Origin of the sequence: Kribbella sp. NPDC050470, from assembly GCF_044458365.1 — a bacterium.
In the GTDB taxonomy this organism is placed as follows: Bacteria; Actinomycetota; Actinomycetes; order Propionibacteriales; family Kribbellaceae; genus Kribbella.
This window is the reverse complement of sequence record NZ_JBITHV010000013.1, coordinates 55,039-112,709: the sequence shown is the minus strand read 5'-3', so window position 1 is coordinate 112,709 and position 57,671 is coordinate 55,039. Positions and strand designations below refer to the sequence as shown.

At 69.2% G+C, this 57,671-nt stretch carries 50 protein-coding genes (2 of these 50 only partly in view); 12 read left to right on the top strand and 38 right to left on the bottom strand.

All coding sequences use genetic code 11. From position 1 onward, the window contains the following. On the bottom strand, nt 1–1,181 hold the 5' portion of the coding sequence (locus ACIBGM_RS36180) for a polysaccharide lyase 8 family protein (protein WP_396388115.1). It extends 1,195 nt beyond the left edge of the window; 1,181 of the gene's 2,376 nt are visible here — the first part of the coding sequence; its start codon is at nt 1,179–1,181; the stop codon falls past the left edge of the window. Between the two features lie 112 nt (nt 1,182–1,293). Further along, on the bottom strand, nt 1,294–2,499 hold the full coding sequence (hemW, locus tag ACIBGM_RS36175) for a radical SAM family heme chaperone HemW (protein ID WP_396388114.1): 1,206 nt from the start codon (nt 2,497–2,499) through the stop codon (nt 1,294–1,296). Between the two features lie 83 nt (nt 2,500–2,582). Here hemW and ACIBGM_RS36170 point away from each other — a divergent pair, with 83 nt between their 5' ends. Beyond that, nucleotides 2,583–2,966, top strand: a complete 384-nt coding sequence (locus ACIBGM_RS36170; RefSeq protein ID WP_396388113.1) for a hypothetical protein — start codon at nt 2,583–2,585, stop codon at nt 2,964–2,966. Between the two features lie 140 nt (nt 2,967–3,106). Here ACIBGM_RS36170 and ACIBGM_RS36165 read toward each other — a convergent pair whose 3' ends face one another. Both ACIBGM_RS36165 and ACIBGM_RS36160 read right to left on the bottom strand, forming a co-directional pair. Next, nucleotides 3,107–3,475 (bottom strand): winged helix-turn-helix transcriptional regulator, encoded by a 369-nt coding sequence (locus tag ACIBGM_RS36165; protein WP_396388111.1) that lies wholly within the window; start codon nt 3,473–3,475, stop codon nt 3,107–3,109. 33 nt (nt 3,476–3,508) lie between these two features. Beyond that, complete coding sequence (locus ACIBGM_RS36160; RefSeq protein WP_396388110.1) at nt 3,509–3,904, bottom strand: nuclear transport factor 2 family protein; 396 nt, start codon at nt 3,902–3,904, stop codon at nt 3,509–3,511. 135 nt (nt 3,905–4,039) lie between these two features. Here ACIBGM_RS36160 and ACIBGM_RS36155 point away from each other — a divergent pair, with 135 nt between their 5' ends. Continuing rightward, nucleotides 4,040–4,321 carry a SelT/SelW/SelH family protein gene (locus ACIBGM_RS36155; RefSeq protein ID WP_360532199.1) on the top strand — a complete coding sequence of 94 codons (282 nt, stop codon included), beginning with the start codon at nt 4,040–4,042 and terminating at the stop codon, nt 4,319–4,321. A 67-nt stretch (nt 4,322–4,388) separates the two neighbouring features. Here the strand turns inward: ACIBGM_RS36155 and ACIBGM_RS36150 are convergent, their stop codons facing one another. From ACIBGM_RS36150 to ACIBGM_RS36115, 8 genes are all read right to left on the bottom strand, one after another. Next, a complete protein-coding gene (locus ACIBGM_RS36150; protein ID WP_396388109.1) occupies nt 4,389–5,390 on the bottom strand; it encodes a Gfo/Idh/MocA family protein in 1,002 nt (333 codons plus the stop codon). A gap of 5 nt (nt 5,391–5,395) precedes the next feature. Further along, a complete protein-coding gene (locus ACIBGM_RS36145; RefSeq protein WP_396388108.1) occupies nt 5,396–6,373 on the bottom strand; it encodes a Gfo/Idh/MocA family protein in 978 nt (325 codons plus the stop codon). Between the two features lie 312 nt (nt 6,374–6,685). Beyond that, a complete protein-coding gene (locus tag ACIBGM_RS36140; protein ID WP_360532207.1) occupies nt 6,686–7,081 on the bottom strand; it encodes a VOC family protein in 396 nt (131 codons plus the stop codon). After that, nucleotides 7,078–7,773 carry a cytidylate kinase family protein gene (locus ACIBGM_RS36135; RefSeq protein WP_360532210.1) on the bottom strand — a complete coding sequence of 232 codons (696 nt, stop codon included), beginning with the start codon at nt 7,771–7,773 and terminating at the stop codon, nt 7,078–7,080. The genes ACIBGM_RS36140 and ACIBGM_RS36135 overlap by 4 nt, the downstream gene beginning before the upstream one ends. A 672-nt stretch (nt 7,774–8,445) precedes the next feature. After that, nucleotides 8,446–8,706 (bottom strand): hypothetical protein, encoded by a 261-nt coding sequence (locus ACIBGM_RS36130; protein ID WP_360532213.1) that lies wholly within the window; start codon nt 8,704–8,706, stop codon nt 8,446–8,448. Next, nucleotides 8,706–10,211, bottom strand: coding sequence for an FAD-binding oxidoreductase (locus tag ACIBGM_RS36125; RefSeq protein ID WP_396388107.1), 1,506 nt, complete (start codon nt 10,209–10,211; stop codon nt 8,706–8,708). Before ACIBGM_RS36125 ends, ACIBGM_RS36130 begins: the two co-directional genes overlap by 1 nt. Then, nucleotides 10,208–11,413 (bottom strand): (Fe-S)-binding protein, encoded by a 1,206-nt coding sequence (locus tag ACIBGM_RS36120; protein ID WP_396388106.1) that lies wholly within the window; start codon nt 11,411–11,413, stop codon nt 10,208–10,210. The genes ACIBGM_RS36125 and ACIBGM_RS36120 overlap by 4 nt, the downstream gene beginning before the upstream one ends. 8 nt (nt 11,414–11,421) lie before the next feature. Beyond that, a complete protein-coding gene (locus ACIBGM_RS36115) occupies nt 11,422–12,474 on the bottom strand; it encodes an LLM class flavin-dependent oxidoreductase (protein ID WP_360532222.1) in 1,053 nt (350 codons plus the stop codon). 297 nt (nt 12,475–12,771) lie between these two features. On the opposite strand from ACIBGM_RS36115, the gene ACIBGM_RS36110 reads away from it, so the two are divergent. Beyond that, nucleotides 12,772–13,572, top strand: a complete 801-nt coding sequence (locus ACIBGM_RS36110; protein WP_396388105.1) for an NPP1 family protein — start codon at nt 12,772–12,774, stop codon at nt 13,570–13,572. Nucleotides 13,573–13,593: 21 nt separating this feature from the next. Here the strand turns inward: ACIBGM_RS36110 and ACIBGM_RS36105 are convergent, their stop codons facing one another. The 4 genes from ACIBGM_RS36105 to ACIBGM_RS36090 all read right to left on the bottom strand — a co-directional run bounded on the left by ACIBGM_RS36105 (nt 13,594) and on the right by ACIBGM_RS36090 (nt 18,710). Further along, complete coding sequence (locus ACIBGM_RS36105; RefSeq protein WP_360532228.1) at nt 13,594–14,193, bottom strand: helix-turn-helix domain-containing protein; 600 nt, start codon at nt 14,191–14,193, stop codon at nt 13,594–13,596. Then, nucleotides 14,190–15,125: a GTP-binding protein LepA gene (locus ACIBGM_RS36100; RefSeq protein WP_360532231.1), complete on the bottom strand. Its 936-nt coding sequence runs from the start codon at nt 15,123–15,125 to the stop codon at nt 14,190–14,192. The genes ACIBGM_RS36105 and ACIBGM_RS36100 overlap by 4 nt, the downstream gene beginning before the upstream one ends. Before the next feature lie 283 nt (nt 15,126–15,408). Continuing rightward, nucleotides 15,409–18,015, bottom strand: a complete 2,607-nt coding sequence (locus ACIBGM_RS36095; RefSeq protein ID WP_396388104.1) for a DUF4153 domain-containing protein — start codon at nt 18,013–18,015, stop codon at nt 15,409–15,411. Then, the gene (locus tag ACIBGM_RS36090) at nt 18,012–18,710 is read right to left on the bottom strand and encodes a response regulator transcription factor (RefSeq protein ID WP_360532237.1); all 699 of its coding nucleotides are present in this window, start codon (nt 18,708–18,710) and stop codon (nt 18,012–18,014) included. Before ACIBGM_RS36090 ends, ACIBGM_RS36095 begins: the two co-directional genes overlap by 4 nt. 75 nt (nt 18,711–18,785) lie before the next feature. Here ACIBGM_RS36090 and ACIBGM_RS36085 point away from each other — a divergent pair, with 75 nt between their 5' ends. Then, nucleotides 18,786–20,576, top strand: coding sequence for a glycoside hydrolase family 9 protein (locus ACIBGM_RS36085; RefSeq protein ID WP_396388103.1), 1,791 nt, complete (start codon nt 18,786–18,788; stop codon nt 20,574–20,576). 1 nt (nt 20,577) lies between these two features. Here the strand turns inward: ACIBGM_RS36085 and ACIBGM_RS36080 are convergent, their stop codons facing one another. From ACIBGM_RS36080 to ACIBGM_RS36045, 8 genes are all read right to left on the bottom strand, one after another. Continuing rightward, a complete protein-coding gene (locus tag ACIBGM_RS36080) occupies nt 20,578–20,925 on the bottom strand; it encodes a hypothetical protein (RefSeq protein WP_396388102.1) in 348 nt (115 codons plus the stop codon). Nucleotides 20,926–21,048: 123 nt separating this feature from the next. After that, nucleotides 21,049–22,098, bottom strand: coding sequence for a phosphotransferase family protein (locus ACIBGM_RS36075; RefSeq protein WP_396388101.1), 1,050 nt, complete (start codon nt 22,096–22,098; stop codon nt 21,049–21,051). Nucleotides 22,099–22,424: 326 nt separating this feature from the next. Beyond that, nucleotides 22,425–24,260 carry a long-chain fatty acid--CoA ligase gene (locus ACIBGM_RS36070; RefSeq protein ID WP_360532249.1) on the bottom strand — a complete coding sequence of 612 codons (1,836 nt, stop codon included), beginning with the start codon at nt 24,258–24,260 and terminating at the stop codon, nt 22,425–22,427. A gap of 172 nt (nt 24,261–24,432) precedes the next feature. Continuing rightward, entirely contained in the window at nt 24,433–27,192 is a 2,760-nt protein-coding gene (locus ACIBGM_RS36065) for a BTAD domain-containing putative transcriptional regulator (protein ID WP_396388100.1), read from the bottom strand. 95 nt (nt 27,193–27,287) lie between these two features. Next, nucleotides 27,288–28,313 (bottom strand): aspartate-semialdehyde dehydrogenase, encoded by a 1,026-nt coding sequence (locus tag ACIBGM_RS36060; RefSeq protein ID WP_360532255.1) that lies wholly within the window; start codon nt 28,311–28,313, stop codon nt 27,288–27,290. A gap of 103 nt (nt 28,314–28,416) precedes the next feature. Next, nucleotides 28,417–28,602, bottom strand: a complete 186-nt coding sequence (locus ACIBGM_RS36055) for a tautomerase family protein (RefSeq protein WP_360532258.1) — start codon at nt 28,600–28,602, stop codon at nt 28,417–28,419. 29 nt (nt 28,603–28,631) lie between these two features. Then, nucleotides 28,632–28,865: a hypothetical protein gene (locus ACIBGM_RS36050; protein ID WP_396388099.1), complete on the bottom strand. Its 234-nt coding sequence runs from the start codon at nt 28,863–28,865 to the stop codon at nt 28,632–28,634. A 64-nt stretch (nt 28,866–28,929) separates the two neighbouring features. Then, entirely contained in the window at nt 28,930–29,133 is a 204-nt protein-coding gene (locus ACIBGM_RS36045; RefSeq protein WP_396388098.1) for a hypothetical protein, read from the bottom strand. A gap of 147 nt (nt 29,134–29,280) precedes the next feature. On the opposite strand from ACIBGM_RS36045, the gene kduI reads away from it, so the two are divergent. The 3 genes from kduI to ACIBGM_RS36030 are packed head-to-tail and all read left to right on the top strand — an operon-like array spanning nt 29,281 to nt 31,641. Further along, the gene (gene kduI / locus ACIBGM_RS36040; protein WP_396388097.1) at nt 29,281–30,111 is read left to right on the top strand and encodes a 5-dehydro-4-deoxy-D-glucuronate isomerase; all 831 of its coding nucleotides are present in this window, start codon (nt 29,281–29,283) and stop codon (nt 30,109–30,111) included. Then, a complete protein-coding gene (locus ACIBGM_RS36035) occupies nt 30,108–30,869 on the top strand; it encodes an SDR family oxidoreductase (protein ID WP_396388096.1) in 762 nt (253 codons plus the stop codon). The genes kduI and ACIBGM_RS36035 overlap by 4 nt, the downstream gene beginning before the upstream one ends. A 10-nt stretch (nt 30,870–30,879) precedes the next feature. Continuing rightward, the gene (locus ACIBGM_RS36030; RefSeq protein WP_360532273.1) at nt 30,880–31,641 is read left to right on the top strand and encodes an IclR family transcriptional regulator; all 762 of its coding nucleotides are present in this window, start codon (nt 30,880–30,882) and stop codon (nt 31,639–31,641) included. Here the strand turns inward: ACIBGM_RS36030 and ACIBGM_RS36025 are convergent. The 5 genes from ACIBGM_RS36025 to lepA are packed head-to-tail and all read right to left on the bottom strand — an operon-like array spanning nt 31,623 to nt 37,294. Then, on the bottom strand, nt 31,623–32,564 hold the full coding sequence (locus ACIBGM_RS36025; RefSeq protein ID WP_360532276.1) for a UDP-glucuronic acid decarboxylase family protein: 942 nt from the start codon (nt 32,562–32,564) through the stop codon (nt 31,623–31,625). The genes ACIBGM_RS36030 and ACIBGM_RS36025 overlap by 19 nt on opposite strands. Before the next feature lie 44 nt (nt 32,565–32,608). Beyond that, a complete protein-coding gene (locus ACIBGM_RS36020; RefSeq protein ID WP_360532279.1) occupies nt 32,609–33,835 on the bottom strand; it encodes an MFS transporter in 1,227 nt (408 codons plus the stop codon). Beyond that, entirely contained in the window at nt 33,832–34,458 is a 627-nt protein-coding gene (locus ACIBGM_RS36015) for an MOSC domain-containing protein (RefSeq protein ID WP_396388095.1), read from the bottom strand. Before ACIBGM_RS36015 ends, ACIBGM_RS36020 begins: the two co-directional genes overlap by 4 nt. Before the next feature lie 44 nt (nt 34,459–34,502). Further along, nucleotides 34,503–35,408, bottom strand: coding sequence for an aminoglycoside phosphotransferase family protein (locus ACIBGM_RS36010; RefSeq protein WP_396388094.1), 906 nt, complete (start codon nt 35,406–35,408; stop codon nt 34,503–34,505). Next, nucleotides 35,408–37,294, bottom strand: coding sequence for a translation elongation factor 4 (lepA, locus tag ACIBGM_RS36005; protein ID WP_360532288.1), 1,887 nt, complete (start codon nt 37,292–37,294; stop codon nt 35,408–35,410). Before lepA ends, ACIBGM_RS36010 begins: the two co-directional genes overlap by 1 nt. 118 nt (nt 37,295–37,412) lie before the next feature. Here lepA and ACIBGM_RS36000 point away from each other — a divergent pair, with 118 nt between their 5' ends. After that, a complete protein-coding gene (locus ACIBGM_RS36000; RefSeq protein ID WP_360532291.1) occupies nt 37,413–38,312 on the top strand; it encodes a hypothetical protein in 900 nt (299 codons plus the stop codon). A gap of 72 nt (nt 38,313–38,384) precedes the next feature. Here ACIBGM_RS36000 and ACIBGM_RS35995 read toward each other — a convergent pair whose 3' ends face one another. Then, complete coding sequence (locus ACIBGM_RS35995; protein WP_396388093.1) at nt 38,385–41,375, bottom strand: S8 family serine peptidase; 2,991 nt, start codon at nt 41,373–41,375, stop codon at nt 38,385–38,387. 111 nt (nt 41,376–41,486) lie between these two features. On the opposite strand from ACIBGM_RS35995, the gene ACIBGM_RS35990 reads away from it, so the two are divergent. Next, complete coding sequence (locus ACIBGM_RS35990) at nt 41,487–41,702, top strand: hypothetical protein (RefSeq protein WP_396388092.1); 216 nt, start codon at nt 41,487–41,489, stop codon at nt 41,700–41,702. A 46-nt stretch (nt 41,703–41,748) separates the two neighbouring features. On the opposite strand, the gene ACIBGM_RS35985 is transcribed toward ACIBGM_RS35990, so the two are convergent. Then, entirely contained in the window at nt 41,749–44,679 is a 2,931-nt protein-coding gene (locus ACIBGM_RS35985; protein ID WP_396388091.1) for an AAA family ATPase, read from the bottom strand. 208 nt (nt 44,680–44,887) lie between these two features. On the opposite strand from ACIBGM_RS35985, the gene rpsT reads away from it, so the two are divergent. Continuing rightward, on the top strand, nt 44,888–45,148 hold the full coding sequence (rpsT, locus tag ACIBGM_RS35980; protein WP_360532297.1) for a 30S ribosomal protein S20: 261 nt from the start codon (nt 44,888–44,890) through the stop codon (nt 45,146–45,148). 137 nt (nt 45,149–45,285) lie between these two features. Here the strand turns inward: rpsT and holA are convergent, their stop codons facing one another. Then, on the bottom strand, nt 45,286–46,269 hold the full coding sequence (gene holA / locus ACIBGM_RS35975) for a DNA polymerase III subunit delta (protein WP_360532300.1): 984 nt from the start codon (nt 46,267–46,269) through the stop codon (nt 45,286–45,288). A 181-nt stretch (nt 46,270–46,450) separates the two neighbouring features. Next, nucleotides 46,451–47,938: an MFS transporter gene (locus ACIBGM_RS35970; protein ID WP_360532303.1), complete on the bottom strand. Its 1,488-nt coding sequence runs from the start codon at nt 47,936–47,938 to the stop codon at nt 46,451–46,453. Between the two features lie 174 nt (nt 47,939–48,112). On the opposite strand from ACIBGM_RS35970, the gene ACIBGM_RS35965 reads away from it, so the two are divergent. Further along, the gene (locus ACIBGM_RS35965) at nt 48,113–48,688 is read left to right on the top strand and encodes an isochorismatase family protein (RefSeq protein WP_396388090.1); all 576 of its coding nucleotides are present in this window, start codon (nt 48,113–48,115) and stop codon (nt 48,686–48,688) included. Here ACIBGM_RS35965 and ACIBGM_RS35960 read toward each other — a convergent pair. From ACIBGM_RS35960 to ACIBGM_RS35950, 3 genes are all read right to left on the bottom strand, one after another. After that, the gene (locus ACIBGM_RS35960; RefSeq protein WP_396388089.1) at nt 48,680–51,187 is read right to left on the bottom strand and encodes a ComEC/Rec2 family competence protein; all 2,508 of its coding nucleotides are present in this window, start codon (nt 51,185–51,187) and stop codon (nt 48,680–48,682) included. The genes ACIBGM_RS35965 and ACIBGM_RS35960 overlap by 9 nt on opposite strands. After that, nucleotides 51,174–51,710 (bottom strand): helix-hairpin-helix domain-containing protein, encoded by a 537-nt coding sequence (locus tag ACIBGM_RS35955; protein ID WP_396388088.1) that lies wholly within the window; start codon nt 51,708–51,710, stop codon nt 51,174–51,176. Before ACIBGM_RS35955 ends, ACIBGM_RS35960 begins: the two co-directional genes overlap by 14 nt. Nucleotides 51,711–52,192: 482 nt before the next feature. Further along, the gene (locus ACIBGM_RS35950; protein WP_360532315.1) at nt 52,193–53,035 is read right to left on the bottom strand and encodes a DegV family protein; all 843 of its coding nucleotides are present in this window, start codon (nt 53,033–53,035) and stop codon (nt 52,193–52,195) included. Nucleotides 53,036–53,149: 114 nt separating this feature from the next. Between ACIBGM_RS35950 and ACIBGM_RS35945 the strand changes: the two genes are divergently transcribed. Next, the gene (locus tag ACIBGM_RS35945; protein ID WP_396388087.1) at nt 53,150–53,689 is read left to right on the top strand and encodes a pyridoxamine 5'-phosphate oxidase family protein; all 540 of its coding nucleotides are present in this window, start codon (nt 53,150–53,152) and stop codon (nt 53,687–53,689) included. A 1,055-nt stretch (nt 53,690–54,744) separates the two neighbouring features. Here the strand turns inward: ACIBGM_RS35945 and ACIBGM_RS35940 are convergent. After that, on the bottom strand, nt 54,745–57,306 hold the full coding sequence (locus tag ACIBGM_RS35940) for a helix-turn-helix domain-containing protein (RefSeq protein WP_360538654.1): 2,562 nt from the start codon (nt 57,304–57,306) through the stop codon (nt 54,745–54,747). 171 nt (nt 57,307–57,477) lie between these two features. Continuing rightward, nucleotides 57,478–57,671 carry the 3' portion of a hypothetical protein gene (locus tag ACIBGM_RS35935; protein WP_396388086.1) on the bottom strand. It continues 13 nt past the right edge of the window, so the window shows 194 of its 207 coding nt (coding positions 14–207); its start codon lies off the right edge, out of view; it ends in the stop codon at nt 57,478–57,480.

The following is a 57,671-nucleotide window of genomic DNA, read 5'->3' as shown; positions in this document are numbered from 1 at the left end:
ACGGCCTTGGCGCGGGAGATCTCGGGGATCGACGCGCCACTCAGGTAGTCGTCGAGGCGGTCGCGGATGATCCAGCCCTTGGCGAGTGCCTTGTATCGGCTCGCATACGGCTCGACGACACCACCGGCGAGCAGCAGCACGGTCGACGTGGTGCCGTGCCCGTGGCGGTGGTCGCCGGCGCGTTCGCGCGAGATCGCCCGGCCGGACACGCAGTCCATCATCAGATTGTCGACAATGAACGGCGCGAAACTCGCCTCGACCGCGTCCAGGATCACCGCGCGGTTCGGGTCGCTGATCTGCCAGCTCGACCCGCCGAGCAACGAGAACAGGTTGGCCACTCCGCCGAGGGCGACGTTGCCGTAGGTACCGACGTAGGCGAGGTTGCCGTGCTGGACGAACGAGCCGTCGCGGTAGAAGCCGTCGCCGCTGGTGACGTAGGTGAAGACGCTGTTCTTGCCGGACTCCGCCACGTCGCTCAGCGCGTCGCGGGCGGCGGCGACCTTGTCGGCCGACTTGCCGACGATGCCGCGCAGCGCCACGATCAGCGCCTTGTCGACCCGGTTGGCGCCGGTCTCCCGCAGGTTCGGCGAGTTCGTCCGCCGGTTCGGGTTGGGCACGAACCGGTCCACGGCCTTCAGGTACGACGCCAGTTGCTCGGCGGACAGGGCGTCGTACGCGAGGATGCAGGTGTCGAGCAGGGCGCGCGGCGCGCCGATCTCCCAGAACCACCAGTTGCCGGTCTCCGGCAGCGTCTCGTTGTAGGCCCGCGCGTAGAGGAAGTCGAGAGCGCTCGTGAGCTGGTCGGCCGGGTCGGCCATGAGCGTGGTGCCGGACGTCGCGCGCGCCAGCGCGATGGTCTTCAGCCTGGTGTAGCTGATGGAGAAGTTCCCGGAGGTCGAGCTCAGCGGGAGGTCGGGCCAGAGCGCGGTCCGGTCGGCGTCGACGATCAGATTGTCGACAAACTCCTGCGCCTGCGCGCTCAGCTTGGCCAGGGCGTCGGCGTACGCGGGATCGCTGGGGTCGATCGCCCCACCGGTGTTCAGCGCGGCCCACCGATCGCGCAGTACGTCGAACTCGTCGGCGGCGGCTGCGGTCCCAGCGCCGTGCAGACCAGCAGCGGTCAGGGCGCCGGCGGCGAGACCCGCCTGGATCAACAAGCGGCGGCTGACGGAAGGCGGCATCGCGAACTCCTCTGGGCGGCGGGCAGTAAACGCTTACCGCACAGCCTCCACGATGCTCACAACGGTCGTCAACAACTTGTTGTGATCACTTCTGATCACTTCTTGCCCTGACTTACGGCAGCAGGTCGCGGACCACGGCGTCGGCGAGCAGGCGGCCGCGGTCGGTCAGGACCAGGCGGTCGCCGGTCCGGGTGACGAGGTCGGGCATCGCGTCGGCCGCGGCCCGGCCTTCGTCGTCGAGGACGTCGAGCGGAAGTCCGGCGGAGAGCCGGATCTCGAGGAGCACGCGTTCGACCCGGCGGGTTTCGTCGTCGAGGATCTCGCGGGCATGGGCGGGACTGTCGCCGGCGTCGAGGCGTCCGGCGTACGCGCTGGGATGCTTCACGTTCCACCAGCGGACGCCGCCGACATGGCTGTGCGCGCCCGGACCGATCCCCCACCACGTGTCGCCGCGCCAGTACAGCTCGTTGTGCCGGCAGCGCGCGTCCTCGGCGCGGGCCCAGTTGGAGACCTCGTACCAGTTCAGGCCGTGGGCGGACAGCATCTCGTCGGCCAGCACGTACTTGTCCGCGAGATCGTCGTCGTCCGGCATCGGCAGCTCGCCGCGACGGATCCGGCGGGCCAACTGGGTGCCGTCCTCGACGATCAACGCGTACGCGCTGACGTGGTCGGGGTCGGCCGACAGCGCCGACTCCAGCGACGCCCGCCAGTCGTCGAGCGACTCGCCCGGCGTCCCGTAGATCAGGTCCAGGTTCACGTGCTCGAACCCGGCCGCGGTCGCCTCCTTGACCGCCTGCAGCGCCCGCCCCGGCGTGTGCTGCCGGTCGAGAATCTTCAGCACGTGCGACGACGCGCTTTGCATTCCGAAGCTGACCCGCGTGAACCCGGCCTCGAGCAGCGCCTCGAGGTAGGCCGGATCCACCGACTCGGGATTGGCCTCGGTCGTCACCTCGGTGCCCGGCGCCAGCCCGAACTCGTCGCGGACCGCGGCCAGCATCCGGCCGAGATCAGTTGCCGGCAGCAACGTCGGCGTACCGCCGCCGAAGAACACCGTCTCGACCGGCCGGTCCAGGCCGTCGAGCACCCGGCGCGCCAGCCGGACCTCACCGACCGCCGTGTCGGCGTACGACGCCTGCGACGCACCGCCGCCGAGCTCGGTCGCCGTGTAGGTGTTGAAATCGCAGTACCCGCACCGCGACGCGCAGAACGGCACGTGCAGGTAGAACCCGAACGGCCGGGACGCAGCTTCGCGTACGGCGGACTCAGGCAGCGACCCGTCCCGGGGCGCAACCTCCCCCTCGGGCAGCGTCGACGGCACCCCTCAAGAGTACGAGGCGGCTCGAGACGCGATCGCCCGGGTTTCGTGGTGCCGGAGCGTGCCGGACTGACTACATTCGGCTCATGGCCACCGAGGCTCAGCCGGTCGGGCGCGGCGCCCGGAACGCGGTGGTCATCGCGCACATGCTCGGCATGCTCCTCGCGACCCTCGACCAAACCATCGTGGCGACCGCGCTGCCGACGATCGTCAGCGACCTGGCCGGCGCCAACCACCTGTCCTGGGTGGTCAAGTCGTACCTGCTGGCCGAGACGATCATGACCGCCCTGGTCGGGAAGTCCGGCGACCTGTACGGGCGCAAACCGATGTTCGCGACCCGATCTCCAGGCAGGGCGAGTCGCCGGCGCCTTCACATCTGGTGCCCGTGTCACCTTTGCGCACTCCACCTGGACACCCCCACCGTCGCGATCGGCTCGGGTGATCGCGTGCTGCCGATGCACGATCGGTAGTCGATTGCGGGCGGTAGCACGCAAGGCCGGCGGGAGCCGGTTCAAGCGGGCGGGAGCACGCGCACCCCGGTGGGTGGGAGCGGTGGCGAGCGCGCGACGGAGCGGGCGTAGTGGTGCGTGGGAAGGACTCGCGCGGAAGGTCAATCGCGGGAGTCGTAGGTTTGGCGGGCGGTTTGGACTTCTTCTGTGTGTTGTTCTGCCCAGTGGCTGAGGGCTTGGAGGGGGGTGTGGAGGGTGCGGCCGAGGGGGGTTAGTTCGTATTCGACTCTGGGTGGCATTTCGGCGTAGGCGTGGCGTTCGACCAGGCCGTCGCGTTCCAGGTCGCGTAGGGTCTCGGTGAGGACCTTGCTGCTGATGCCTTCGACCGCCGTGCGCAGGTCGCCGAACCGCTTCCGGCCGTCGCTCAGCACGATCACCACCATCGCCGTCCACTTGTTGGCGATGCGGGCGAGCGACGTACGCGACGGGCAGGTCGCGAGCAGCACGTTGAACGCCGGGTGGTCAGCCATGCTCATCATCTGACCAGACCGCACCGACAATTCTCAGCCGGCGCCCCAGAACGCGTCCTCGTTGTCCTGGTCAGTCGAGAACAGCCGGACCTCCACGATCCGGTCGCCGTCGATGCGCAGTACGTCGACGCCGTCCCCACCGAGCTCGGCCCCGGCGCGCTTCCCGGCGAAATGCACAGGGATGGCGGCGTGGTCGCCGTTCACCATCGGTACGCCGACCACCGACAGGTCGAACGTCCCCTCGCTGATCGTCATCATTGCTCCCAGCAACTGGTCGACGGCGGCGCGGCCGCGATGCGTGCCGGAGAGCTGGTTCGCGCCCGGCTGGTGCCAGGCGATGTCGTCGGCGAGCAGGCCGGCGACGGTTCCGAAATCCTTGGCGGCCACGGCATCGACGTACTTCCGGGCTACCGCGAGTGTGGAGTCCACTGTCATCTCCTTCAAGATGTAGATACGACTCCATGGTCACCATCGGTAACCAGGCACCTCAACGTAACTAATGGGCGTGAGTGACCCACATCACAGCAGGCACGGGCCGGGTGGGCGACGGCGATACTGGTCGGCGTGACGAGAGAGCCGCGGGTGGAAGTCGAGTACTGCACGCAGTGCCGGTGGTTGCTGCGGGCAGCCTGGACGGCGCAGGAGTTGCTGACCACATTCACCACCGAGCTCGGCGAGGTCGCGCTGATCCCCGGCACCGGCGGCGTCTTCGAGGTCCGCCTCGACGGCGAGACGCTCTGGTCCCGCAAGGCCGAGAACGGCTTCCCCGAGATCGCCCACCTCAAGCAACTCGTCCGCGACCGAGTCGCCCCCGACCGCTCCCTCGGCCACTCCGACCGCCGCTGAACCCCGGCCAACTGCAACCGACCGCCGTCGACCCGGCTGAAGCGCGGGTCGGCGGCGGCCGACGCGATTACGGGATCTGAAGCACCGGTGCGATGGTCTTCGTGCGCGCCCCCTCGTACGCAGCCAAGAGAATCCCGAGTACGGCGATGCCCTCCTCCTCGGTGTGGATCGGCCGGGTCTTGCCAAGGAGCGAGTCGGCAAAATGCCCGATCTCCGCGGCAAAGGTGTCGACCGGCTCGAGCGCGATCGTCTCGGTCTCACCGGACTGCAGCCGGTACGTGACCGAGTTCCCGTCGCTGTGCAGCGCTCCGAGCTCACCAACCGCGGAGAACCGCTCAGTGGAGTCAGCCGGCTGGTACGCCCAGCTCGTCACCATCTGCCCGACGACGCCGTTGTCGAAGCGGATCAGGACCTGCGCCGAGTCCTCGCCGTCCATGAACTTCAGCCGGTGCGTCGACAGCATCGCGGTCGCCTCGACCGGCATGCCGCCGGCGAGGTGCAGCATCAGGTACGTCGGGTGGTACCCGGTGTCGATCAGCTCGCCACCGCCACTCGTCTTGCTGCTCGCCCGCCACCCCATCGAGCTCGGATCGAAGTTGTTGTAGAAGCTGTCCGTCGTACGCACCTCGTAGACGGCCCCGATCGTCCCGGCCTCGAGCAGCTCCTTCGCCTTCGCCACGGCCGGCATGAACAGCTGGTTGTGCGCGCACATCAGCGTCACGCCGTTGTCCGTGACCGCCTTCCGGACGTCCGCGGCCTCGTCGGCGGTGAGGCACAGCGGCTTCTCGCACAGGATGTGCTTGCCCGCCTCGGCCGCCGCGACGATCGCGTCCCGGTGCAGGTGGTGGGGGAGGCAGATGTCGACCGCGTCGACGTTCTCGGTCTCGAGCAGCTTGCGATAGTCGACGTACGGCGTCGCGCCCAGCTCCTTGCCACGCGCAACAGCCGTCTCCTCCACCGCGTCGGCCACGGCGGTGATGCCGATCCGGTCGGCGTGCTCGAGGTACCCGCGGATGTGGGCGCCCGCGATCCCGCCGCCGCCGATCAGCCCGACCTTGATCTCTGGCATGGACATCAGCCTCCGTAGGAGATGGTTCGGCCCGTGTCGGCCGCTTCGTTGGCGGCGGCGACCAGGCGGGTCAGCTCGACCGCGCGGTGCAGGTTCTCGTCGGCGCGGGTGCCGTTGGTGATGTGGTCGACCCACTGGGCGAACGGGTCCGGGCTGTGCTCGGGCACGGGCACCTGCCGGTCCCCGACCCGGAGCTCGTTGCCGGACTCGGTGTACGTCAGGCTGCTCGCCGTACCGAAGATCTCGATCGTGAACGGGTTCCGGCTGGTGAAGCCGGCTTCGATCACGCCGATCTTCTGGTCCCGGTAACCAATCGTGACGACGGCGTTGTCCTCGAGCCCGCGGCCGTTCACCGAGCGGTACGTCGCATCGACGGTGTCGGGATCGGTGCCGAGGAACAACTGCACAAGGTAGACCGGATGGCAGCCGAGGTCGGTGAGCGCGCCCCCGATCGCGGCCTTCTGGTCGAAGAACCGCTGCGGCAGCCAGCCGTCGCCGCCATCACTCGGTACGGCGCCGTCGTGCGACAGCCGCACCCGGGCGTAGGTGAGCTGCCCGAGCTCGCCGCTCGCGAGCACCACGCTGATCGCCTGCGTGTACCCGTGCGACAGCCGCGGCAGCGAGACCACCACCTTGACCCCGTTCGCGTCGGCCGCCGCGAGGATCTCCTCCGCCTCGGCCACGGTTGGCGCGAGCAACTTCTCGGTGAAGATGTGCTTGCCGGCGTTCGCCGCCTTGACCATGATGTCGCGGTGCTCGTTGGTCGCCGTCGTGATCACCACCGCGTCGACGTCCGCCAGCACCGCGTCGAGGTCCGTGCTGAACGGCACCCCGAACCGATCGGCCCCCGCCTGCCCGAGCTCCACGTCCTCGTCCCACACCGCGACGAGCTCGGTCCCAGGATGCGCCTGAGCCTGCCGCGCGTAGTCCCCCGCATGAACATGCCAAAACCCCAGAACCGCAACCTTCAGCGGCGTCGACATCCGTGCCTCCTCGCTGAACACCAGTAGGTGGAAACGTTCCCGACATACCTTGCCAACCCCGGTCCCGCCGTACACCCCCACCGGCGATTCGTCCCACCACCTGGACCACTCCCGGCGCTCGACCTGGATTCGATGCCAGTTCGGAATTCGAAGCATGTACGCCGGAAGTCGTGGGTACTGGCTCGCCACGCGAGAAGGGGTCACGCAGAGTCGCGCGCGGGTCCGCCCGTGCGTGACGGCCGTCTCAGCGGCATCGGTGGCGTGGGGAGTGCGGCGTGGACCGCGGGCCGGGTCTCCCCACCCGCCTGCCTTTCAGGGGGTGTCGGTGTCCTTGACCAGGGCCTCGACGTTGTTGCCGTCCGGGTCACTGACGAAGGCGGCGTACGCTCGGTACTCGGGCCAGTGCCGCGGTTCGTGCCGGGAGGTCCCACCTGCCGCGACTGCCGCCCGGTGGAAGGCGTCCACGGCGGTCCGATCTGCAGCCTCGAACGCGAGATGGAGGCCTCGGGTGACCTCCGTGCTCGTCGGCGCCGTTTCCAGCGAGAGGCTCGGGGTGTCGTGTCCGGGAATCCAGTACTCGGCGACCGTGTCGGTGCGGTACCCGGCGTCAATCCCGAGCGCGGCGAGGGCAGCGGTGTAGAAGGACTCACTTGCGGCGAAGTCGCCGGCGAAGACCCCGAGATGGTGGATGAAGCGAGGGGCGGTCATGGCCGCGGACCTCGGGTGAGTGGTCGGGCTTCCCAAGACGGCCGCTGGGGGTCGTCGTTGTGCACGATGACGTCGGCGTGCTCGGTCGGGCGGACTGTGTCGAAGTAGAACTGCTGGGACGGGATGTACCGACTGCGGTACCGCTGCTCGACCTCGCCGGCGGACTTCGTCGTGGTCCGGTCGCGGGTGCGGGCCCGGTCCAGCGTTTTCTCGAACGCGGCGGACACGAAGATCCGCAGATCCCACCGTTCGACCAGCTCCGGTCGCATGAGGAACACCCCGTCGAACAGCAGCACGGCATCGGCCGGCGCTGTCACCATCGGCTCGACCCGCGCGGTGTCCGTGAGCTTGTCGTAGACCGCCGTCCGAACCTTCCGATCTCCACCCGGGCCCAACGGATCGAGCAGCACGCGATGCATCGCCTCGAAATCGAAGCTGTCGTGATAGCAGCCCTCCGCGGAGTCTTCCCCGCGCCGGTAACGCACTGAGCGCGGGGTCAGAAAGTCCTCGATCGTGGCACGGACCACTTCCCGCCCGTCCGCACGCAGTACGACGGCCAACTCGTCCGCCAACGTGGTCTTCCCCGCGGCAGGCACCCCGTCCAAGGCGACGCGCGTCGGGTGCCCGTTCGCTACACCCCCAACCGCCGCTGCCAACCACCCGAGCAACTCACCGCGCGTCCCGCTGTCCATCTCGCCCCCAGGTCCTGTCCCGTGACCTCACCTTATGGCCGCCACCTCCAGTACGACGCCGCGCCACGTGGCCTCGCCTCACGAAGCCACACCGCAACCGATTGTTCGCGTTGAGCGCCGCGCTGCCCGGCCCGACCGCGACCGCGACGTGGGCGCCACGGCGCGCAGGAATCGCTCACCACGCAACAGCCGGTGGGTTCCTGACCTGGCTGAACGACGCGACGAGGGCAACCGAACCGCGGTCCGCGCGGAGTACCGCGGAGGGCGGCTGAATCAGCTTCGCCGACATGGGCACACTCAGTCGGCCGGGTGGTGGCGAGCGCGAGCCGGGGAGCGTTTCGCACCTCAAGCCGCAGGAGATCCTTCCCCAAATGCCGCGGCACCCCCAGAGGACAGATCCCGGGTTATCCCCTCGTGTTGTGCCATCTCCGCTGGTGTGCTGCAGGAGAAGGCACATCACGTGGGGTTATCCCTCCGTCCGTCGCAGAGCAACGAGCCGCCGTGACGTAGCACGGGAGGCGACACGGTCCACGAGCCGGCTCACGACGCACAGGCAGGCGACGCCACGGGGCGGTCGAACAAAGCGGGCGGCAGCACGCGCCCGACGGGCGGGCGGGAGCGACGGCGAGCACGGCGACGGAGGAGCCGTGCGGGCCGGGCGCGTGGGGAGGACTACTTTTCGGTGCCGTCTTCGTTCAGGCCTAGGTCGGACATGCCGAGGACTTTGTCGGCGAAGTGTTGGTGCATCCAGGCCAGGTGGTCCCAGCGGCTGTCGATGATGCGGTGGGTGTCCCAGGCGGGGATGTCCTGCTGGAGGAAGATCGACATCTTGGCGGGGTCGACCTCGTAGACGTGGTCGTAGCGCATCACGACGTCGTCGGTGATGCGGCGGGCGTCGGGGGGTTTCTGGGCGGAGAGCCGGAAGCCGAACATCAGAGGTCCTCGTAGGCCTGGTCGAGCAGGTACTTGCCGGGGTTCATCACGTTCTGGGGGTCGAGCGCGCGCTTGATCTTCTTCATCACCTCGAAGGAGCCGCCGAGTTCCTGCGGCACGTACTCCACGTCGCCGGCCCGGCTGGCGCCGTGGCAGGCGCTGATCGAGCCGCCGTACTTCAGGGTCACCTCGGTGATCTCGCGCTTGCAGTTCAGCCAGGCTTCCCACATCTCGTCGTCGAGTTTCTGTTCCCAGATCCCGATGTCGATCTCGACGAGGTAGTCGCCCCACGGTTTGTACGCGCCGTTGGTGTAGGCGAAGATCCCCCAGTCGTCGAAGACGCCGTACCGCCGGATGTAGTGGTCGGCGATCGCGTGCCACTCCTCGCGTACCCGCGGCAGGACGCTGTAGTTCAGCGCCGCGTCCTCACAGTGCCACGACATCGGCACCACCTCGCCGGTACGCAGCCGGCCGTGCAGCGGGATGGCGTACCGGTCGTGCCGAGCGGCCCAGTCGCCCTGACTGACCTCGTCGCCGAGGTACGTGCCGCCCGACGACCGGCCGATCCGCATGATCTCCCGCGCGGCCGGGACGACCTCGACTTCGTTCCCGTACATCGCGACCGCGACGACACTCTTCAACCAGTCGGGCTGCTCGATGTACGCCTCGTCGTCGCGCCGCAGGTACGCGAGCTTCCACTCGTCGAACAGCACCACCCCGGCCAGCGTCGCGAAGCCGGACTTCGCCAGCGCGCCAGTGCTCTCCCAAGCGGCCTGATAGTCGCGGTACCCGAAGAACGCCGCAAACTCGACCTGCGGGCGCGGCACGAGTTCGAGGGTCGCCTCGGTCACCACCCCGAGCGTGCCCTCGTGACCGATGAACAGCGGCTTCAACGTGAACCCGGTAGATGCCTTGCGCAACTTCCGTCCGCCGCCCTCGCCAACCCGTACGACGTCGCCGGTCGGCAGCACCACTTCCATCGAGCAGACGAGATCGCGAGTGTGTCCGTAACGAGCACCGATCAACGACCACCCGCTGGTCCCGATCCGCCCGCCGACCATCGAGCACGGGTAGCTGGCCGGGTTGTCCGGGTACATCACGCCGTACGGCTGCAGCACCTCGTTCAGCTTCAGCATGTTGATGCCGGGTTGCACGGTGACCGTGCGGTCCTCGAGGTCGATCTCGAGGACCGCGTTCATCCGCTTGACGTCGAGCAGGATGCCGCCCTTCAGCGGCGTGGCCCCGTCGGTCAGCCCGGTCCCGGCCGCACGAGGCACGACCGGGATGCCGGTGCGGTTCGCGAGCCGAACGATCTCCGCGACCTCCGCGGTGGTGCGAGGCAGTACGACGACATCCGGCACGTACTCGGCCCACCGGTGCACCGGGAACGGCGCCGGCGTCCGCGTCCGGTTCCACCGGGCCGGCTTGTCCGTCAGTACTCCGTCGGGGCCGAGGATCCCGACCAGTTCGTCGTACAGCGCGTCGGAGATCGCCGTCGTCGTCATGGCTTCACCCCGGCTGACTCCGCAACCAACTCCATCAGGTCGCGGACCTCGATCTGCGGCTCAAGCGCCGAGCCGGCCGCGGCCAGTGGACGCTCCGACCAGACGCACGCGCTGACGAGAAGGTCGACGTCCAGCGCAGCGGCGCGGTCGAGACGGGAAGCGCTGATCGCAGCGGTGATCTCGGGTCGTTCGATCGCCAGCCCGCCGCCCGCGCCCGAGCAGTACGACCACTGCGTGACGTGGTCGACGTCGCGGAAGTCCAGGCCCGGGATCGCCCGCAGGATCTCGCGCGGCGACTTGTGGATCCCCTTGCGCTTGTTCAGCCGGCAGGGGTCGTGGTACGTCGCCACCCGCTCGATCGGCACGGTCAACGTCAGCTTCCCGTCCCGGATCAACGACGCCACGAGCTCGGTGATGTGCACGATCTCGAACTCGTAGTCCGCGCCCAAGTACCGCGGATAGTCCTCGGTGAACGTGATGTAGTCGTGCGGATCGAGCGTGACGATCCGGCTCGCGCCGATACTGCGCCAGTCGGCCACGTTGTGCTCGGCGAACTCGCGCGACCGCGCCACATACCCCATCTCGGCCGCCGGGCCGCCGCAGCACCACTGTTCCTTCATCAGCCCGAACTCGACCCCGCCCTGCTGCAGGATCTGGGCGACCGCGCGAGGCAGCGACGTCCGGTAGAACGCCGCCTCGCAGTCCACGAACAGCACGGTCTCGCCGCCGACCTCGAGGCCGAGCCCGTCCGCCCAGCGCGCGACGTTCTCCTGCGCGACCGGGACGTCGAGCACGGGCTCGTTCTTGCGGTCCACCGTCGCCTCGACCCAGCGCTTCCAGTTCGGCTGCTCGACTCCGGAGTCGACCGCGAGCGCCCGCATCGCCTTGACGACATCCACCGTCCGGGTCCGGGCACGGTAGAACTCGCCGGCCATCAAGGTGTTCGGGCAGCGCAGCTCGCAGGCGCCGCACTGGGTGCAGTGCACGTAGTCCTCGGCGACGTCGGCGACGGTCAGCGCGCCCTGTTCCATCGCGACGATGTTCGCGTGGAACGCGGTCGGCGAGTAGTTCTCGTTCTGCGTGACCTGCATGACCGGGCAGACGTTGCGGCAGAACTTGTGACCCGAGCTGAAACAGCCGTACGCCGGGTCACGCCACTGCTTCACGAAATCCTGCCGAAGGTCATCGGCTTCGGTGGTCATGCGGCGTCCTATCCGAGTTCGGGCATCACCTTGTCGTGGATGAGTCTGAGCTGTCCTTGGACGTCGGGAACGCCCTCGATCTCCTTGCCGCTAAAGGCTTTCACCATCATCGGGTCGGTGATGGCGGCGATGATGTGGTTGACGCCGGTCGGCAGGATGTCGTTCTTCAGCTTCGCGACGCACTCCTCCGGGGTCCCGGACACCGACAGGGTCGCGGCCAGCTCCGGCGAGGTCAGCTCGATGGCCCGGTCGATCTCACCGGCGCCGAGCGCGTCGATGATCGGCTGCAGGTCGTCGCGGTTCAGGCCGTGCCGGGCGAGTTGGTTGGCGGGCATCGACGAGATGTAGAAGCCGACCATGATCCGCGCCGCCCGCTTGGCCGCCTCGGAGTCCTCGGCGACCGCGAACACCACCCAGGCGCCCAGGTCGAAGTCGTCCAGCGTCCGGCCGGACTTGTCCAGGCCGAGTTTCACGTGCTCGGCGATGTACTCGTAGTTCTCCCGGGAGTAGCCGCACGCGTGGTGCATCCCGTCGGCGATCTCCCCCGCGAGCTCGAAGGATCGCGGGCCGCCCATCGCGCCCATCTTCAGCGGGATCTTCTCCTGTACCGGGCGGGCGAAGGTGAACAGCCCGCTGTACTTGAAGAACTCGCCGTCGAAGGTGATCGCGCCGTCGGCGAGGAAGCGGCGCATCACTTCCATCCCTTCGCGGACGCGCGACAACGGTTTCAGCGGCTTCAGGTCGATCTTGTACTGCTCGAGCAGGCCGAGGTTGCCGAAGCTGACCACCGCCTCGGCGCGGCCGCCGGACAGCTCGTCGAGCGTGGCGAGCATCTGGCAGATGTGCGTCGGCTCCCGCAGGATCACGTGGGTGACGTTGGGGCCGAGACGAATGTTCTTCGTCTTGTCGGCGGCTGCCGCGAACAGCAGCCACATGTCCTTGTGCCAGGTCTCGTCCACGCTGTAGGCGGCGTAGAAGCCCAACTCGTCCGCGGTCTTGATCATGTCGATACAGTCCACGAGCGGATAGTCGGGGAGCTGGACGTAACTGAAGCGCACCACAGCGCTGCTCCTCCCTCTGACCACCGAGCACACGGGGGCGGCAGCGACTGACGGGCGCAGACTGCATGGGCTCGGACCCCATCTCCGAATCTTTTTACTGTACGCAGCCGATCGCGAGTTTGTCTCTGCCTCGAAACCGGCAGGCCCGCAGGGACTTCCTGTTCACGCAACGTCAATCTGTAGGCACGTGACGTATGTGCGCCGGTGCGGCTGACCTGTCATCGTCGAGTCGTTGTCTCCGCCCCCGGGATCCCGCCGCACGCCGGCGGGATCCGAACGTTCCTGAAGGAGCGAAGCATGTCCGAGTCCGCCCCATCTCCTCGACGCCGGCGGTTCCGCCGTACGCTCGGCGTCGTACTCGGCACCGCTGCACTGCTGGTCACCTCGGCCACAGTCGCGTACGCCGTTCCGCCGCCCGGCCTCCCGCAGAACGCCGACGGGTACGAGCAGTCGTTCTCGCCGGCCTACGACTACGACACCGACGGCTGCTACGCCACGCCCGCGATCGGCGCCGACGGCACGCTCAACCCCGGCCTCAACCCGACCGGCGCGGTCAACGGCAACTGCCGGGACCAGTCCGACCTCGACAACTCCCAGACCTACGCGCGCTCGAAGTGCAACAACGGCTGGTGCGCGGTGGTGTACGCCAGCTACTTCGAGAAGGACCAGGCGCTGCCGGGCAGCAGTCTCGGCGGTCACCGGCACGACTTCGAGCACGTCATCTCGTGGATCAACCAGGCCGCCAGCCAGGTTGAGTTCGTCACCACGACGCAGCACGCGAGCCAGGTGACCTACCCGCGGTCCCAGGTCCGCTTCGACGGCACCCACCCGAAGGTCGTCTACCACAAGGACGGCGCCAGCACGCACTTCTTCCGGCTCGCCAACAGCAACGACGAGCCGCCGGAGAACCACTACCACAACTGGCGCTACCCGCCGCTGGTCGGCTGGAACGGCTGGCCCAGCAGCTCGCTGCGTGAGCAGTTGATGAACGCCAACTTCGGCGCGGCAACCATCAAGATCACCGACAAGGACGACCGGTTCCGGTCGCTCTTGAACGCCTCGAAGCCCGCCGGGATCCCGTTCGATCCCTGGGCCTGACCAGATCGGTGCGAGGCTCGGTCAGACCGGGCCTCGCGCCGTCGGCACCTCCGGCTTGGTGAGCGACGCCGCGACCAGTTCGATCATCGCCGCGTGCCGCTTCGCCGCGGTGTCGGGCTGACCGAGCGCCACGATGTCGAGGAACACCCGGCTGACGACGAGCTCGGCCGCCGTCCGCACCCGGGCCGGATCGGCGACGATGTCGTCGGCTCCGCTCAGTACGTCGGCCACGGTCGCGGTCGCCTCGGCGAACAACTCGGCCCCCCGGGCCGCGATCTCGGGCCGCGCCTGCGCCTCCCGGAACACGATGATCCGGGCCGCGCGGTTGTGCTCCAGCTCGTCGGCCATCATCGTCACGACGGTCCGCAGCCGCCCGCGAACCGACCGTCCCTTCGATGCGGAACGCAGTACGGCGCTGGGCGTCGGCCGCTCGTTGACGATCGCCAGCAGCAGGTCGAGCTTGGTCGCGAAGTGGTAGAACACCAGGCCCGTCGGTACGCCGGCCTCGTTGGCGATCCGCGCTGTCGACGTGGCGTCGTACCCGTGCTCGGCGAAGAGGCGCTCGGCCGTCTCGATGATGACCTGGCGCTTACTCGCGCGGGCGGCGGCCGGCGCGGTCATGGTCGGCTCCGTCCAACGGCGGGCCGGCGATCCCCCTTCAGGTCCGCGGCAGCCCCGGCGGCGCGCCGGAGGGCCTTGAATACGTAGTCCGGCACCTTCAGCCCTTGCCGGTGCGCCCACAGCAACTCGTGCTCGACCCGTCCGATCTGGGTCGCGTAGTGCCGCAGCTCGGTCTCGTCGCCGGGCCTGACGATGTCCAGCCCCTGCATCACGTGGCCGAACTCCACCCGCTGCTGGGGGGTGTCGACCCCGACCGGGCCGAACGTCTTCTTCCGCAACGTGCGGACCAGCCACTTCTGCCAGGACCCCAGCTGTGACCAGAGCTGGCGGGCGGCGATCTGGTAATAGGCGAAGTGTCCCGGCTCCTGCCGCTTGATCGGCGCGACGACGGTGGCGGCGATGGCCCGTTCGCCGAGCTCCGTCAGGCCGGAGTGAAGCTTGTTGTAGGCAAGTACTGCGGACCGCTCGGTGGCCAGCCCGGTCAGGTAGTAGAGCATCCGGCTCACGTCCTGCACGGCGCTCACCCGCCCGAGCGCACCGAGCACCTTGAGCTTGAACGACACGTCGGTCAGGTTGGGTTCGGACGCGTCCAGACCGGCCAGCACCTGGACCCGGTCGAGGATCAGCCCGTGGTGGGTCTCCTGCGGGAGCCACACGTCGGCGTAGAAGTGCCGGTCGACCTCCGGCGGGTCCGGTAGCAGGATGTTCAGCTCGAGCACGTTCCGCTCGACCTCGAGCTCGACCCGCGACATGTACGACAGCACCGAGCCGAACCGCTCGACGAGCAGGTCCGGATCCTTCATCGTGTAGTCGACGCTGTCCAGGGGGATCGGCGGATGCTCCTCCCCCAGCCGGTCGACATGGTCGGCCAGCCTCGAGTCCTCCCGTCGGCGTCGTCCCCGACGAGTGCCTTTCACATCAGCCAGCGCCATCGCGGCACCTCGCTCCCCCATCGAAAGGGATGTCCTGTTGATCCCACGACGATCGTAACAAAGTGACTGACTGATCAGTCAGTTTCAGTGCTGTGACATCGATGACAAAACCCGCCCAGCCTCGATGATGCGGCACCCGACCGGCGCGGGGATAGGGCTAATTCGAAGCGATCAGGCCAACGGATGGGTGCGGATACGAGGCGGTACACACAGTGAGGGCCGTGAACAGGCGTTCACCTGTTCACGGCCCTCGGCCGGAAGCGTGCTGTCGGCAACGGCAGGGTCAGCCGGCCGGTCTGCTGAGGCAGGCGCCGGGTTCGGCGGTGGGTTCGGAGACGATCAGCGGGTTCGCGCGGTGGCGGCCGAGGTTCCACTCGAGCCAGTCGTCGTCGCTGGGCCGGCGATCGCCGATCGCGCACCCGGCTACGTCGTCCGGAAGCGTGGCCAGCACCGGTACGGCGTCATCGGACAGCCCTTCGAGGTGAACCCAGTCCACCTTGCCGGTGTCGGCGTACCGGTCGATGTTGCGCTGGGCGATCCAGGCATCCGGGTTGAGCAGCGCGAGCCCGAGCAGGAGGCTGGCGCCACTGAGCAGCGCGGCCCGCGGTAGCCAGCTCGCCTTCATGGTCACGCCGGCCACCATCACACCGAGCACGAGCAGACCGAGCCAGCCCTCGAAGACGTCCACGAGCAGGCGAAGCTCAGTGAAGCCGTACGCCTCCTGGTAGACGTGCATCCGGTAGAGCGCGGACGCGACCACTACCAGCGTCAGCAGGCACAGCAGGCCGAGTGACACGCGCAACCACACCACGTCGGCGGCTGTGGCACGCGGTGCCTTCCGTGCGGCTGCCCACACTACGAGCAGCGTCAGTGCGGTGGCGACGGTGAGTTGGCCGAAGCCTTGGTGGACGTACTCCGCGTAGGTGAGGCCGGTGATGCGCTCGAGGTACTTGTGTCCGCCGAAGTTCGCAGTGGCCTGTGCAGCCAGGAAGACCAGGAACACCGCGTCCACGAGCAGCACGGGTACTAGCCACTCGTAGCGACGTGCAACTGGCCGCACCGGTCCGCCACCGGTCTCGACGTTGGGCGGATTCAGTCCGAGGTACGTCGCTGCCAGTACGACGCCACCGACAGCGACAGTCACGAAGGCACGCAGTACGAACGAGTCGAGCTCCAGGTCCGGGACGACTGCACCCGCCCACTCCGCAAAGACTGCGTCGGCCGAGGCGAACAGGAGTCCGAAGACCACGACCGCTAGCAGCGACCACAGGATCGTCCGCAGCGCCGCGGCACTCGTCCGCAGGCCCTTGACGGCCTGTGCTGAGCGACCCAGCCACGGCAGACCGCGCAGCCCAGCGAGCGGCCAGGAGATGCCGGCCAGGACGAAGGCCGGCACGGTGCGACCGTTCACCAGCCCGGCCATGCACACGGCTCCGCCTGCCAGCAGGCAGAGGACAACGATCCACTCGGCGTCCCGCAGTACGGCTGTTCCGGCCAGCAGCACGCAGAGCGCGGCACAGGCCTGGGTGAACCGGGACTTGCGGTTGACGCTGAAGCCCAGGATCACGCCGCCGGCAGCCAGCAGTACGACGAATGTGCCGAGGCCGAGATCGCGGAACGGCAGGATGACAGCGGCCAGGACGCCGACTCCCAGGCAGTACAGCACCGCACGTACGTTGCCTGGGACGCCTGCCTCCGGCCAGAACCTGCCGAACAGCATGTCCATCCCGGACTCCGGTGCTCGCGCCGCGGGCCCGGGTGTGGGCGGTGGCGCGGGTGCCGGCTTGGGAGTGTCGACTGGCTTCGTCATGACTGGCTCCTGTGGTTTCTTCGTGACAGCAGGGATGTGTTGCCTTGGTTCGCGCGGTGGGTCGGCAGTGTGTCGCCGTGGTTCACGGGGGAGGTCGACGCGGACGCGGGCGCCGTTGCTACCTGGCGCCGGGTCGACGAAGTGGATGCCGCCGCCGTGCAGGTCGGTCACCCAGCGGGCAATCGCGAGACCGAGCCCGGTCCCGCCGCCGCCCTCGGCTTCGGTCAGCGTGCCGAACCGTTCGAAGACGCGATCCCGATCGGCGACCGGGATACCCGGCCCGTCGTCCGCGACCTCCAAACGCCAACCCGTGGTCGTTGCGTTGGCGGTGATCCGGACGACGCCGCCGGTCGGACTGTGCCGGGACGCGTTGTCGAGCAGGTTGGCGATCAACTGGTGCAGTCGCGCGGCGTCTGCCTTGACCGTCAGTTCGGCCGGCCTGACGGACACGTCGTACCGCACCTCACGGCTCGCCACTCGGGCTTCGGCGACGGCCTGGTCGAGCAGTTCCGAGACGGAGACCTGCGTGCTATGGAGTGTGGCGTGGCCGGCGTCGACGCGGGCAAGGTCGAGCAGGTCGGACGCGAGGGCGGACAGACGTTCCGCCTGGTCGAGCGCCGTACGCAACGCCACCGGATCCGGCTCGGCGACGCCGTCCACGAGATTCTCGAGTACGGCGCACAGTGCGGCCAGCGGCGTCCGCAGTTCGTGGCTCACGTTCGCCACGAGCTCGCGGCGCTGACGGTCGACGGCGGCCAGGTCCTCGGCCATCCGGTTGAAGGCCCGGGCCAGCTGACCGACCTCGTCGCTGGAGGTCGCTGTGACGCGGGCGGAGTAGTCGCCGCGCGCCATCCGTCGCGCTGCCGCGGTCATCTCGCGCAGCGGCGACGTCATGCCGACCGCGAGCAGTTGAGTTACGCCGAGGGCGAGGGCGACCGTGACCGGGATGCTGAGCCAGGCGGGCACGTTGGCGACGGCGCCGACGGCCGCGACGATCGACGCCAGGGTCACGCTGACGGCGACGAGCAGGCCGAGCTTGACCTTGACCGACGTGACTTGGTCCATCAGCGGGCCGCTCACGCCGTACCTCCTGGCTCCAGGGCGTAGCCGACACCGTGCACGGTCCGCACGCGATCGGCGCCGATCTTGGCGCGCAAGGCCTTCACATGGCTGTCGACAGTGCGGGTCCCGGACGCACCGGGCCAGCCCCACACTTCGGCGTACAGGTTCTCTCTTGGCAGGACGATGCCGGGCTTGGCGGCGAGGCAGAGCAGCAGGTCGAACTCGGTTGGGGTCAGGTGGATCTCGGTGCCGGCGACTGTGACTCGTCGAGCGGCTGCATCGATGTGGAGGTCGCCGACCTCGGTGGCCGGGCGGGCGGCCAGCTCGGCGGCGCGGTCGACGCGTCGCAGCAGGGCTGCCACGCGGGCCACCAACTCGCGCATCCGGAACGGCTTCGTGAGGTAGTCGTCGGCGCCGACGCCGAGCCCCACCAGGATGTCCGCCTCGTCGTCGCGGGCGGTCAGCATCAGGACGGGCACCGGGCGTTCGGCCTGGATGCGCCGGCAGACCTCGTGGCCGTCGTACCCGGGCAGCATCACGTCGAGCAGCACGAGATCCGGCGCGGTCGCGGCGAACTGCTCGACCGCCCCCGGCCCGTCCCACGCCTGCACGACGTCGTACCCCGACCCGCGCAGGCGGTCGGTCACCGCCTGGTTGATCACGGGCTCGTCCTCGACCACGAGGATCCTGCGGCCTGCTCCATCGACTACCACGTTCCGAGCGTAGGAGCCCACCTGGCCACCAGAGGCCCCCGACTCGTGAAGGTTCTGTGCAGGTCCTGCTGTTGGATGGTCTCCGTGCACCCACTCGCCGAGGGAATCCTCCACTCCCACCTCGGGTACGGCGACCTCCCCGGCCAAGCCGTGATCGCCGTCGTCCCCAGTCCACCGCTGTCGACCGACCCCGCTCGGACTCCCGTCGGGTTTGTCGTTGCCGAGTTGCTCGGGCCCGGAGGGAAAGTGGCGCTGCAGCCTGGGCCGGTTGAGCGCGTGCCTGGCTGGACGAGTGGGCCGTACTGCCGCATCCCGTTGCCCGAAGGTCTCGCACCTGGCTCCTACACGGTTCGCGTAGCTGTCGACGGGCGGGAGCCTCGGTCGGAGGCCTTCGAGGTCGGGCCGGAACGACTACAGCGGCAGACGATGTCCGACGTACTGGCCTACTTCAAGGCAATGCGCTCCAGCGGCGAGATCGACCGCAAGGACCGCACTGCCCGCCTGTGGGACGACCCCACCGGCACGACCGTCGACGCCCGCGGCGGCTGGCTCGACGCGAGCGGCGACACAAGCAAGTTCCTCTCGCACGTCACGTACACCTCGACTATGAGCCCGCAGCAGATCCCCTTGTGCGCTTGGGCAATGCTCGCCGCCCGCGACCAACTCATCGCGCACCATCCGTCGCTGGTACGCCCGCTTGGGGCACGTCTGTGCGACGAGGCGCTGTGGGGCGCCGACTTCCTCACCCGCTTCCGCTCCCCCGACGGGTACTTCTACACGGGCATCTTCGACGCCCTCACCAAACGCCTCGAGGAACGTTTCATCACCGCGCCCCTCCAGAACAGCGTCCGCACCAACCGCTACCAAGCCGCCTACCGCCAAGGCGGCGGCATGGCAATAGCCGCCCTCGCACGTGCGTCCACCGTCGACGACGACGGCGACCACACCCGCTTCGAGTGCCTGGCCACCGCCCGCACCGCCTTCACCCACTTAGAGCAGCACAACCTCTCGTACCTCTTCGACAACAAAGAATCCATAATCGACGACTACACAGCCTTGCTAGCCGCGACAGAACTCTCCGCCGCGGAACTGTCTGCCGCCCCGAGCCTGTCTGCCGCCGCGCAAGTGTTTGGCGCTGACGGATCCACTGCCCGGGAAGCCGCCCGTCGGCGAGGCGGATCCCTTGTCGGGCGGTACATCCGGCCGGACGAGGGACCGGGGTGGTTCCGGGCTGACGAGCTCGGGCGGCCGTTCTTTCATGCTGCCGAACCCGGTCTGCCGATCCTCGCCCTCCTGCGGTTCGCCGAGGTCCTCCCAGATGCGCCCGAGGCCGAGGCCGCGCGAACCACGGCCGTGCGGGCGATGCTCGACGTACTGGACCGCACAGGCTCGGTCCCCAACCCGTTCGGCTACCCGCGCTCCCGCGTCCAACCGCTCGACGACTCCCCACGCGACGCCTTCTTCTTCCCGCACTCCAACGAAACCGGCTACTGGTGGCAAGGCGAGAACGCCGGCATCGCCTCCCTCTCCGCCGCCGCCAGCACCTGCGCACAACTGCCCGGACTCTCAGCGGCCGACCGCACCCGCCTGCAAACCTTCGCCACCGACCAACTCGCCTGGATCACCGGCCGCAACCCCTTCGACACCTGCATGCTCCAGGGCCGCGGCCGTAACAACGCCGACTACTCCCCCGACTTCCCCAACCTCCCCGGCGGCATCCTCAACGGCATCACCTCCGGCTGGACCGACGAGTCCGACCTGGCCTTCCTCCCACCCGAAGCCCCAGAATCCGACAGCTGGCGCTGGTCCGAACAATGGATCCCCCACACCGCCTGGTACCTCCTAGCCATCGCCACCGCCCCCTGACTCACGACTCCCACGGCTGCTCTCCCGAACGAACCACCATCCGCCCCCGATGGACTTCCCGCGCCCCGGAAAGCACCGCCGACAGAAAGTCGTGAAGCTCCACGGCCGGCACATACTCGAAGACGAACTCATCGACGATCACCCGAGCACCCTCAAACCCGTCACGCACCGACACGATGACGGTGAGGGGCTGGTCGACCGTCACCACAAAGTCCGAAACCTCCGGCGCCAACGCGACAACCCTCTCCTCCCAGAGCAGACTCGGATGCACGTTCCCCAGCCGACCGAGCTCCTCGACGAACGCCTTCCGCGACATCACCACGCCTTTCCCTCCAGCGACTTCCGCCATGTCGTGCCAACTCCCGTTGCCGAGCCGAGGCAGGGGGGACCGTGAACAGGCAATAACGTGTTCACGGCCCCTGCCGGGTGTCCGAGCTCCCGGCTGCGAGCGCGATCGGCCGCCCTGTTCACCTCAAGGGGTCGGGTAGGTAAACAACCAATCCGCCGCCAGCCGGGACTTCTCAACGTACGTCGGTCGGTCGGCCCCAAGGCCGTACTGCAGATCCTCAAGCAGTGAGCACCGCGCGTAAAACCAAGCGCGGTCCAAGAGGCCTTCGTCGACAGGAAGCCGACTCACGGCTGCGTAGCCAGCGAGCCGATTCGCGGTTGCGTCGGCGGGAAGCCGGCTCACGGCTGCATCGGCGGAGGACCGGCTCGCGGCTGCATCGGCGGAGGACCGGGGCGCGGCTGCGTCGGTGGAGGGCCGATCTGCGGTTGGGTCGGCGGGGAGTTGGCTCGCGGTGGCGTAGGCGGCTGAGAGTCGGTTCGTTGCCTCGTTGTATGCGGCTGGGCCTAGGTCGCGGAGGATTAGGCCGAGGTCGCGGGCTGGGTCGCAGATTGCGGCGTCGGTCCAGTCGATTACGCCGGAGACGTCGTACGTGCTGGCATTTACGAGGACGTGTTCGATGCCGAGGTCGTTGTGTGAGTAGACGAGGCGGGGCGGCGGCGCTGGGAGCGGGCTTTGCAGGAAGGCCTCGACTGCGCGCTGGGTGTCGGGCGTCAGTTCCGATGCCACGGCGGTGTAGCTCTCGGCAGCTTCGTCGCGCCAGGCGTCGAGCGGCTCGTCGTCGATGTCCACGAGGTCGGCGAGCTGTTCGACGTCCTGAGCATGCAGTACGGCGAGAAGTCCGCCGAGCTCAGCGGCGACACGCACCGCGCACTGCGATCGGATGTCAGGGGGGAGATCGATCAGTGGAGTCCCGTCGAGCTTCCGGTACGCCAGGCACCCATCCTCAGGCAGGACGAAGACCGGCTGAGGCACAGGCAACGTGCTCACCTTGCCGACCCACTCCAGCAGCTCAGCCTCACGCCGCACCACACCCGGCTCACGAGCAACCCGGACGACGAGCTCACGGTTCACCTCGTAGGCCGCGTTGTCCAGCCCCGACCCAAGAGTCGTGACGGTCTCAACGACATACCCAGGCAACCCCAACCCCACCAGCCGTCGAACATCGCTGTGCATTTGCCAAGGCTACGTCGTGTCTTGAGTGCGGGTGGGCAGGAGCTGACCGTTCAGACGCACGGTTTACCTGTGGGTGGAGTCGTCTCACGACCGACAGGAGGACCCTACTGGCGACAGCACTCGTGTCCGGCCGGCGAGGCCGCCGCGAACACGGCGAAGATCTCCCGCGTAGCCGGCACATGGAACAACACCCATCACGATCGTCTGACGGAGAACGAGCACACGACACCACAGGGCTTTCAATCAAGCGAGCGGCAGCGCCCATGGGCGGGTGGGAGCGCCCGCGGCCCGGCGACGGAGGAGCCGGGCGTAGCGGGCGCGTGGGGTTAGTCGTACATCTTGTCGAGGAGGGTGGCGTACTGGGTTTCCACGTACTTGCGCTTGAGCTTCAGGCTCGGGGTCATCTCGCCGGACTCCACGGTGAGGTCGCGGTCGAGGATGGTGAACTTCTTGATGGTTTCCCAGCGGTTCAGGCCGGCGTTGAGTTCGTCGACGTATCCCTGGACCATCGTGCGGGCCGCGTCCGAGGTGACGATCTCCTCGTACGACTTGCCACCCAGGTCGTTGGAGTTGGCCCAGCCCTGGATCGCGTCCGGGTCGAGGGTGACCAGCGCGCTGACGAAGTTGCGCTTGTTGCCATGGACAACGAACTGGCCGACGTACGGGCAGATCATCTTGAACCGGCCCTCGATCACCTGCGGGGCGACGTACTTGCCGCCGGAGGTCTTGAAGAGGTCCTTCTTGCGGTCGGTGATGAAGAGGTACTCGTCCTCGAAGTGGCCGATGTCGCCGGTGTGGAACCAGCCGTCGGCGTCGATCACCTCGGCGGTCTGCTCGGGCTGGTTGTGGTAGCCGCTCATCACACCGGGGCCCTTGATCAGGATCTCGCCGTCCTCGGCGATCTTGGCCTCGGTGGCGGGGAAGATCGGGCCGACGCTGCCGAGGCGGTACTGGCCGGGGCGGTTCAGCGACGAGCCGGCCGCGGTCTCGGACAGGCCGTAGCCCTCCAGGATCAGGAGGCCGGCGGAGTGGAACCACTCGGCGAGCTGCTTGTCGAGGGCTGCGGAGCCGGAGACGAAGAAGCGGATCCGGCCGCCGAACCGGGCGCGGATCTTCGACAGGACCAGCTTGTCGGCGAGCGCGTACTGCGCACCGAGAGCGCCACCGGGCTCCTTGCCGGCCTGGCGCAGCGCGGACACGCGAGCGCCGACCCCGAAGGCCCAGTGGAAGAGCTTGGCCTTGATCCCGCCCTCTTCCTCGATCATGGTGACGATCCGGGCGTGCGCCTTCTCGAAGATCCGCGGCGCCGCGGCCATGAAGGTGGGCTGGACGACGGCCGCGTTCTCGACGATCTTGTCGATCCGGCCGTCGATCGCGGTGGCGAACCCGATCTGGAACTGTACGGCGAGCAGCACCTGGCCGAACACGTGCGACAGCGGGAGCCACAGGAACTGCAGGTCGTCCGGGCTGAGCACCTGGATCCCCTCGACCGCGGCGCCCTCGTACGTCCACACGGAGTGCGGCAGCCGCACCCCCTTCGGTCGCCCGGTCGTGCCGGACGTGTAGATCAGCGTGCACAGGTGGTCGGGCTTGATCTGCGCCAGCCGGTCGTCGATCGACGACGGGTTCTCGGCGAGGTACGACGTACCGAGCTCGTCCAGCGTTGACAACGAGATCACCCAGTCGCCGTCCGCGGCCGGGGCCTCGCCGTCGATCAGCACGACCTTCTGCAGCGACGGCGTCTCGGAGCGGTGCTCCCGCAGCTTGTCGAGCTGGGTCGTGTCCTCGGCGAACACGACCTGGACGTCGGCGTCGGCCACGATGAAGGCGACGTCGCCGGCGATCGTGGTCGGGTAGATCGTGGTGGTCGCGGCGGCCGCGAGGACGGCGGCCAGGTAGCACTCGACCCATTCCATCCGGGTGCTGGAGGCGATCGCGACCCGTTGCTCGGGCTCGACGCCGAGCGCCATCAGGCCGGCGGCCCGGCGGCGCGCCAGTTCGTCGAGCTCTCGCCAGCTGGCGGACTTCCACTGGTCCCCGGACGGGTAGCGGAAGGCCTCGCGGGACGGGGTCGCGGCGACCCGGTCGAGAAACATCGTGGCCATCGTGTCTTTGCGGTTGCTGAGCAGCGCGAGCTGGCCCTCATCGGCGACTGGCTTCATTGTCTGGCCTCCATCGGGGGTCAAGTAACCGGAGGGTAATGGCTAGCGGGCACAGCTGACTATGCCCCTCGCTCGCCTGCCCCCACCTTCTCCATCACGTTTCCGCAACGCGCACCTACGGCCCGTGGCCTGCGTCTCACTGACAGTTCTACTCCCCCGTGACGGGGCCCCGTCAACCGCCGCGCCGCAGCTCCGCCAGCGTCTGCCGGACAACGTCGGCATCGGGGTGCTCCATGGCTTCGAGGATCTCGAGCGCCTCGGTCCAGCTCGCAGCAGCCTCCTCGGGCCGGCCGGCTTGCTGCTGCACCTCGGCCATCGACATCAGGCACTCGGCGGTCTCGTGCCGCCTGCCCTGCGTGCGCAGGATGTCGACCGCGGTCGCGTAGCTGGCGATGGCCTCGTCGAGGCGGCCGGATCCGGCCAGCGCGTACGCCATAGTGTCGCTCACGACGGCACGCCCGTACTCCGAGTCCTGCTCCTCGTAGAGCTTCACCGCCTGCTGCGCGTAGTCCACCGCGGTGTCGAACTCGCCGAGCTGCCCGTAGTACCAGCCGAGGTTGTTGAGCGCGTTCGCCCGCGCGTCGACGTGGCCGGTCCGCTCGTAGATCCGGAGCGCGCGCACCGTCCGCTCGATCGCCTGCCGGTGCTCCCCCATTCGGCTCAGGACGCGGGCCTGGCTCAACGAGCCGTGCGCGACGCCGGCGTCGTCACCGAGCTCCTCGGCGATCCCGAGCGCGAGTTCGTGCTGCCGGATCGCGTCGTCCCACTGCCGCAGTGCCATGTGGCCGCGGGCGAGGTCGCGGCGGGTCTGGGCCTGCTTGCGCAGATCACCGAGCCGGACCGCCGCATCGAGCGCCAGCAACTCCGACTCCATGTACCCGGGCTGCCCGCGGAAGTCGAGATAGTCCGCAATCGCCCACACATACAGCCACAGCAACCCGTCAGCACGGCCGGCAGCAGCCCGCAGTACGGCGAGATTGTTCGGCTGCTCGGAGTCGAACCACTGGAACGCATCCTCCCGCGTCGACGGCAGCACGACGTCGACGCCGGGATCCAGCCCCGGCAACTCGACCCGATCCCGCCTGGGCGCAAGCAACAGCGCCGCCGCACTCCCGGTGTGCACGAGATAGCCGAGCAAGCGCTCGAACGCCTCGTCCGCCTCCTGCTCCTCGCACAGCTCCCGGGCATAGGTGCGCAGCAGGTCGTGCAACGCGTACCGATCCGGCCCGAGCTCGACCAGTTGATGGTTGGCAACCAGTACGGCGAGCATGCCGCGAGCCTCACGTACCGGTACCCCGGCCAGTGCCGCACCGGCTCCCACCGTGATCTCCGCGCCCGGATGCTGCGCCAGCAACCGGAACATCCGCGCCAACTCGGGCCGCAGCTGCCGGTAGGACGAGGAGAAGATCGTGCGTACGTCGATCCCGTCGGTGGTCGCGAGTGCGTCGAGCGGAGCCTGGCTCAGTGCCTCGACGAACGAGTCCAGCTGCCGTCGCGGCCGCAACGCGATCTGTGCCCCGAGCAACGAAAGCGCCAGCGGAAGCCCGCCACAGTGGGCGATCAGCGCTTCGGTGCTCTCGGCATCTTCTCGCAGCCGAGGCTCGCCAACCCTTGCTGCCAGCAACTGCCTCGACTGCGCGGGGTCGAGCACGTCCAGCTGGATCGGCTCGGCCTGGTCCGTCGCGACGAGGCCGGCGAGCTCGTTCCGGCTGGTGACCAGAGTCAGGCAGTTCGGCCCGGTCGCGGCCAGCGGCCGCACTTGGTCGGCGTTGCGCGCGTTGTCCAGGACGACGAGGACCGAGCGCTCGGCGAGCAGGCTGCGGTACAGGGCGATCTGTGCGTCCGCCGCGATCGGCAGCCGGTCGGCCGGAATCCCCAGTCCGGCGAGGAACCGCGGTACCACCGACAGCGGGTCCGCGGGCCCGGTGGCGGGCGAGAAGCCGAGCAGGTCGGCGTACAGGATCCCGTCGGGGAACATGTCCGCGACCTGGCGCGCCCAGTGGATCGCGAGCGTGGTCTTTCCGACGCCGGCCGGGCCGATGATGAGTCCGGGGCGCGGACCGGGGAGCAGTCCGTTGAGCTGCTCGAGGTGCTCGGTCCGGCCGGCGAAGCCCGGTACGGCGCTGGGCAGCTGGCGCGGCACGACCATGCCTTCGGCGTCGGTCGCCTGCAGCAGTTCGGCGTGCACTTGCTGGAGCTCGGGACCGGGGCCGACGCCGAGGGTCTCGCGGAGGCGGCGGGAGACTTCGGCGTACGTCGACAACGCGAGCGCCTGTCGTCCGGAGGCGTGATGGGCACGCATCAGCTGGGCCCAGAAGCGCTCTCTGGTCGGGTAGCGCTCGACGAGCTCGGTGAGTTGCGGGATCACGGCGGCCGCGTCGCCCAGTGCCAGGCGTGCGTCGAAGGAGAGCTCCTGGGCTTGCAAGTGTTCCTCGACGAGACGCGGGATCATCTCGCGGGTCAGTGCGCCGGTGTCGAGGCCTGCCAGTGGTTCGCCGCGCCAGAGGGCGAGGCTCTCGGCGAGCAGGGCGACTCGGTCTTCCGGGGCGGTTGTCTTGGTTGCTCGCCGTACCAGGTCCCGGAAGGTCTCGAGGTCGAGTTGGGTCGGGTCGGCGTGCAGCGCGTAGCCGCCGTCGCCCGTGGTGATCATCGTCCGGGTGGTGTCGCCCAGGGCTGCGCGGAGGCGGGAGACGTAGATCTGCAGGGCGGAGCGCGGGCTGTCCGGCAGCTCGTCGTCGTCCCATAGGACCTCGACCAGGTCCTCGGTGCGGACTGTGCGGTTGAGGCGGAGCAGGAGGGCGGCAAGCAGTACGGCGGGCCGGTGCGACGGCAGCGGGACCGGAGACCCGTCAGCCCTGTGCACTTCCACGGTCCCGAGCAGGCGGAACCGCAGCTCGGACCCGCTCACCCCACGCCGCTCCAGCTCGGTCACCTCCACTGCAGACGGCTGCAGCCCGCGCCGCAACCAGCAGGAAGGCTTACCTTATCCCCGCCCCACCCCGGACGTCTCAGGTGGAACTACTCGGCTTACCGCTCGGCGAGCAGCTCCGCGATCTGGACGGCATTCAGAGCGGCGCCCTTGCGGAGGTTGTCGTTGGAGATGAACAGGGCGAGGCCGCGGTTGTCAGGGACGGACTGGTCCTGGCGGATGCGGCCGACGTACGACGGGTCCTGGCCGGCGGCGAGCAACGGCGTCGGGATGTCGGCCAGGGCGACACCGGGAGCGGCGCCGAGCAGCTCGGTCGCGCGCTCCGGCGTGATCGACGAGGCGAACTCGGCGTGGATGCTCAGCGAGTGCCCGGTGAAGACCGGCACCCGGACACAGGTCCCGGCGACCAGCAGGTCCGGGATGTGCAGGATCTTGCGGCTCTCGTTCCGGAGCTTCTGCTCCTCATCCGTCTCACCGGTGCCGTCGGCAACGATCGAGCCGGCCAGCGGGAGCACGTTGAACGCGATCGGCCCGGCGTACACCTTGGGCTCGGGCAGCGTGATGCCCTGCGCTCCGCGGGCGAGGCGGCCGCCCGGCTCCGCGAGGGCGCGCGCCTGGTCCTCCAGCTCGCTGACGCCGGCGCCGCCGGAGCCGGAGACGGCCTGGTAGGTGGCGGTGATCAGCCGGGTCAGGGTCGCCTCGCGGTGCAGCGGGGCGAGCACCGGCATCGCGGCCATGGTGGTGCAGTTCGGGTTGGCGACGATGCCCTTCGGCAGGTTCTCGAGGTCACCCGGGTTCACCTCGGACACGACCAGCGGTACGTCGGGATCCATCCGCCATGCGGACGAGTTGTCCACCACCACGGCCCCGGCGGCGGCGACCTTCGGCGCGAACTCCTTCGACGCGGTCTTCCCGTTCGAGAACAGCGCCAGGTCCAGGCCCGTGAAGTCCGCCGCGGCGGAGTCCTCGACCGTGATGTCGGTGTCGCCGAACGGCAGCTTCGTCCCCGCCGACCGCGCCGACGCGAAGTACCGCACCTCGTCCACCGGGAACTTCCGCTCGACGAGCAGCTCCCGCATCACACTGCCAACCTGACCCGTAGCACCGAACACACCAACTCGCATGCCAGCACCCTAATAGCCCCGCCCCCACCAATCACCCAAGTTCCACCATGCGGCAGCCCGGCCTCCCTGGGGCGGAAGGGAGGCCGGGCCGGTGCAGGTGCGCTCAGGCGTCGGCGACGAGGACTCCGCCGTTGGCTACGTCGGTGGTTTCTATTTCGGTGAAGACGATGCGGACGGACTCGCGCTTGGCGTTCAGGATGGAGATGGCGGACTCGGTGACGGCGGCGACGAACTCGCGGCGCTGTTCGAGGGTGCGGCCGGACAGGAGCTCGACGGTGATGTTCGGCATTCAGATCTCTCCAAGTCGGTAGTTCTGTGTCACGGGACAGTGTTCCAGGAATCAGCCGGCCAGCGCGGCCCGTCTCGCGGCGACCTCGTCGGTCTCCGCCGGGTCGCTGTTAGCGAGTCGACGAGCTCGTCGACGTCCGGGCGGCGCTCCGGCAGCAGCAGGCCGAGGCCGACGTACACCAACAGGGAAGTTGCCAGCGGCAACGCGACGACCAGGGTGGTGTCAATGGACTCGATGCCCCACTTGACGATCGCCCAGACCACCAGGCCGATCGCCCAGGACGCGAGAGCGGCCCGCGCCCCGCTGCGCTTGAACCACGGCAGCAGGCTACTCCAGCGGTGAGACGACGCCGTGCTTGGCGCGCAGCCGGTTCCAGCGGGCCGCGAACACGAACGCGCCGATGCCGACACCGACGCCGATCGACACCGCCCACCAGACGTAGACGGTGATGCCGTAGGTGTAGGCGACCGCGGCGAAGGCAACGAACATGACGGCGGAGTAGCCGGACATGTGGTGCGAGATGCCGGACAACCACCTCCCAGGGGCGATGGGATGGATGCTGAGTGGACGGTTCCATTCATCAGAACTCAGTGTCAAGTGGCGGAACCCAGAACAATCTCGGCGGATGTTCCACGCCCAAGGTTTGACACGATGTTCCGTGACGTAGAACCTAGTTCTGTGAATGCCCCCTTGCAGATCAGGCACGCCACCCATCCCGACCAGGTCCCCGGGTTCGACACGGCTGCGCTGCGCCGGCACTACCTGGTCGACGACCTGTTCGTCCCCGGCTCGGTGACCGCGGTGCTCACCCACCACGACCGGATCGTGCTCGCCGGCGCGCGCCCCACGAGCGGGCCGCTCAGCCTCCCCACCTGGCCGGAGCTGCGCAGCGAGTACTTCCTCGAACGGCGCGAGGCCGGCGTCGTCAACGTCGGCGGACCCGGCACGGTCACTGCGGACGGGACGAAGTACGAGCTGAGCACCGGAGCCTGCCTGTACGTCGGCCGCGGTGTTCGCGAGGTGGTCTTCGACGGACCCGACGCGGCGTTCTACGTCTTCTCTGCCGCGGCCCACACCGCCTTCCCCACCACGCTCGTCAACCCGGGTGAGGGCAACCGGCTCGAGCTCGGCGACCAGCAGACCGCGAACCGCCGCACGATCGACCAGTACATCCACGCGGACGGCGTACGCAGCTGTCAGATCGTGCTCGGCGTGACCACGCTGCACGCAGGCAGCACCTGGAACACCATGCCCGCGCACACACACGACCGCCGGACCGAGTGCTACCTGTACTTCGGCCTGCCCGAGACCGAGCGGATCGTCCACCTGCTCGGCGAGCCCGACGAGACCAGGCACCTGCTGGTCGCCGACCGCCAGGCCGTCATCTCCCCCAGCTGGTCGATCCACAGCGGCGCCGGCACCTCGTCGTACAGCTTCGTCTGGGCGATGGCCGGCGAGAACCAGGCGTTCGGGGACATGGACGGCGTCGACGTACGGGAGCTGCGGTGACAGCTGACCCGTTCAGCCTGCAAGGGCGTACGGCGCTCGTCACGGGAGCCCGCCGGGGTATCGGCGCGGCCATTGCCGTCGGGTACGCCGCCGCCGGGGCCGAGCTGATCCTGATGGCGCGCGACGCCGCCCTCGAGGACACGCTGGAAGCCATCAAGGCGAACGGCGGCGGCGAGGCGACCGTCGTGACCGCCGACTTCGCCGACCCGGCCGCGGTCGAGGCGGCCGCGACCGAACTGGCCCGGACCCGGCGGATCGACATCCTGGTCAACAACGCCGGCACGATCCGGCGGGTCCCGGCGGCCAGTACGGCGACCGCCGACTGGCGGCACGTGATCGACGTGAACCTCAACTCCACCTGGGCGGTCACCCGGCCGATCGGCGCGGGGATGGCCGAGCGCGGTTCCGGAACCGTTGTCACGATCGCCTCGCTGCTGAGCTTCCAGGGCGGGATCACCGTTCCCGCCTACACTGCGAGCAAGCACGCGGTCGCGGGACTGACCAAGGCGCTGGCCAACGAGTGGGGTCCGGCCGGGGTCCGGGTGAACGCGATCGCCCCCGGATACATCAGCACCGACAACACCACCGACCTGCGCGCGGACCCCGGTCGCGAAGCGGCCATCCGGGAACGCATCCCGGCCGGTCGCTGGGGCCGGCCGGAGGACGTGGTCGGCGCCGCGGTCTTCCTGGCCTCGGCGGCGGCCGGGTACGTGAACGGTCACGTGCTCGCGGTCGACGGCGGCTGGCTGGCCAGATAGGAGTGGCAAGATGACCGACATGAGCGCGCCCTCGGCCATCGACAAGACGCTGATGGTGCTGGACGCCGTCCTGGAACACTCGCGCTTCACCGACGTCGTCAACGCGACCGGCCTGGCGAAGTCGACGGTGCACCGGATCATGGCGTCGCTGGTCGAGCACGAGTTCGTCGCGCAGGCCGAGGACGGGTCGTACCACCCGGGCCCGAAGGCGCTGCGGCTGGCCGGTCACGCCCTCACCAACGTCGACCTCGCTACGGTCGCCCGCCCGGTGCTCGCCGACCTGGTCGCGCAGACCCGGTGCACTGTGCACGTCGGCCTGCTCAACGGCGACGAGGCGATCTACGTCGCGCGGCTCGACGGACCGAAGCCGTACCGGATGCCGTCCCGCGTAGGCAAGGCGTTCTGGCTGCACTGCACCGGCATCGGCAAGGCCCTGCTCGCGGAGAAGGACGACGAGTCGCTCGACGCCCACATCACCCGGACCGGCCTGCCGGCCCGCACGCCGCTGACGCACACGACCGCGGCCGCGTTGAAGGCGGACCTCGCCCAGGTGCGCGCTCGCGGCTACGCGCTGGACGACGAGGAGAACGAGCCGGGCATCCGCTGCGTCGCCGCTGTCATCCACGACCACACCGGCGCCGCGATCGCCGCGGTCAGCATCTCCACGCTGTCGCTCGAGCAGTCGATCGCCCAGGTCGCGCTGATGGCGCCCGCGGCGATCGAGGCCGCCCGCAAGATCTCCGCCGCCCTCGGCTACCGCGAACCGACCTGAGCCCGAAACCAGTCGATGGTGCGCTGAAGTCCTTCCTCGGCGTCGATCTTGGGCTCCCAGGCCAGCACGTCCCGGGCCCGGCCGATGTCCGGTTGCCGCACCCGCGGATCGTCCGTCGGCAACGGCCCGAACGCGATCTCCGACGGAGAACCCACCAGGTCCTTGATCCACCGGGCCAACTCCAGCACCGTCAGCTCATGCGGGTTACCGAGGTTCATCGGCCCCGGATGATCCGCGTGCACCATCCGGATGATGCCCTCGACGGTGTCGTCCACGTAGCAGATCGACCGGGTCTGGCTGCCGTCACCGGCGACCACGATCGGCACCTCCTCGAGCGCCTGCCGGATGAACGTCGGCACCGCCCGTCCGTCGTTCGCCCGCAGCCGCGGCCCGTAGGTGTTGAAGATCCGCACGATCGCCGTGTCCACGCCGTACGCGGTGCGGTAGGCCGTGGTGATCGCCTCGGCGAACCGTTTCGCCTCGTCGTACACGGCACGTGGGCCGATCGGGTTGACGTTGCCCCAGTAGTTCTCCTGCTGCGGGTGGACGAGCGGGTCGCCGTACACCTCCGAGGTCGAGGCCAGCACGAACCGGGCGCCCTTCGCGCGGGCGAGACCGAGCGCGTGCTGGGTGCCGGCCGAGCCGACCTCGAGGGTCTGGATCGGCAACCGGAGATAGTCGATCGGCGAGGCCGGCGATGCGAAGTGCAGTACGGCGTCGACCCGCCCGGCCACGTGCACGTAGTCGGTGACGTCGCAGCGGACGAGCCGGAAGCCGGGATGGTCGATCAGGTGGGCGACGTTGTCCGGGCGCCCGGTCAGGAAGTTGTCCAGGCAGAGCACTTCGTAGTCTTCGGCAAGTAGTCGTTCGCACAGATGACTACCGATGAACCCAGCTCCCCCGGTCACGACAGCGCGACGCATGTAGTTCCCCCTTGCTCAATGCCCCCCAAGCAATGAGTCCCCGATTATGCACCGCCCACCGTGACTTGGCTACCCTGCATCCGCCGCCCTGCAGCCCACCGGACGACGGGCACGAACAGCACCCCGATCACCGCGAACCAGACGCCGAGAATGATCCAGCCGGGCACGCCGAGCCCGAGTGGGAGCAGGGCCAGGACGGTCGGGGCGACCATAGTGCTGATCGACATGCTGGTGTTCCAGAGGCCCTGGTACTGGCCCTGGGCGTGGTCCGCAGCCAGGTCGAAGCCGAGCAGGAACGAGCCGGACGACTGCAGCAACTCGCCCAGCACCTGCACCAACGCACCGACCGCCAGTAACGCGACCGCGACGGCGGCACCACCCCAGGATGCGCCGGCGAACAGCACCATCGATGCCATCAGCAACAGTCCGGCGGTCCTGGTCGCCCGGGCGGCGGTCGGTGGATCGGCGATGCCGCGGGATGAGCGCACCTGGAACAGCGCGACGACCACGGTGTTGATGATCAGCAGCAACGCGACCGTCCAGCGGGGTGCGTCGGTGTGGTCGACCACCCAGAGCGGGATCGCGACCTCCAGGACGGCGTACTGGATCGACATGGCCGCGTTGAGCGCGGCGACCGCGAGGTACCCGCGATCGCGCAGCGCGACCCACACCGGCCCGTCGTCACTCTTCGGCTGCGGCGCGACCCGTGGGATCGCCAGTACGACGAACGCCGCGACGACACTCAGTACGGCGTCCAGGACGAACATCGCGCGGTACGCCGTACCCGTGTCGAAATGCAGTGCGAAAGCGCCGATGCCGGCGCCTGCCATGATGCCGATGTTGGTGACCGCCCGCAGGTAGGCACGAGCCGCGACCCGGTCCGCCCCCTGCGTGATCGCGGCGATCAACGCGGCCCGGACGGCCCCGGCACCGCGGTCTACCACGGTGAGCACGACAGCGACGATGAGGAACTGCCAGAACGTGTGCACGAGTAGGTACAGCAGGCTCAGCCCACAGAGCACCAGGCTCAGTACGACGAACAGCGTGCGCGGACCGCGACGGTCGGCCAGATGTCCCATCGGCACCGCCGAGAGCAGGCCGAACAGCCCGGCGACGGTCAGCCCGAGGCCGACTTGAGCGATCGACAGGCCGACGATTCGGGTGAAGTACAGCACGCTGACCGTCATCAGCAGCCCGCTGCCGACCCGGCTGAGCAGGGTGGCGAGAGCGAGCGGCCGAAGTGGTCCGGGTGCCGGTAGCAGGCCCTTCACGCCCGCGCCACGACGCGTTGGGCGAGCTCGCGGAGCTCATCCATCAGGTCTACGCCGGAGTCGAGCATTCGCTGCATCTTTGCGGGATCCTGGGCGCCGAACATGTGCCCGACGGTGACCTCGTGCGCCGGTCGACTCACCACCTCGATCGGGTCGCCCGCGCCGACGGCACCCGTACGCAGGACCTTCAGGTAGGCGCCTGGACGGCCCGCTTGGTGGAACCGCTTCACCCAGTGCGGTTCCTGCATCCGGTGCTGGAACGTGATGCACGGGGTCCGCGGCGCCCGCACCATCACCTCGACCTCCGCGCCGATCCGCCACACCTCACCGAGCAGCGCACCGGTGATGTCGAGGCCTTCCGTGCGGAGGTTCTCGCCGAACAACCCGGTCGGGATCTCCCGCCCCAACTCGGCCGCCCACCAGGCCGCGTCCTCCTCGGCGTACGCGTAGAGCGCCTGGTCCGGACCGCCGTGGTGCTTGGTGTCGCACACCGAGTCGCCCGCGAGGCCGAGCTCGGAGACCTGTACTCGTCCGGCCTGCGGTCGCTTGTCGATCGCCGTGAGCCCGGTGTCCTTCGGACCCGGGATCAGCTTCTCCACCACGTTGACCGTCAGCAGCCGCATGCCGACCATCATCCGCCGCGACAGGCTGCGGCTCTACTGAGTTTTCAGTCCTGGATCGCCTTCACGATGGCGATGTTGCGGGTGAGCCAGTCCTGCGGCAGCGACTCGTCCGAGCCGGAGTCCTCGAGTGTCCACAGCACATTGAGCATCTGCCGGACGATCACCCAGTCGCGGGCCCGGTCCTCGTCGAGGCCGGCGGCGTCGATCGCGGCGTAGAAGCGCTGCCGGACCGCGAACCGCAGGTCACGGGCCGCAACGACCTCATCCCAGCGGTTCCAGATCAGCGGCGCGACCTCGTAGTGCGGGTCGCCGGACAACGGCTTCGGGTCGATCACCAGCCAGGGTTCGCGAGCGCCGGCGAGCATGTTGAAGTAGTGCAGATCGGTGTGGATCAGCTTGCCGTCACAGGCCGGGTCGGTGCTGAAGTCCTCCGCGAGCGAGATGGCCTGCTCGACGTACCGGTGCGGGACGGGTGCCGAGGCGGGCAGCTGCCGGAAGCGCTCGACCCATCGCTTCAGCTCGCCGGACAGCGTCCGGTACTGCGGACCGGCGGGAATGTGCAGCCGCTTGTAGGTCGCGCCAACGATCTCGCAGGCATCCAGCGCGTCGACAGTGGTCAGGTCGCGGGGATCCAACCGCTCCAGCAGCAAGGCGAAGCGGCGCGGGTCCGCGCGCAGCAGCTGGACGGCGCCGTTTCCCGCCCAGTCGCGCAGCGCCAGGTGCTCGGTCTCCGCCTCCCAGTGCGGGAACTGCACCTTCAGCACCGCCGGCTGCTCGTCGGCCGTCAGTACCGGTACGACGAGCGCGCAGTTGCCGTACGACGTCGTACCGTCGACGCGCAGGTCCCACTCGCCGAGCAGCTCCCGGGTCAGTCGCGGCAACCGGTCCAGCCAGTCCGCCCAGTCCTGCCCCCGCGACGCCACCACCAGGAAATCCGCGGGGATCTCCACTACTTCTTGGCCTTCTCCGGGGTGTCCGACGTCCGAAGCGCGGCGATGAAGGCCTCCTGCGGGACCTCGACCCGGCCGACCATCTTCATCCGCTTCTTGCCTTCCTTCTGCTTCTCCAGCAGCTTGCGCTTCCGGGTGATGTCACCGCCGTAGCACTTGGCCAGCACGTCCTTGCGGATCGCCCGGATCGTCTCCCGGGCGATCACCCGGGACCCGATCGCGGCCTGGATCGGCACCTCGAACTGCTGCCTCGGGATCAGCTCCTTCAGCTTGCCGGCCAGCGCGACGCCGTACCCGTAGGCGCTGTCGCGGTGCACGATCGCGGAGAACGCGTCCACGGTCTCGCCGTGCAGCAGGATGTCCACCTTCACCAGCTGGGCGGACTGCTCGCCGGTCGGCTCGTAGTCGAGCGAGGCGTAGCCCTTGGTCTTCGACTTCAGCTGATCGAAGAAGTCGAACACGATCTCGGCCAGCGGCAGCGTGTAGCGCAGCTCGACCCGGTCCTCGGACAGGTAGTCCATGCCCTGCAGCTGGCCGCGCTTGGTCTGGCAGAGCTCCATGATCGCGCCGATGTAGTCGCTCGGGCTGAGCACGGTCGCCTTCACCACCGGCTCGAAGACCTCGTCGACCTTGCCCTCGGGGAACTCGCTCGGGTTGGTGACGACGTGCTCGGTCTCGTCCTCCATCACCACCCGGTAGACCACGTTCGGCGCGGTCGAGATCAGGTCCAGGTTGAACTCGCGCTCGAGCCGCTCCCGGACGATCTCCATGTGCAGCAGGCCGAGGAACCCGCAGCGGAAGCCGAACCCGAGCGCGCCCGAGGTCTCCGGCTCGTACTGCAGGGCGGCGTCGTTCAGCTGGAGCTTGTCCAGCGCGTCGCGCAGCGTCGGGTAGTCGTCGCCGTCGATCGGGTAGAGACCGGCGTACACCATCGGCTTCGGGTGCTTGTAGCCACCGAGCGCCTCGGTCGCGCCATGCTGGTTCGAGGTGACGGTGTCACCGACCCGGGACTGGCGGACGTCCTTCACGCCGGTGATCAGGTAGCCGACCTCGCCGACGCCGATGCTCTGCGTCTTCACCGGCTCGGGCGAGATCACGCCGACCTCGAGCATCTCGTGCACCGCACCGGTCGACATCATCTTGATCCGGTCCCGGTGGTTCAACTCGCCGTCGACCACCCGGACGTAGGTGACCACGCCGCGGTAGGTGTCGTAGACCGAGTCGAAGATCAGCGCCCGCGGCGGCGCGTCCTTGACGCCCTTCGGCGGCTCGACCTGAGCGACGATCTCGCTCAGCAGGTCCTCCACGCCGGCGCCGGTCTTGGCCGACACCTTGAGGACGTCGGACGGGTCGCAGCCGATGATGTGGGCGAGCTCGGCGGCGTACTTCTCCGGCTGGGCGCTGGGCAGGTCGATCTTGTTCAGCACCGGGATGATGTGCAGGTCCGCGTTCAGCGCCAGGTAGAGGTTGGCCAGTGTCTGCGCCTCGATGCCCTGCGCCGCGTCGACCAGCAGCACCGCGCCCTCGCACGCCTCCAACGACCGCGACACCTCGTAGGTGAAGTCGACGTGGCCCGGGGTGTCGATCATGTTCAGGATGTACGTCGTGCCGTCGGGCGCCAGCAGGCCGCCGGGAGTGTCCGGGCCCGGCGTGAACGGCAGCCGGACCGCCTGCGACTTGATCGTGATGCCGCGTTCCCGCTCGATGTCCATCCGGTCCAGGTACTGCGCCCGCATCGAGCGCTCGTCGACCACTCCGGTGATCTGCAGCATCCGGTCGGCCAGCGTCGACTTGCCGTGGTCGATGTGGGCGATGATGCAGAAGTTCCGGATCAGCGACGGGTCGGTACGACCCGGCTGCGGCACATTCGTGGGGCCAACGGGCACGGAGGGGATCCAGTTCGTCTCGGGTACTACTTGGTCAACCAGTGAATCATCCCATGCGAGGCCAGCGGATTTGAAAATCACGGGCGGTAACGGTGCGCGGGACCTACCGTTGTGACGCATGGCGCACGCTGCTGGGGTCCGGTTGCCCTTCGAGGAGGTGCCCGCCACCGTGCGGGCGTGGGTGGAACGCGCGCTGGGGTCGGTGGTGGTCTCTGCCGCGACCCAGCAGGGCGGCTTCTCCCCCGGCGTCGCCGCCCGCCTGGTGACCGCCTCCGGCCGCCGCGCCTTCGTCAAGGCCGTCGGTCCGGCGCTCAACCCCAAGACACCCGAGCTGTTCCGCAACGAGATCGCCGCCATCCAGGGCGTCGGCCCGCTGCCGACCACCCCTCAGCTGTACGACGTGTACGACGACGGCGACTGGGTCGGGATCCTGCTCGAGGACATCCACGGCCGGCTCCCCGCTCACCCGTGGGAGCAGGCCGACGCCGACCGCGTGCTGGGAGCGCTGGACGAGCTCACCGACGCCCTGGACCCGTCGCCGTGGCCGGACGCTCCGGTGGCCGCCGTACGCAGCGTGGACTTCCTCAGCCGGTGGGACAACGTGATCGCTGACGGTCTCGCCGTACCGGAGTGGGCTGCTGGGCGCGAGCAGGAGCTGGCTGAGCTGGCGCGCACCGGTCTGCGGGCGCTGGCCGAGGGCAAGGCGCTGGCGCACTGGGACTTGCGGGCCGACAACGTCATCCTGACCGACGAGCGGGTGGTGTTCATCGACTGGGCGCACGCGGCTCGTTCGCCGCGGTGGGCGGACACCGTGATCCTGCACGCAGAGATGCGGGAGTCGGTGACGCTGCCGGAGCTGCCCGACGACGAGGCGATCACCGGCTTCCTCGCCGCCCTGACCGGCGGTTTCTGGTGGGGCGCGGCGCAGCCCGCCCCGCCCGGCCTGCCAACCATCCGCGAGTGGCAGCGCCGGCATGCGCTCGTGCACCTCGACTGGGTGCGGGAAAGACTGGGCTGAGCACGCCTCGAGGGCGGTCCCCGGGCTTGGGAACCGCCCTCGATGCCGTGTCTTGCTAGCTGTCTACCCGGACTAGCTGTCTACCCGGACGAGCGTCGAGCCGGAGCCGTCCGCGCCGTCGGTGTACTGCAGGCGGCCCAGGTACCGGGTGCCGGCGGTCAGGCCGGTCCAGGACGCGGTGACACTCGTCTGCGCCCCCGCCTGCACCTGCTGGGTGGCCGGGGTGACCGTCAGGTTGCCCTCGACGTTCTGCAGCGACCAGTGGTTGAGCTTCACCAGCTGGTTGCTGGCTCCCGCGAACAGGTCGACGTACACGTCGTACGACCCGCCGGCCGGTGCCGGGAGGTTTACCTCCTCCTCGGACGACCCGCCGCCGCTGTTGCCGAGCAGCGTCGTCGTCCCGGTCTTGTAGACGTACAGGTCGACGTCGGTGCCCGCGGGGTAGTCGGCGTCGAATGTCGAGAACCGGGCGTGCTTCGCGCCGACCGGCACGTTCACGGTGATCTTGGCGACGTGGTCGTTGACCGCCGGGTTGGTCGTCGGGAACGACGTGCCGCCCGGGCTCTTGATCGTCGTCTCGGCCACCGTCGCCGCCGTCAGGCCGACCGCGCTGGTGTTGAGCGTGCCGGAGTACCCGGCGGTGATCGGCACCTGGACGGACCCCGCGGTCCCGGTCCCGATGACCTGCACCGGCGCCTTCACGGTCAGCGGCTTGATCGCGACCGTGCTGCTCACCGAGTGCTCACTCGACTTCCACGTGAGCTTGCCGAACGAGTACTGCTCCAGCGGGGCGCCGGCGTTCTCGATGGTGACCTTGTACGTCGCCGCGTGGCCGGGCAGCGTGATCAGGATCCGCGGCGACACCGTCACCTTGAAGCCCTTCAGGCCCTCGACCTTCGGGACGTAGATCTCCGGCAGCTCGCCGACGTTGCGCACGGTCCGGGTGACGGTCTGCTTGCCGGCCAGGTCGCCGATCGCGATGGTCGGGTAGTTCAGGTCACTCGGGTCGATCTTGCCGTTCGCGCACAGCTCGTGGGTGGCGGGCACCTGACCGGAGCCGCAGACGAACTTGGCCCAGTCCTCGTACGTCGAGTCGTAGACCAGGCCGGGGTCCATCGCCTTCTTCGCCTGCATCTGACCCGCGCCGTACCCGAACGGGGTGGCGGGCGAGCCGGAGTCGTTCTGGATCGGCTGGCCGCTGGTGTCCTTGTCGGTGGTCGTGGTGAGCAGCGCGGACTTGATCGCCATCGGCGACCAGGTCGGGTACCTGCTCTTCAGGACCGCCGCCGCGCCGGCGATGTGCGGCGAGGACATCGAGGTGCCGCTCATGAACGCGTACTCGCCGCCGGCCGCGCTGAAGGCGGAGGTCGCGGCCAGGACGTTCGTGCCCGGCGCCATCACGTCGGGCTTGAGCAGGTCGCCGTTCCCGGCCAGGGACGGGCCGCGGCTGGACGAGCTGGCGACCTTCGGCGCGGTGACGCGGACCGGCGTACCGGCGCTGATCGCGGCGGTCGGGTTCGCGGTGCCGCCGACGTACGCCTTGACCTCGGGCGCGGCCTTGTCGTCGAGGTGGACGGTCGGCACCGAGTGCAGGTCGGAGTCGAGCGTGCCCGGGGTGATGTTCAGCAGGATCATGCCGATGCCGCCCGCGTTCTTGACCTGCAGGCTCTTGTCGACACGGGCGTTGCCGCCGCGGTCGCAGACGACGATCTTGCCCTGGACCTTGGCCGGGTCGAGCGTGCCGGCCATACAGAGCAGCAGGTTCGCCGGGTTCGCACCGGCGAGGCCGGCGTCCTTGGCGAGCACGACCGGGCTCGACGGCACCCCGGTGCCGATGCCGGCGCCGGTGTAGGACTTGCCGTCGCCCAGCGTCACCGTGGTCTGGACGTCGCGGTCATGGGTGCCGTTGGCAACCGTCGTCACCCACGGGTAGGTCTTGCCGACCGTGCTGACCCCGGGGCCGGTGTTGCCGGCGCTGGTCGCGACGAACACGCCCGCCCGGGCCGCCCGCAGGAAGGCCAGTCCGACGGAGTTCACGTACGTCGACCCGCTGCCGGAGATCGAGTAGTTGATGACGTCCACGCCGTCGGCGACCGCGGCGTCGATACCGGCCACGATGTCCGCGTCGGTGCCACTACCGCCACCGGTCTGGTCGACCGCCCACAGCACCTTGTAGATCGCCAGCCGGGCGTGCGGGGCGATGCCGGAGCCCTTGCCGTAGTCGCGGCCCAGGACGCTCATGTCGACGCCGAAGTTGCCGCCCGCCGTACTGGCCGTGTGGGTGCCGTGGCCGCCGTAGTCACGCGGCGACTTGAACTCCTCCGGGATCGGGCGGGTGCCGATGCCCTTGTCGAAGTACCGGGCGCCGATCACCTTGTTGTTGCAGGTGACGGGCGCCTCCTCACCGGCCTGGCAGGTGCCCTTCCACTTCGCCGCGACGATCGCGTCGGACTGCTTGGTGGTCTTGATCGGCGCGAAGCTGGCCCGCTCCGGGACGAAGCCGGTGTCGATGACGCCGATGATGACGCCGTCACCGGCCTTGTCGACACCACCCGCCTGCTGCCAGGCGCCGCCCTTGCCGGACAGGCCGAGGAACCGCGGGGTGTCCACGGTGTCCTGGCGCTGCAGCTCACTCGGCTCGACGCTCTTCACGCCGGACGACTTGGCCAGCTTGACGGCTTCGTCGTACGACATCTGGGCGGCGAAACCGGCGTACGTGTAGCTGTAGTCGTACAGCTTCTGCGCACCGGGGACCTTGGCGAGCACCTCCTGCCGCTCGCGGGTGAGGTGCTGCACGTACTCGAGCACCGGTGCTGCGGTCTTCAGCAGCTTCCCCCCGGGCGCGACGCGGGTGGACGGCAGGCCGGCGATGCCGCCGCCGTACTCAGCCACCGGGGCGTCGTCGAGTTGAACGATGTAGGCGCCGGTCGAGGACTCCTTGACCAGCGGTGTGCGCTGCGGCTCGTCGGCCACCATCGCGTCCGCGGCGCGAGCCGCGAGCGGGAGGCCGGCCAACGACGCGACGAGCGCGGTGGCGACGATGATCGGGGTACGGCGGGGCACTGAGTTCCTCCAGGCTTGGACGGCGCGATGGTGGAGCTTGGTCTCGCAACTGGACCCGTGACGCGCATCCCCCCTTGCGGTGATCAGCGTCACGCGCGCCCGAGTATGCCCGTGGCAGCCACCGATGTCACGCTCAGCACACCACGCGTCAGCCGAGAGGCCCCGATGCCCGACCTGAGCGAGTCCATCACCGTCGGGGCGCGGTTCATCGGCCACAACCGCGTCGGCGCGATCCACTGGTTCACCTTCGGCCGGGTCGTGGACGCCGCACCCGGCGAACCTCTCCCTCCGCGCCCCTCCTCGGCAACCGCACCCACCGGAACGTGAACGGCATCCACACCACGCTGATCCGCCTCAAGTCGGCCGCCGATGCCTAGGTTCTGTCCCGAGCGGCCAGCCGCTCAGCAAGCACGGCTGCTTCTGTGCGCGTCGCCGTACCTGTCTTCCGAAGAATGTTGGACACGTGCACACTCACGGTCTTCCCACTGATGAACAATGCCTTGGCGATCTCCCCGTTGGACCGTCCCGCCACCAAATGCGCAAGGACTTCCCGCTCCCGAGCCGTGAGCTCTGCCAGCGCACCCGGCGGCGCAGGCGCGCGCGCAACCTCGACGACGGGCTGCCGCAGATCAACGCGCGCCGCTCGCGCCAGAGCCTCGATCTCGCTCGTCAAGGGCACGGCCCCAAGGTCACCCGCAATCCGATGCGCCGCGTGGAGCTGATCCCCTACGGCGGAGCGCGGTGACGCGTCCCGGATCATCGCCTCCGCCGCACGCACACGGGATCTGGCTTCATACCAGGGCATGCCGCTTTCCTGACACCTGTCCGCGGCGACCCGCCACAACGCTCCCTGGCCTTCGTCGTTGTGCGCCTGCGCAACATACGCTTCGAACACCGCCTGGTGCCTTGCCTTGCTGAGGGGGTCGATGCGGGTATTGCCGAACGGGTCGCCCGCCAACTGCTTCACGAGATCGTCCAGTACGGCGACGACCCGATCAGCACCGGCGACATCACCGGCATCCCGCGCTGCACACGCAGCCGCCGCGGCGGCATGAGATATGCCCAGGATCTCGCTCTGGGCATCGGCGACCACCCTCTCCGCTTCACGGCTGACCAGCCACTCGAACGCCCGCTCGGCCTCGCCGTCGGCCACCAGAAGCTCCGACTTCACGAAGCTGAACTCGGATCGCAGGCCCGGGTAGTCCTCCGAGACCATCTCCAGCGCACGGTCGAGATGGAGCCTCGCCTCCGTCAGCCGCCCGCAGTGCAGGGCCAGCTGCGCCGAGCACAGCCTCACCGCGGCGCCGATAATGCCGTCGCACCTGGCTGCCAGTCCCCGCCGGAGCACCTCGCGACATTCGCGCCAGCGCCCGACGACGAACAACCAGTCGGCCGCCTGCTGAGCCACGAAGTGTTCCCAGGACGCCCCCAGCGCGTGGAGTTCCTCCGCGGCCCGCAGTGCCACCTCTGCCGCCTCGGTGAAGCGCCCCTCCTTCCCCAAGGCATTCACCCGCCAGGTCACCGCGACCCCCAACCGGTGCGGGTCCCCGGATCTTCGTCCGGCTCGCTCCGCCTCCTCCGCCGCCGGGAGCGGCTCGCCCGCCCCGGTGTGCAGGTAAAGCAAGGCCCGGGTCGCGAGGGCCGCGGCGAGGGCGACTTCGTTCCCGGATCGACGCGCTGCGCGAATCGCTTCCTCGACGTGCGCCAGCCCGCTCAGGCCGGCCGCTGGGTCGATCAGCGCGTCCCAGCCCTCGGCGAAGGCTAGAGCCTCCAACGCAAACGCCCGCTCAGCCGAGTCCGGGTACCCGTCGGTCAACTGCAAGGCCTCGAGTAGCTGATCGTTGACCGCGCTCTTGCCGGCGGACTGTGGATGCGCGTAGTCGTGTGATGCGAGCAGCAAGTGGCTCGCCAGCAGCGGCTCGGAGTGCCGATCGACGAGTTCCATCGCCTGCCGTGCGTGCTCCAGGCCGACCGTGTAGCGACCGGCCGTCTCGCAGATGTCCCAGGTGCGTTGGAGCAGGTTGATGTGGTCGTGGCGTGTGCCGCGGAGGTTTGGCGATAGCTGGTCCCAGAGGGAGCAGGCTCGTTCCAGGTGTAGTGATTCGACTGTGGAGGCGTGGAGCTCGGCTGCGTGGTCTGCTGCGATCAGCGACCAGCGGTATGCCTCGTTCGCTCTCCCCGCTCGGTGGTTGTGGACCGCGAGGTCTGCCGCGGCCTCCTCGTTCCGGGGCTCGAGGACCCGGACGAACGCCGCGTGGATGCCGACCGCGTCACCATGCGGCAGGGCGTCGTACAGGACCTCCGCGAGGAGCGGATGCCGAAACCACACGCGGCCTTCCCCGTCGTTTCGTGCGACTCCCTCGTCCGCGGCCTCGACCAAGTAGGCGGGTACCCGCTCCGGGTCGATACCGCGGTCGCTCGCGACAGCCGCGAGTACGTCGAGCTCGATCGGCCGGCCGCCGACGGCGAGGACGCGGGTGATCTGCCGGGCGCCTGGCGACAGTCCGTGCCACGTTGCGAGCAAGGCGTCACGGAGAGCAGTCGGTGCCGTGTCGTGACTGCGGACCAGCAGCTCGGTCAGATACGGATTGCCGCCCGAGCGGCCATAGACCTCGGCCGCGAACCCAGCGTCCACCGTGCGGCCAAGGATCGTCTCCAGTTGTGCCTCGGTGCCGGCGACCGTCAGCCGGTCCAGGTGGACCTCCTCGAACGACGGCATCCGGCGCATGTCCGCGAACCAGCCGTGGAGCGGATGGCCTTCACCGCGGTGCTCGTCCCGGCAGGTCATCAGCAACGCCAGGCGCTGGTTGCGGAAGCCTGCGATCAGGTACGCCAGGACGTCGAGCGACGTACGGTCGGCCCACTGGAGGTCGTCGATCACCAGGACCGTCGGCGCCCGCTGCGCGAGCCGGTTGAAGGCGTCGTCGATGCGGGGAAGCAACTGGCCTGGCTCCGTCGGGTGTGCGCCCCCAAGGGACTGGGCCAGCTGGGCGATGTCGTCGTCGGCGTAGGTCCGGAGCGCGCCGATGACCGGCGCGAACGGGACGGAGGACGCCCCGAAGTTCACGCAGGTGCCCCAGAGCACCTGGAGGTCGTGAGGATGCCGGTCACCGCTATGCCGCAGTCCTCGCCCGCCCAGGCCGCAGGCGTCGCGGACGAGGCTCGTCTTGCCGACGCCTGCCTCGCCTTCGACCACGAGCGCGCACGGGGTACCGCTCGCCGCCCCCTGCAATGCCCTCGCGAGAAGCTCTTGCTCCTCCGCCCGGCCGGCGAGCCCAGGATCGTGCTGTACCGCCGCCCCCACGGCGTCAGTATCGTCCTGGCAGGCCCCGAGGTCGCGGAAACCGTCCGTTAACCGGATGCTGCGGGCGGTGGTCACGCTGGTGGCGCCGGTTTGGTGATGGGTGTGGGTTGTTGGTAATCTGGCTCTTCGCGCCCGTACGGGTGGTGATCACTTGTGCGCGCGACACTTTCCTGTACTGACCGCACACACCTGATCGAGGCTCTGCTCAGTGGCGAACATCAAGTCCCAGATCAAGCGCAACCGCCAGAACGAGGCTGCGCGACTTCGCAACAAGTCGGTGAAGTCGACCCTCAAGACGGCTGTTCGCCGCTTCCGTGAGGCCGCCGACGCCGGTGACGCCGCGAAGGCGCAGGAGCACGCCAAGGTGGCGGGCCGCCTGCTCGACAAGGCCGCCAGCAAGGGCGTGATCCACGCCAACCAGGCCGCCAACCGGAAGTCGTCCATCTTCAAGAAGGCCGCCTCCCTCTAGGCAACGCCAAACGATCGGCCACCCTCCCGGGCAGGCCGATCGTTTTTGCGTCCCCGAACCCAGCTGCCCGCTCCGGGACCAGCTGGGTTTTCGTCTGCCCAAGTCTGTCTCACCTGCCCCGGCTCGAGGCGGTCCTGCTAGCGGCGGCCGTGGGAGCGGCTGACGGTGATGACCATCCGCTCGAGGGCGTACCCGGCGTCGCCCGAGGCGCCCTTCACGTCCGCATCGGCCTGCGCCACGGCCTTGATCGCAGTCGCCAGCCCACCGGGCGTCCACCCCCGCGACTGCTGCTTCAGCTGCTTGAGCTTCCACGGCGGTACGCCGACCTCGCGAGCCAGATCCGCCTCGCGCATCCCGCTCGGCGCGCTCGCGTACTTCGCCAGGCCGCGCAACCCGCCCGCCATCGCGCTCGTGACGAGCACCGGCGCGACCCCGCAGTCCAGCGCCCACCGCAGCTGCTCCAGCGCCGGCTCCGTCCGCCCCGCGATCGCCGCGTCCGCGACCGCGAAACTCGTCACCTCAGCGCGACCCCCGAAGTACTGACCGATCAGCTCCGTCGTGACCGCCTGGCCGCCCGAGTCCGACACCAGTTGCGAGCATGCCCCGGCCAGCGCCCGCAGATCGTGCCCGACCGCGTCGACCAGCGCCGACGCCGCCCGCTCGTCCACGGTCCCGCCGTGCAACCGGATCTCACCGGCCACGAACTGCGGCAGCTCCCACGTCTTCGGCGCCGTCGCGACCACCTCGTTGACCGATGCCTTGCGCAACTTGTCGAGGACGGCCTTGCCCTTCTGCCCGCCGGAGTGCACCAGCACGACCAGTACGTCGTCCGCCGGGGCGCCGGCGTACTCGATCAGGTGCGGCGCCATCTCGGACGGCAGGTTCTCCAGCGCCCGCAGCACGAGCACCCGCTCGGTCGCGAACAGCGACGGCCCGGTCAGCTCCGCGAACACCCCGACGTCCAGCGTCGAGGCATCCACCTCGGTCACCTCGACCTCGGCGCTGCCCTTCGACACCGCCCCGATCGCCGACCGCACCGCCCGATCCGCCAAGAACGCCTCGGCGCCGGTCACCAGCAGAACATCGCCCAGCTTCGGCGCAGAACCCCTACGAGCAGCCACGCCCCCACCCTCCCACACGCCACCGACATCCGAGGCCACGCGGCTGCTGCCGGAAACTCGCACCCTGTTCCCGGCATCGCCGGAAGCATGGCGGTCCCCTGCATCGCCGGAGGCATGGCGGTCCCCTGCGTCGCCGGAGGCAGGCGGATCCGTTGATGCCAGGTTCGTGACCGGCCTCCGGTCAGCGTTCCGCGGCGGCGGATGTCGGCAGGGTGTGGCTCACCGCGGCGGCGGACGCGGCAGCGTCGTGCACTGTGCCTCTGGCGTGACGGTGCCGGCCCATCACCACGGCCATCAGCACCCCGGCGAAGCTGAACACCGCCATCACCCACGACGCGGTCGCCAGACCGGCAGCGAGCGCATCCGGCTCCGAGTGGCCCGACTCGGTGCGGTTCTGAATCACGGTGCTGTAGATCGTCGCGGCCAGTGCGGTCGCCACGGCGGCTCCGACGTACCGTGCCATGTTCGAGACGCCTGACGCCGCGCCCACTTCGTCGGCTGGCACCGACGCGGTCGCCGCGGACGATGCCGGGCCGTTCGACAGTCCCATCCCCACCGCGATCGCGACCAGCGGCAGCAGGAAGGCCAGGTACTGCCACGACGACTGGGTGAAACCGATCACGGCAAATCCCGCGGCGGTGATCAGGAAGCCCAGGGCGACGACCTGCCGGCCGCCCAGTCGCGCGGCGAACCGCGGTACGAGCGGTGCGATCGCGACCAGGCCGACGGTGGCCGGGAGCGTGGCGAGGCCGGCTTCGAGCGGGCTGAACCCGAGGGACTGCGGGTCCTGGAAGTACAGACTGAGCAGGTACATCAGGCCGTTGATGGTGCCCGCACCGATCAGGATCGCGATCGTGGAGCCGACCAGGATCCGGTTACGCAACAAGGCCAGGTCGAGCAGCGGTACGGCGACCCGGCGCTCGACCGCGACGAATCCGAAACCCGAGCCCACCGCAACCACCAGGCAGGCGAACGTGCCGAACGACACCCAGCCCCAGTCGCCACCCTTGCTCAAGGCAAGAACCAGAGGGCTGAGGGTCAACGCCACCAGCACAGCACCACCGAAGTCGATCGACCGCGGCCGGTCCGGGTCCCGAGACTCGGCCACCGTGAAGTAGGTCAGCACCATGCACACCACGGCGACACCGGCGTCGATCCAGAACAGCCCCTGCCAGCCGGTGACGTCGACGAGCACACCACCGACCAGCGGCCCAGCCGCAGCGCCGACAGCGGCCGCCGCGCCCCACAACGACACCGCGCGCAGTTGCTCCGCGCCGCTGCTCGCGACCGACAGCAGACTGAGCCCACAGGCCAGGATCGTCGAGCCGGCGGCGCCTTGCACCGCCCGGCCGGCAATCACCATGCCGCCGGTGGTCGACAACGCGATCAGGACACAGGACGCGACGAACAGCAGCAGACCGAGTTGGAAGACCCGCTTGCGTCCGAACACGTCGCCGAGCGACCCCGCAGTGATGATCACCGCCGCGCCGACCAGCGAGTAGCCCGTGACAGCCCACTGCAAGGTCGTCACCGACATGCCGGTGTCCTCGCTGATCGCAGGCAGCAGGATGCTGACCGCGGAGGTGTTCGCATTCACGACGAGCGTGGACAAGCACGTGGCGGCAAGCACTCCACCCGTCGAAACAGTAGCCCCGTCCCGAGCCCTCATCAGGTTCCTCCCGCAGAGTCGCCGACTCGATCCAGATGGTAGGGGCGGTCGCCGGTCGGCGACCTCACCTGCTCTGGATGAGCCCACCGCGCACCCGGTCCAGCACCAGGCCGGCTGCCGGGGCAGCCGGAAACTAGTTGGAAGCCGAGGGGGTCGAGTGGTGAGGATGGGCGGGTGACTGACTTGGTGGCGCCTGTGGATGCGCTTGTCGTGGTGGATGTGCAGACCGCGTTTGTTTCGGGTTCGGACGCCATACCCGGTGCGGAGCGGTTGCTCAAACGGGTGAGTGAGCTGCTGGAGCGGGCTCGGGAGGCGGGCGCGGTCGTCGTACATCTGCAGAACGACGGGGCGCCCGGGGCGGACGATGAGCCGGACACGCCTGGGTGGGAGCTGTATCTGCCGGTGAAGGAGGGCCCGCGCGAGCGCGTGATTCGTAAGCCCCGCGACGACGGCTTCGACGGCACACCGCTTGGCGAGGTGCTCGTCGGTGCCGGCGTACGGTCGGTCGCGATCTGCGGTCTGATGTCGGAGATGTGCGTACAGGCGACCTCCCGCACTGCCCTCGCGCGCAGCTACCGCGTTGTCCTCCCGTACGACGCCCACGCCACCCACGACGTCCCCGCAGTACCCGGCGTCAGCGACCCCGTCCCAGCCCACGTCGTCTCCCGAGTCGCCGCCTGGGCTCTAGGCGACCGGGCCCACAACACCGTCCCCACCAGCTCCGTCACTTTCACTGCCTCGTCAGCGTGATCGGGGTTGGTGGCCGGGGGTGATAGTCAGGTTGTCGGGGTTGGTGATCGTCAGGGCGCCTTGGGTGAGGGTGGTGGCGGTCTTGGTGGATTGGTGGGACAGGAGGGTGAGGGTTCTGGGGGCGGGGTGGCCGTAGTCGTTGTCTTGGCCGGCCGAGATGAGGGCCAGGCGGGCGTTGGTGGCGGCTATGAAGGCAGGGTCCTGCTGGGCGGAGCCGTGGTGGGGGACTTTGAGGACGTCGGCGCGGAGGTCGGCTCCGGTGGCGAGGATGGCGCGCTGGGACTCGGGTTCGAGGTCGCCGGTGAGCAGGATCCGGAGGCCGGACAGTTCGACCATCATGGTGATGCTGGCGTTGTTCTCGGGTGATCCTTCGTCGGTATCGGTCGCTGACGACGTGCCGGGTGGTGGTAGGGCGGGGACACGGGCGGGCCACAGCGTGGTCCAACTCAGTGCGCCGACAACGCGCCTTTCTTGGTAGGTCACGGTGCGCAGGCTGACGCCGTGGTGCGACGCAAGGTCGACGACTCGCCTGTACTCGGCGGGTGGTGAGAAGTACGGCGTCACCTCGATCTCGTCGACCCGTCGATCCTTCAGTACGCCGGCCAACCCGCCGGCGTGATCCGCATGGAAATGGCTCAGCACCAGGACCGGCACGTACTCGACACCAAGGTCGCGCAGACACCGATCCATCGCGGCCGGGTCGGGACCGGTGTCGACGACAACGGCTGCAGTGTCGCCGGCTCGCAGTACCAGGCCGTCTCCTTGCCCCACGTCGCACATCACGAAGAGCCAGTCGTCGGGTGGCCAGCCGATTGAACCGACGGGACGCAGTACGACGACCGCCAGCAGGACGACCGCGATCACCATCGCGATCGGGCGGACCAGGATGCGGTGCAGGCCGAACACGAGGGCGATGCAAACCAGTGTCAGTACGGCGACGCCGACAGCGGTCGCCGGCCAGGCGTTGGCGGCCCCGGGGAGGTCGGCGCCCTCGCGAGCGATGAGGATGATCCAGCGGGCCGGCCAGCCCGCTGCCCAACCAACCAACTGCGCTGCCTCTGTGCTCACCAGCGCGACGCCGGCCGCGGTGAACCCGAGGATCGTCGCCGGGCCTACCGCTGGACCGGCCAGCAGATTGGCGCCTACGGCAACCAGCGAGACCTCGCCGGACAACCAGGCGACGACCGGCGTACAGGCGAGCTGCGCGGCCAGTGGGCACGAGATCGCGTCCGCAAGCCAGGTCGGCATCCACTGGGCGAGGGCGTCCCGCCAGCCCGGGCCGAGCAGCACGATCCCCGCCGTGGCGAGCACGGACAGCGCGAACCCGGCCGACCTGGCGAGTGACGTGTCCAGGAGCAGTAAGGCGATCACCGCGACCGACAGGCTGCGGACGGCCCGGCGCCTCGACCCACCGCTCGTCATCGCCGCGAGCGCGATCAGCCCCATCGCGGCCGCACGGAGGACGCTGGGTTGTGGCCGGGCGAGGATCACGAACACGACGACCGTCATCAGACCGACCGCCGTCAAGCCGCGAGCGCGTACTCCTACCAGCCGGGCCATCGGAAGCACGAACGCCAGCAGCAGAGTCAGGTTGGTCCCGGACACGGCGGAGAGATGGGTCAGTCCGGTGGTTTGGAAGTCCTCGGTCAGCTCGGCGGGCAGGCCGGACTCGTCGCCCATGACGAGTGCGGGCACGAGACCGCGCACGTCGTCCGGCTGGTGGGCGACGGACTCGCGGAGGCCGGCGCGGACTTCCTCGGCCGCACGCAGCCACCACGGCGGTTGGTTCACGAAGCGTGGAGCCGAGCGGACCGAGAGCATCGCGGCTACGTCGGATCCCTGCTCAACCGCCTCGAGCCGGCCAGTTGTGGCGACTCGTTGGCCGTACCGGACCTGGCGCCATTGCTCCGAGCCGATCACGAGCACTGGGGTGCTCACCCGGGTCACAGTTCCTCTTGCACGTACCTCCTCGATTGTTGCCTTCACTATTACGTACGGCGGACGTCGGCTGCCGGGACTTCGTCGTACTGACGGATCGCTGTCGATCTTCAGCTTGACGCCGACGGTTGCGCTGTCGGCCGCCAACCCCGTGACCGGGCCGGCGCGCATGCTCTCGACTTGTAGGGCTGCGGCCGCGCCCATCCCTGCGATCACGACCAGGACACCGACCGCTGCCCAACCGAGGGGTGCTCGGGTGGTGCGGCGCACGACGATTGCCAGCGCGGCGGCGAGGGCGAAGGCGACGGCTGCCGTCAGGAGGCCGACGAACGGCCGACAAGGGATCAGCAGAACCGCCGCCAGCCATCCCGCCGCAGCCGGCGCCAACAGACGTACGTCCAGTCGCTCGCGCTGTCCGCCGGCCTGCTCGCCGTCCTTGTCGGTGGAGTGCCCGTCGCCCGGCACACCGGACAGCCCGTCGGCCCCGTGGACGGACTGCACGTCGCCTTCGTCGGCGGACTGCTCGTCGGTTTGGTTGGTGGGGTGGTTAGAGGTGGACATGGGGTTTTAGGGAGTCGAACTTCTTGGGGCCTACGCCGGGGACCTCCTGGAGTTGGTCGATGGTGGTGAAGGGGCCGTTCTGGGTTCGGTAGTCGAGGATGCGTTGGGCCAGGACCGGACCGACGCCGGGGAGGGTGTCGAGTTGGTCGAGGGTGGCGGTGTTGAGGTTGACGGGTGAGCCGGATGGGGCGGTCGGGGCGGGGGTGGTACCGGGGGTCTGGGACGAGGGAGCGGCTCCGCCGGGCTGGCCGACGACGATCTGTTCGCCGTCGGTGACCGGGCGGGCGAGGTTGAGGGTGGTGAGGTCGACGCCGGGGAGTGGGCCGCCGGCGAGGGTGAGTACGTCGGCGACGCGGGAGCCGGTGGGCGCGCGGACCAGGCCGGGGCGGCGGACCTTGCCGGCAACGTGGACGACGACCGCGCCTGCTCCCTGCACCGGGACGCCTGACGATGCCTGGGCACCTTGCGAGGGCTGGACGCCGGGTGACGACTGGACGCCGGATGACAACTGGGTGCCGGGCATGGGTTGGCCGGTGGAGGCTGAGGGTTGAGCACCAGCTGGGCAGGACTGACCGCTGGGGCAGGGTTGGGTGACCTGCGCGCCAGAGGTAAGGGCGGTTGGTGGGCGGGCGTCAGGGAGGGTCTCGGGGCGAGCTCGGAACACTGACCACGCGGCCCAAGCCAGCCCGATGGACAGTACGGTGGCCAGGACCACGACGTGTCGTGGGGACAGGGTCCAGCGGGCATCACGTAGTCGCTCCGGCCGGACGGTTTCGGGGATCCATCCACCTCGCACCTCCTCATCACGCTCCTCCAGTTCTCTGTCGGTCGCGCCGTGCCGAGGTGCGCTGGCAAGACGAGCCAGCGCACGCTCGCGCGCACCCGGGTCGGGGGCGGCGGCACGGCGGAAGACGTTCACGCCAGAGAAAGTACGAGTCTGCGAACGCCCTGGAACGCCGAATCCAAACCTGTGGATAAGGGATGGAAGCTGGGCCGGGCGTGAGCTCAGTGGGGGGCGATGACGACCGCGAGGAGGCCGGGGCCGACGTGGGCTCCGATGACGGCGCCTACTTCGCGCAGGACGATTTCGTCGGCGTTGGGGAGCCGGTCGGCGAGGCCGTCGGCGAGGGTGTGGGCCTTCTCGAGGTTGGCCAGGTGGTGGACGGCGACTTGGACCGGGCCGTCGCCGGCTCGTTGGACGGCGATGTCGGCCAGGCGGGCGATGGCTCGGCTCGAGGTGCGGACCTTTTCGAGGGGAACAATCCGGCCGGAGCTGATCGTCAGCAGTGGCTTGACGGCGAGCGCCGTACCGAGGAGGGCTTGGGCGGCGCCGATGCGGCCGCCGCGGCGGAGGTACTCGAGGGTGTCGACGTAGAAGTACGCCGAGATCGAGGACATCCGGACCCGGGCGGCACCCTCGACGGCGGCCTGGTCGGCCCCGGTGGCGGCGGCTGCGGCGGCCGCCAGGACCGGGAACCCGAGGCCCATCGCGATGGATCGGGAGTCGATCACCCGGACCGGGATCGGCGACTCCTTCGCGCCGATCATGGCGGCCTCGACGGTGCCCGACATGTCACCGGACAGGTGAATCGACACGACCGACTCGGCGCCGGCCGCGGCACAGGCGGCGTACGTGTCGGCGAACGTCTGCGGCGCCGGGCGGCTGGTCGACACCGGCGTGAACGTCTTGAGCGCCTCCGCGACCGCGTCGGCGGACGTGGCGCCGTCGTCGTACGACGTACCGCCGATGACGACCTGCACCGGTACGACGGTCAGCGGCAGGCGGAGCACCTCATGCGTGGACAGACCGGCCGTGGAGTCGGTGACGACGTGCACGCGGGCTGACATGAAGCGAGGTTACCGGACAGTTTAAGGCGTGTCTCCCGCTCCCACGCCGCCGCGCAGTAGGCGTGGGAGCGGGAGACACGCCTTTTGTCTGCGCGCGGTGTCAGACTGCGGAAGATGAAGGAGACAGCAGCGGAGATCAGTGAACTGCAGGAGCTCCTCGACGCCGCGTACCAGCGCTCGACGGAGCATCTGCGCAGCATCATCACGGGCTCCCGCCAGCTGGACGCCGAGGCGCTGGTGCGGGTTCTGACCGGGATGTGCACGCTCAACGTCGCCACCGTCACAGCGCGGGGCGAGCCGCGGATCAGTGCGGTCGACGGGCACTTCCTGCACGCTCGGTGGGTGTTCAGCACGGCCGGTGCGGCGGCGAAGGCGCGGCACCTGCGGGCGAGGCCGGCGGCGAGCATCTCGTACGTCGACGGCGAGCGGATCGGCGTGTTCAGTCACGGGGACGTGGAGTTCCTGACCCCGGAGCACCCGGACTTCGCCGAGATCGAGGCGCACCTGACCAAGTTCTACGGCAGCTCGCCGTCGAGTTGGGGGCCGGACATCGTCTACTGCCGGCTCCAGCCGTCCTGGATGGTCGGGTACGGCGACAGCGCGGCGCTGCTCGCGGAGGCCGAGGAGAAGACCGCGAAGAAAAAGAAGAAGTAGCCGGCAACGGGCTAGCGAGGTGAAGGCCACCCCTCCGGGGCCTTCACCTCGCTGTGCTGACTTCCTCCTGTGCGTCAGCTCGTCGCCTCACTCCGCCGGCTCCCCCGAAGCCGACGTCTCACCGGCTCCCCTGTCGCCGGCACATATCTCCCCGCCGCCGCGCTCGCGGCGCTGCGGGTGCCGTCGGCGCTCACCCCGCGCGCCGCCCCGTTGGCCCTGCTGTCTCGCACCGGCCAGCCGGCGCCCACCTCACTCGCGCCGCCTCGCCGGCGTCCGACCAGCGCCGCCTCGTCGGTGGCCTCCCACTCACCGCCTCGACGCCGCTTCACTCACACCGGCGAGCCGGCGCTGGATCCCAGCGCCGGCTTGCCGATGCTCATCGACGTCGGCTCCCCTGTGCCCGACGCCGTACACCGGCCCCCCGATGGCCGGCGCTCACCTCTGCACGCCGGCTCCCCCGAGACCCGGCGCCTACCGCTTCCGCCGGCTCCCCTGTGGCCGGCGCTTGGTGCTGTGCTGACTCCCCCTCGGTGTCAGCCGAGTTCAGTCCTCGTCGAGCTACTCCCCGCGCCGGTTCCCCGATGGACCGGCCTGACCGCGAGCTCGTCGAGATCCCGGGAGGCCCCAGCGGCTGACCCCGCCGGCGGGTGACCGAACCCGCCGGCTTCCCGGTGTCAGCCGGACCGACACTCGTCCCCTGTGTCGTGTGCACGGTCCAGTGCTGGGACCCCGCCCCGGGTGTGGTGCCCTGACGGTGCACGGCACCCGGTTCGGGCAGGACAGATCCGCACTCCGCAGCACTCCGGAGCTCTCGACAGCCGATCGGCGCCCCCACCGTCCGGCCGCCGGATGCCCTCCGCGTCGCCTCCCCCAAGCTGTTCGGCAGTCCAGCGCAGCACCATGGCCTCGTCACGGTTCACCGCCCATTCCCTGCCTGCCCGGCTTCGGTCTCTGCTTCGTGGAACCTGTCCTACGGCTGTAATTCTTCGGCCGGCGGGCATGTCAGGACGAGGCAGAAGAACCGGCAGTTACCCGGCAGCTTCAGCGGATGCGCGTCACGAAAGCGAGGCGAGTACGTCGTTCGCCAGCCGCTGCAGCGCGGCCGCGGGGTCAGGCTCAGGCCAGCCGTCGGCGACCGATGCGCTGTCGCACGACTCCTGCAGCACCGCCCACGCGGTCGGCGCCATCGGCGGGTCCATCGTGCGCTGCCAAGCCAGCAACTGACCGCACAGCACGTCGCCGGCAGCTGTCTGCCCCAGCGCGTGCAGCACGGCCACAGCCTCGGGGAGTACGTCGAGCAGGTAGACGACCCGCCCTTCGGCCACCAGCCGGTTGACCGCGTCCCGGATGCAGACCCTCGCCTGCTCCACGTCACCGGCCTCGCGAGCCAGCCGGGACCGGTAGAGCATCACCAGGTAGTCGAAGTACCCCCGGTGGCCGCGGATGTCGGCGGCCGCCTCGTCGAGCAGCGCCCGTGCCTCGTCGTACCGGCCTTCGTGGTACTCGACCATGGCCAGGCAGCCGGCCACCTTAGTGCGCTCGGGATCGTCGGACGCCTGGACCTCACGGGCGAGCAAGGCCCGACGCCGAGCCTCGGTCAGGTTGCCCAGCTCAACCTCCAGCCGGCTGAGCGCCATGTAGGCGATCTCGTCCGGGTAGACACCCGGGTTGACCAGCTCGGCCTCCCAGGAGAGCAGCAGCTCCTTGGCCTCGGTCAGGCGACCCCAGCGCATGAGGGCGATGGCGCAGGTGCCTTGGACGGTCGCGGACCGCTGCACGTCGCCGTGCTTGCGGGCGTCCTCGACCAGACCGGGGATCTCGGCCAGGCTCTGTGTGTCGAGCAAGTACGAGCCGGACGACACCCAGCCGCTACGGGCGAGCAGACCCATCTCTGTCTCGCCGGGCATGAGCTGCCGCGCCTGTCCGTAGTACCGACGGGCGCCGCGCACGTCACCAGTCAGGCTGGACAGCCGGCCGGCAATCGTCAGCAGCCTGCCGCTGACCTCGTTGTCCGTGACGTTCTCCGCGCACAGCGTCGCCCAGCGGATGCCGCTCTCAGCCACACTCGCCTGGTACTGCCACGCGATCCGGAACCCGAGCACGATCCGCGCGGCGACGTCCCACTGCCCCAGCTCGGCCGCACGCTCCAGCGCGACCTCGAACACCGCGCTGTTCGCATGGGCCGCCCGGTAGCGCCGGTCCCGGTCCGGCGACGACCAGGCGCCCTCGAGCCCTTGGACGTACGTCGAGCACCACGCGACCGCTCGGTCCCGAAACTCGGTCAGGTCGTCCGCCTGCGACGACAGACCGGCGTACGCGTGCTCCCGGATCGTCTCCAGCAGCTTGTAGCGAGCGCCGTACAGCTGCTCGAACTCGTGCACCGGCTGCAGCAGCGACTTCTCCACCAGCTCGGCCAGCAGCATCGGTACGTCGAACGCGTCGATCGGAGCGCCCGTGCACACGCCCGCCACTGCGTCCAGCGTGAACGGGGACCCGAGCACGGAGGCCCGGTAGAGCAGCTGCCGAGCGGCGTCGGACAGCGCATCCACGCTCCACGCGATCGTGTCGGCCAGCGTGCGCTGGTGCGGCGCACCGAACCGCCTCGGCCCCGACAGCAGCCGGAACCGGTCGTCCAGCGCAGCCAGGATCGTCTCCACCGACAGCGAGCCCGCCCGAGCGGCCGCCAGCTCCAGAGCGAGCGGCAGACCGTCCAGCCGGCGGCACAGCCGGGCCACGGTGGGCGCGTTCTCCTCGGTCAGGCTGAAGTCCGGCCGTACTCGCGCCACCCGCCGGCAGAACATCTCCACGGCCGGGCTGGCCTTGATCTCCGCGTAGTCCTTGTCGTTGGCCGGCACGTCGAGTACGGCGACCCGCCGGACCACCTCGTCCGGCAGCCCGAGCGGGATCCGCGACGTCACCAGTACGCCGACCCCCGGGAAGCTGCGCACCATCCGGTTCGCGACCGTCGCCACCCCGTCGAGCACGTGCTCAGCGTTGTCCTCGACGATCACCAGGTCACCCGGTTTGCGTCCGGACAGTACGTCGTCCAGGTCCGACGTACCCGGTGCTGTGCCGAAGGCGTCCAGGATGGCCGACGGTACGGCGGCATCGCGATGGACGGTCGTGAGGTCGACGACCACGACGGTCGTGTCGGCGCCGGAGAACCGGTCGGCCGCGGCAAGCGCGAGCTCCGTCTTCCCGACGCCGCCGGGACCGACGAGCGTGACGAGCCGGTTCTGCCGCAGCAGGCCCTCGAGCTCAGCGAGCTCCTGCTCGCGGCCGACGAGGCCGTCGGGGATCGGTCGGGTGCCCCGCCAGCGCAGTCCGGTCGCGGCCGGAGCGGCCACCGAGATGGGCGGCCGGGGCGCCCCGTGCCCGGCTGCTGCCACGAAGTTGCCGGCGTGATCGCCCTCCAGCCCGAGGGCGGTCGCGAGCAGCCGGACGGATTCCTTCCGCGGTCGCGCGACCCGGCCGGCCTCCATCTCGCGGATGGAGCGCACACTCAGCCCCGCCCGCTCGGCCAGCTCCTCCTGGGACAGCCCGGCATGGACCCTCAAGTCGAGCAGCAGACCGGCGAAACTCCGCCCGCCGTCAGCCCGGCCTTCCGCGTCCGCCACAGCCCGTCACCCCTCTTGAGGCCTCACGTTCCTGACACAACATAGCGTGACGGGAGTGAACTTGGCGGACCTGCCCGGCGTGCGGAACGCGGCCTGGATCACACGAATCCGTTGTCAAAAGCAACGAGATGATTCAGGGTGAAATCACTGCGGGCGCAGAAAATAAGTGTTTCAAGCGGTCGCGCGAACCGAGGCCGATTCATTTTCACTGCTGTAGAGAGAATGCACTGCGGCCCAGTCCGCGAGCCGCGCGCTGGTGTCGGCGCGGCCGGTGTCGGCATTCAACAGGCTGCCGGCACAGATGCCGCGCGTGGCGCGGATCAGGAGTTCGGTGCCTAGCCCCGCCCACTGGGCCCGAAGAGTGT

What these genes read in the sequence shown, in the direction of transcription:
- ACIBGM_RS36170 (WP_396388113.1), top strand. Translation starts at nt 2,583, where the DNA reads ATGGCCACCGAGGCTCAGCCGGTCGGGCGCGGCGCCCGGAACGCGGTG.
- ACIBGM_RS36165 (WP_396388111.1), bottom strand. Translation starts at nt 3,475, where the DNA reads ATGGCTGACCACCCGGCGTTCAACGTGCTGCTCGCGACCTGCCCGTCG.
- ACIBGM_RS36150 (WP_396388109.1), bottom strand. Translation starts at nt 5,390, where the DNA reads ATGCCAGAGATCAAGGTCGGGCTGATCGGCGGCGGCGGGATCGCGGGC.
- ACIBGM_RS36145 (WP_396388108.1), bottom strand. Translation starts at nt 6,373, where the DNA reads ATGTCGACGCCGCTGAAGGTTGCGGTTCTGGGGTTTTGGCATGTTCAT.
- ACIBGM_RS36140 (WP_360532207.1), bottom strand. Translation starts at nt 7,081, where the DNA reads ATGACCGCCCCTCGCTTCATCCACCATCTCGGGGTCTTCGCCGGCGAC.
- ACIBGM_RS36135 (WP_360532210.1), bottom strand. Translation starts at nt 7,773, where the DNA reads ATGGACAGCGGGACGCGCGGTGAGTTGCTCGGGTGGTTGGCAGCGGCG.
- ACIBGM_RS36130 (WP_360532213.1), bottom strand. Translation starts at nt 8,706, where the DNA reads ATGTTCGGCTTCCGGCTCTCCGCCCAGAAACCCCCCGACGCCCGCCGC.
- ACIBGM_RS36125 (WP_396388107.1), bottom strand. Translation starts at nt 10,211, where the DNA reads ATGACGACGACGGCGATCTCCGACGCGCTGTACGACGAACTGGTCGGG.
- ACIBGM_RS36120 (WP_396388106.1), bottom strand. Translation starts at nt 11,413, where the DNA reads ATGACCACCGAAGCCGATGACCTTCGGCAGGATTTCGTGAAGCAGTGG.
- ACIBGM_RS36110 (WP_396388105.1), top strand. Translation starts at nt 12,772, where the DNA reads ATGTCCGAGTCCGCCCCATCTCCTCGACGCCGGCGGTTCCGCCGTACG.
- ACIBGM_RS36105 (WP_360532228.1), bottom strand. Translation starts at nt 14,193, where the DNA reads ATGACCGCGCCGGCCGCCGCCCGCGCGAGTAAGCGCCAGGTCATCATC.
- ACIBGM_RS36100 (WP_360532231.1), bottom strand. Translation starts at nt 15,125, where the DNA reads ATGGCGCTGGCTGATGTGAAAGGCACTCGTCGGGGACGACGCCGACGG.
- ACIBGM_RS36085 (WP_396388103.1), top strand. Translation starts at nt 18,786, where the DNA reads ATGGTCTCCGTGCACCCACTCGCCGAGGGAATCCTCCACTCCCACCTC.
- ACIBGM_RS36080 (WP_396388102.1), bottom strand. Translation starts at nt 20,925, where the DNA reads ATGGCGGAAGTCGCTGGAGGGAAAGGCGTGGTGATGTCGCGGAAGGCG.
- ACIBGM_RS36075 (WP_396388101.1), bottom strand. Translation starts at nt 22,098, where the DNA reads ATGCACAGCGATGTTCGACGGCTGGTGGGGTTGGGGTTGCCTGGGTAT.
- ACIBGM_RS36070 (WP_360532249.1), bottom strand. Translation starts at nt 24,260, where the DNA reads ATGAAGCCAGTCGCCGATGAGGGCCAGCTCGCGCTGCTCAGCAACCGC.
- ACIBGM_RS36060 (WP_360532255.1), bottom strand. Translation starts at nt 28,313, where the DNA reads ATGCGAGTTGGTGTGTTCGGTGCTACGGGTCAGGTTGGCAGTGTGATG.
- ACIBGM_RS36055 (WP_360532258.1), bottom strand. Translation starts at nt 28,602, where the DNA reads ATGCCGAACATCACCGTCGAGCTCCTGTCCGGCCGCACCCTCGAACAG.
- ACIBGM_RS36030 (WP_360532273.1), top strand. Translation starts at nt 30,880, where the DNA reads ATGACCGACATGAGCGCGCCCTCGGCCATCGACAAGACGCTGATGGTG.
- ACIBGM_RS36025 (WP_360532276.1), bottom strand. Translation starts at nt 32,564, where the DNA reads ATGCGTCGCGCTGTCGTGACCGGGGGAGCTGGGTTCATCGGTAGTCAT.
- ACIBGM_RS36015 (WP_396388095.1), bottom strand. Translation starts at nt 34,458, where the DNA reads ATGCGGCTGCTGACGGTCAACGTGGTGGAGAAGCTGATCCCGGGTCCG.
- ACIBGM_RS36000 (WP_360532291.1), top strand. Translation starts at nt 37,413, where the DNA reads ATGGCGCACGCTGCTGGGGTCCGGTTGCCCTTCGAGGAGGTGCCCGCC.
- ACIBGM_RS35970 (WP_360532303.1), bottom strand. Translation starts at nt 47,938, where the DNA reads ATGAGGGCTCGGGACGGGGCTACTGTTTCGACGGGTGGAGTGCTTGCC.
- ACIBGM_RS35960 (WP_396388089.1), bottom strand. Translation starts at nt 51,187, where the DNA reads ATGTCCACCTCTAACCACCCCACCAACCAAACCGACGAGCAGTCCGCC.
- ACIBGM_RS35955 (WP_396388088.1), bottom strand. Translation starts at nt 51,710, where the DNA reads ATGCCCGGCACCCAGTTGTCATCCGGCGTCCAGTCGTCACCCGGCGTC.
- ACIBGM_RS35950 (WP_360532315.1), bottom strand. Translation starts at nt 53,035, where the DNA reads ATGTCAGCCCGCGTGCACGTCGTCACCGACTCCACGGCCGGTCTGTCC.
- ACIBGM_RS35945 (WP_396388087.1), top strand. Translation starts at nt 53,150, where the DNA reads ATGAAGGAGACAGCAGCGGAGATCAGTGAACTGCAGGAGCTCCTCGAC.